Source organism: Candidatus Fonsibacter ubiquis (genome assembly GCF_002688585.1).
GTDB classification, from domain to species: Bacteria; Pseudomonadota; Alphaproteobacteria; order Pelagibacterales; family Pelagibacteraceae; genus Fontibacterium; species Fontibacterium commune.
The window spans coordinates 1-57,671 of the sequence record NZ_CP024034.1 but is presented as its reverse complement, the minus strand read 5'-3'; the positions used below and the strand labels follow the sequence as shown (position 1 = coordinate 57,671).

The 57,671-nt window shown below is 29.3% G+C and carries 59 protein-coding genes (1 of these 59 running past the window's edge); 25 read left to right on the top strand and 34 right to left on the bottom strand.

What is annotated here, in order from left to right:
- Nucleotides 1–749: the 3' portion of a lipid A deacylase LpxR family protein gene (locus CR143_RS00285; protein WP_099339862.1), read on the top strand. It extends 364 nt beyond the left edge of the window; 749 of the gene's 1,113 nt are visible here — the last part of the coding sequence; its start codon lies off the left edge, out of view; its stop codon occupies nucleotides 747–749.
- Here CR143_RS00285 and clpB read toward each other — a convergent pair.
- Nucleotides 746–3,334: an ATP-dependent chaperone ClpB gene (clpB, locus tag CR143_RS00280; protein ID WP_099339861.1), complete on the bottom strand. Its 2,589-nt coding sequence runs from the start codon at nucleotides 3,332–3,334 to the stop codon at nucleotides 746–748. The genes CR143_RS00285 and clpB overlap by 4 nt on opposite strands.
- A 122-nt stretch (nucleotides 3,335–3,456) precedes the next feature.
- On the opposite strand from clpB, the gene CR143_RS00275 reads away from it, so the two are divergent.
- Both CR143_RS00275 and CR143_RS00270 read left to right on the top strand, forming a co-directional pair.
- A complete protein-coding gene (locus CR143_RS00275; RefSeq protein WP_099339860.1) occupies nucleotides 3,457–3,672 on the top strand; it encodes a DUF6356 family protein in 216 nt (71 codons plus the stop codon).
- A complete protein-coding gene (locus CR143_RS00270; RefSeq protein ID WP_099339859.1) occupies nucleotides 3,673–4,890 on the top strand; it encodes a hypothetical protein in 1,218 nt (405 codons plus the stop codon).
- 22 nt (nucleotides 4,891–4,912) lie between these two features.
- Here the strand turns inward: CR143_RS00270 and CR143_RS00265 are convergent, their stop codons facing one another.
- The gene (locus CR143_RS00265; RefSeq protein WP_099339858.1) at nucleotides 4,913–5,308 is read right to left on the bottom strand and encodes an MAPEG family protein; all 396 of its coding nucleotides are present in this window, start codon (nucleotides 5,306–5,308) and stop codon (nucleotides 4,913–4,915) included.
- Nucleotides 5,309–5,400: 92 nt separating this feature from the next.
- Between CR143_RS00265 and CR143_RS00260 the strand changes: the two genes are divergently transcribed.
- Nucleotides 5,401–5,640, top strand: coding sequence for a DUF2061 domain-containing protein (locus tag CR143_RS00260; protein ID WP_099339857.1), 240 nt, complete (start codon nucleotides 5,401–5,403; stop codon nucleotides 5,638–5,640).
- 2 nt (nucleotides 5,641–5,642) lie between these two features.
- Here the strand turns inward: CR143_RS00260 and CR143_RS00255 are convergent, their stop codons facing one another.
- The 8 genes from CR143_RS00255 to CR143_RS00220 form a co-directional block, all read right to left on the bottom strand.
- Nucleotides 5,643–6,494: a D-amino acid aminotransferase gene (locus tag CR143_RS00255; RefSeq protein ID WP_099339856.1), complete on the bottom strand. Its 852-nt coding sequence runs from the start codon at nucleotides 6,492–6,494 to the stop codon at nucleotides 5,643–5,645.
- Nucleotides 6,495–6,537: 43 nt separating this feature from the next.
- A complete protein-coding gene (locus tag CR143_RS00250; RefSeq protein WP_099339855.1) occupies nucleotides 6,538–6,732 on the bottom strand; it encodes a hypothetical protein in 195 nt (64 codons plus the stop codon).
- Between the two features lie 71 nt (nucleotides 6,733–6,803).
- Nucleotides 6,804–7,340, bottom strand: coding sequence for a cytochrome b (locus CR143_RS00245; protein WP_099339854.1), 537 nt, complete (start codon nucleotides 7,338–7,340; stop codon nucleotides 6,804–6,806).
- Between the two features lie 2 nt (nucleotides 7,341–7,342).
- Nucleotides 7,343–8,074 carry an LrgB family protein gene (locus CR143_RS00240; protein WP_099339853.1) on the bottom strand — a complete coding sequence of 244 codons (732 nt, stop codon included), beginning with the start codon at nucleotides 8,072–8,074 and terminating at the stop codon, nucleotides 7,343–7,345.
- Nucleotides 8,071–8,442, bottom strand: coding sequence for a CidA/LrgA family protein (locus tag CR143_RS00235; RefSeq protein ID WP_099339852.1), 372 nt, complete (start codon nucleotides 8,440–8,442; stop codon nucleotides 8,071–8,073). Before CR143_RS00235 ends, CR143_RS00240 begins: the two co-directional genes overlap by 4 nt.
- A 49-nt stretch (nucleotides 8,443–8,491) precedes the next feature.
- Nucleotides 8,492–9,658, bottom strand: coding sequence for an MFS transporter (locus CR143_RS00230; RefSeq protein ID WP_099339851.1), 1,167 nt, complete (start codon nucleotides 9,656–9,658; stop codon nucleotides 8,492–8,494).
- 3 nt (nucleotides 9,659–9,661) lie between these two features.
- Nucleotides 9,662–9,973, bottom strand: coding sequence for an AzlD domain-containing protein (locus CR143_RS00225; protein WP_099339850.1), 312 nt, complete (start codon nucleotides 9,971–9,973; stop codon nucleotides 9,662–9,664).
- A 1-nt stretch (nucleotide 9,974) separates the two neighbouring features.
- A complete protein-coding gene (locus CR143_RS00220) occupies nucleotides 9,975–10,670 on the bottom strand; it encodes an AzlC family ABC transporter permease (protein WP_099339849.1) in 696 nt (231 codons plus the stop codon).
- Nucleotides 10,671–10,857: 187 nt separating this feature from the next.
- On the opposite strand from CR143_RS00220, the gene CR143_RS00215 reads away from it, so the two are divergent.
- Nucleotides 10,858–12,723, top strand: a complete 1,866-nt coding sequence (locus tag CR143_RS00215; protein ID WP_099339848.1) for a potassium transporter Kup — start codon at nucleotides 10,858–10,860, stop codon at nucleotides 12,721–12,723.
- 65 nt (nucleotides 12,724–12,788) lie between these two features.
- On the opposite strand, the gene CR143_RS00210 is transcribed toward CR143_RS00215, so the two are convergent.
- The 4 genes from CR143_RS00210 to CR143_RS00195 all read right to left on the bottom strand — a co-directional run bounded on the left by CR143_RS00210 (nucleotide 12,789) and on the right by CR143_RS00195 (nucleotide 15,368).
- The gene (locus CR143_RS00210; RefSeq protein WP_099339847.1) at nucleotides 12,789–14,051 is read right to left on the bottom strand and encodes an ammonium transporter; all 1,263 of its coding nucleotides are present in this window, start codon (nucleotides 14,049–14,051) and stop codon (nucleotides 12,789–12,791) included.
- A complete protein-coding gene (locus CR143_RS00205; RefSeq protein WP_099339846.1) occupies nucleotides 14,048–14,386 on the bottom strand; it encodes a P-II family nitrogen regulator in 339 nt (112 codons plus the stop codon). The genes CR143_RS00210 and CR143_RS00205 overlap by 4 nt, the downstream gene beginning before the upstream one ends.
- Nucleotides 14,387–14,498: 112 nt before the next feature.
- A complete protein-coding gene (locus CR143_RS00200; protein WP_099339845.1) occupies nucleotides 14,499–14,756 on the bottom strand; it encodes a LysR family transcriptional regulator in 258 nt (85 codons plus the stop codon).
- A 60-nt stretch (nucleotides 14,757–14,816) separates the two neighbouring features.
- Nucleotides 14,817–15,368 (bottom strand): histidine phosphatase family protein, encoded by a 552-nt coding sequence (locus CR143_RS00195; protein WP_099339844.1) that lies wholly within the window; start codon nucleotides 15,366–15,368, stop codon nucleotides 14,817–14,819.
- A 56-nt stretch (nucleotides 15,369–15,424) separates the two neighbouring features.
- On the opposite strand from CR143_RS00195, the gene CR143_RS06420 reads away from it, so the two are divergent.
- The 5 genes from CR143_RS06420 to mbfA all read left to right on the top strand — a co-directional run bounded on the left by CR143_RS06420 (nucleotide 15,425) and on the right by mbfA (nucleotide 18,492).
- Nucleotides 15,425–15,559, top strand: a complete 135-nt coding sequence (locus tag CR143_RS06420; RefSeq protein ID WP_275655707.1) for a hypothetical protein — start codon at nucleotides 15,425–15,427, stop codon at nucleotides 15,557–15,559.
- A gap of 24 nt (nucleotides 15,560–15,583) precedes the next feature.
- Nucleotides 15,584–16,012: a DUF2721 domain-containing protein gene (locus CR143_RS00190; protein ID WP_099339843.1), complete on the top strand. Its 429-nt coding sequence runs from the start codon at nucleotides 15,584–15,586 to the stop codon at nucleotides 16,010–16,012.
- Nucleotides 16,012–16,674 carry a hypothetical protein gene (locus CR143_RS00185; RefSeq protein WP_157780293.1) on the top strand — a complete coding sequence of 221 codons (663 nt, stop codon included), beginning with the start codon at nucleotides 16,012–16,014 and terminating at the stop codon, nucleotides 16,672–16,674. Before CR143_RS00190 ends, CR143_RS00185 begins: the two co-directional genes overlap by 1 nt.
- Nucleotides 16,675–16,823: 149 nt before the next feature.
- On the top strand, nucleotides 16,824–17,471 hold the full coding sequence (locus tag CR143_RS00180) for an FTR1 family iron permease (RefSeq protein ID WP_099339841.1): 648 nt from the start codon (nucleotides 16,824–16,826) through the stop codon (nucleotides 17,469–17,471).
- Nucleotides 17,472–17,514: 43 nt separating this feature from the next.
- Nucleotides 17,515–18,492, top strand: a complete 978-nt coding sequence (gene mbfA / locus CR143_RS00175) for an iron exporter MbfA (RefSeq protein ID WP_099339840.1) — start codon at nucleotides 17,515–17,517, stop codon at nucleotides 18,490–18,492.
- Nucleotide 18,493: 1 nt separating this feature from the next.
- On the opposite strand, the gene argJ is transcribed toward mbfA, so the two are convergent.
- Entirely contained in the window at nucleotides 18,494–19,756 is a 1,263-nt protein-coding gene (argJ, locus tag CR143_RS00170; RefSeq protein ID WP_099339839.1) for a bifunctional glutamate N-acetyltransferase/amino-acid acetyltransferase ArgJ, read from the bottom strand.
- 82 nt (nucleotides 19,757–19,838) lie between these two features.
- Here argJ and secA point away from each other — a divergent pair, with 82 nt between their 5' ends.
- Nucleotides 19,839–22,424, top strand: coding sequence for a preprotein translocase subunit SecA (secA, locus tag CR143_RS00165; RefSeq protein WP_099339838.1), 2,586 nt, complete (start codon nucleotides 19,839–19,841; stop codon nucleotides 22,422–22,424).
- Here the strand turns inward: secA and CR143_RS00160 are convergent.
- Nucleotides 22,410–23,516 (bottom strand): acetyl-CoA carboxylase carboxyltransferase subunit alpha, encoded by a 1,107-nt coding sequence (locus tag CR143_RS00160; protein ID WP_099339837.1) that lies wholly within the window; start codon nucleotides 23,514–23,516, stop codon nucleotides 22,410–22,412. The genes secA and CR143_RS00160 overlap by 15 nt on opposite strands.
- Before the next feature lie 63 nt (nucleotides 23,517–23,579).
- Here CR143_RS00160 and aceB point away from each other — a divergent pair, with 63 nt between their 5' ends.
- Complete coding sequence (aceB, locus tag CR143_RS00155) at nucleotides 23,580–25,187, top strand: malate synthase A (protein ID WP_099339836.1); 1,608 nt, start codon at nucleotides 23,580–23,582, stop codon at nucleotides 25,185–25,187.
- A gap of 5 nt (nucleotides 25,188–25,192) precedes the next feature.
- On the opposite strand, the gene CR143_RS06350 is transcribed toward aceB, so the two are convergent.
- The gene (locus CR143_RS06350) at nucleotides 25,193–25,351 is read right to left on the bottom strand and encodes a hypothetical protein (protein WP_169696832.1); all 159 of its coding nucleotides are present in this window, start codon (nucleotides 25,349–25,351) and stop codon (nucleotides 25,193–25,195) included.
- A 59-nt stretch (nucleotides 25,352–25,410) separates the two neighbouring features.
- On the opposite strand from CR143_RS06350, the gene CR143_RS00150 reads away from it, so the two are divergent.
- Nucleotides 25,411–25,935 carry a shikimate kinase gene (locus CR143_RS00150; RefSeq protein WP_099339835.1) on the top strand — a complete coding sequence of 175 codons (525 nt, stop codon included), beginning with the start codon at nucleotides 25,411–25,413 and terminating at the stop codon, nucleotides 25,933–25,935.
- Entirely contained in the window at nucleotides 25,916–27,022 is a 1,107-nt protein-coding gene (gene aroB / locus CR143_RS00145; protein ID WP_099339834.1) for a 3-dehydroquinate synthase, read from the top strand. Before CR143_RS00150 ends, aroB begins: the two co-directional genes overlap by 20 nt.
- Here the strand turns inward: aroB and CR143_RS00140 are convergent.
- Nucleotides 27,015–27,272, bottom strand: a complete 258-nt coding sequence (locus tag CR143_RS00140) for a BolA family protein (protein WP_099339833.1) — start codon at nucleotides 27,270–27,272, stop codon at nucleotides 27,015–27,017. The two genes, aroB and CR143_RS00140, sit on opposite strands and share 8 nt — an antisense overlap.
- Nucleotides 27,273–27,306: 34 nt before the next feature.
- Between CR143_RS00140 and CR143_RS00135 the strand changes: the two genes are divergently transcribed.
- From CR143_RS00135 to CR143_RS00125, 3 genes are read left to right on the top strand one after another with little or no spacing between them, the layout of a single operon-like run.
- Nucleotides 27,307–27,954, top strand: coding sequence for a J domain-containing protein (locus tag CR143_RS00135; RefSeq protein WP_099339832.1), 648 nt, complete (start codon nucleotides 27,307–27,309; stop codon nucleotides 27,952–27,954).
- On the top strand, nucleotides 27,944–28,939 hold the full coding sequence (locus tag CR143_RS00130; protein ID WP_099339831.1) for an AAA family ATPase: 996 nt from the start codon (nucleotides 27,944–27,946) through the stop codon (nucleotides 28,937–28,939). The genes CR143_RS00135 and CR143_RS00130 overlap by 11 nt, the downstream gene beginning before the upstream one ends.
- The gene (locus tag CR143_RS00125; RefSeq protein ID WP_099339830.1) at nucleotides 28,929–30,716 is read left to right on the top strand and encodes a cobaltochelatase CobT-related protein; all 1,788 of its coding nucleotides are present in this window, start codon (nucleotides 28,929–28,931) and stop codon (nucleotides 30,714–30,716) included. The genes CR143_RS00130 and CR143_RS00125 overlap by 11 nt, the downstream gene beginning before the upstream one ends.
- On the opposite strand, the gene CR143_RS00120 is transcribed toward CR143_RS00125, so the two are convergent.
- Together CR143_RS00120 and rpmB are read right to left on the bottom strand one after the other, a co-directional pair.
- Entirely contained in the window at nucleotides 30,709–31,239 is a 531-nt protein-coding gene (locus tag CR143_RS00120; protein ID WP_420886327.1) for a queuosine precursor transporter, read from the bottom strand. The genes CR143_RS00125 and CR143_RS00120 overlap by 8 nt on opposite strands.
- 23 nt (nucleotides 31,240–31,262) lie before the next feature.
- The gene (gene rpmB / locus CR143_RS00115) at nucleotides 31,263–31,604 is read right to left on the bottom strand and encodes a 50S ribosomal protein L28 (protein ID WP_099339828.1); all 342 of its coding nucleotides are present in this window, start codon (nucleotides 31,602–31,604) and stop codon (nucleotides 31,263–31,265) included.
- A gap of 137 nt (nucleotides 31,605–31,741) precedes the next feature.
- On the opposite strand from rpmB, the gene CR143_RS00110 reads away from it, so the two are divergent.
- Nucleotides 31,742–32,800: a sulfite exporter TauE/SafE family protein gene (locus CR143_RS00110; protein WP_099339827.1), complete on the top strand. Its 1,059-nt coding sequence runs from the start codon at nucleotides 31,742–31,744 to the stop codon at nucleotides 32,798–32,800.
- Between the two features lies 1 nt (nucleotide 32,801).
- The gene (locus tag CR143_RS00105) at nucleotides 32,802–33,245 is read left to right on the top strand and encodes a DUF3429 domain-containing protein (RefSeq protein ID WP_204524602.1); all 444 of its coding nucleotides are present in this window, start codon (nucleotides 32,802–32,804) and stop codon (nucleotides 33,243–33,245) included.
- Here CR143_RS00105 and CR143_RS00100 read toward each other — a convergent pair.
- From CR143_RS00100 to polA, 8 genes are read right to left on the bottom strand one after another with little or no spacing between them, the layout of a single operon-like run.
- Entirely contained in the window at nucleotides 33,213–34,259 is a 1,047-nt protein-coding gene (locus CR143_RS00100) for a quinone-dependent dihydroorotate dehydrogenase (protein ID WP_099339826.1), read from the bottom strand. The two genes, CR143_RS00105 and CR143_RS00100, sit on opposite strands and share 33 nt — an antisense overlap.
- An 8-nt stretch (nucleotides 34,260–34,267) precedes the next feature.
- Nucleotides 34,268–35,836 carry a lysine--tRNA ligase gene (locus tag CR143_RS00095; RefSeq protein ID WP_099339825.1) on the bottom strand — a complete coding sequence of 523 codons (1,569 nt, stop codon included), beginning with the start codon at nucleotides 35,834–35,836 and terminating at the stop codon, nucleotides 34,268–34,270.
- Nucleotides 35,826–36,827 carry an aminoglycoside phosphotransferase family protein gene (locus tag CR143_RS00090; protein WP_099339824.1) on the bottom strand — a complete coding sequence of 334 codons (1,002 nt, stop codon included), beginning with the start codon at nucleotides 36,825–36,827 and terminating at the stop codon, nucleotides 35,826–35,828. The genes CR143_RS00095 and CR143_RS00090 overlap by 11 nt, the downstream gene beginning before the upstream one ends.
- A complete protein-coding gene (gene tsaE, locus CR143_RS00085) occupies nucleotides 36,817–37,275 on the bottom strand; it encodes a tRNA (adenosine(37)-N6)-threonylcarbamoyltransferase complex ATPase subunit type 1 TsaE (RefSeq protein ID WP_099339823.1) in 459 nt (152 codons plus the stop codon). Before tsaE ends, CR143_RS00090 begins: the two co-directional genes overlap by 11 nt.
- Nucleotides 37,276–37,285: 10 nt before the next feature.
- Nucleotides 37,286–38,575 carry an adenosylhomocysteinase gene (ahcY, locus tag CR143_RS00080; RefSeq protein WP_099339822.1) on the bottom strand — a complete coding sequence of 430 codons (1,290 nt, stop codon included), beginning with the start codon at nucleotides 38,573–38,575 and terminating at the stop codon, nucleotides 37,286–37,288.
- A gap of 51 nt (nucleotides 38,576–38,626) precedes the next feature.
- On the bottom strand, nucleotides 38,627–40,156 hold the full coding sequence (locus CR143_RS00075; RefSeq protein WP_099339821.1) for a sensor histidine kinase: 1,530 nt from the start codon (nucleotides 40,154–40,156) through the stop codon (nucleotides 38,627–38,629).
- A 5-nt stretch (nucleotides 40,157–40,161) separates the two neighbouring features.
- Entirely contained in the window at nucleotides 40,162–40,863 is a 702-nt protein-coding gene (locus CR143_RS00070; protein ID WP_099339820.1) for a response regulator transcription factor, read from the bottom strand.
- Between the two features lie 39 nt (nucleotides 40,864–40,902).
- A complete protein-coding gene (gene polA, locus CR143_RS00065) occupies nucleotides 40,903–43,698 on the bottom strand; it encodes a DNA polymerase I (RefSeq protein ID WP_099339819.1) in 2,796 nt (931 codons plus the stop codon).
- 48 nt (nucleotides 43,699–43,746) lie between these two features.
- On the opposite strand from polA, the gene CR143_RS00060 reads away from it, so the two are divergent.
- On the top strand, nucleotides 43,747–44,673 hold the full coding sequence (locus CR143_RS00060; protein ID WP_099339818.1) for an ABC transporter ATP-binding protein: 927 nt from the start codon (nucleotides 43,747–43,749) through the stop codon (nucleotides 44,671–44,673).
- The gene (locus CR143_RS00055; RefSeq protein ID WP_099339817.1) at nucleotides 44,670–45,248 is read left to right on the top strand and encodes a biotin transporter BioY; all 579 of its coding nucleotides are present in this window, start codon (nucleotides 44,670–44,672) and stop codon (nucleotides 45,246–45,248) included. Before CR143_RS00060 ends, CR143_RS00055 begins: the two co-directional genes overlap by 4 nt.
- Here CR143_RS00055 and CR143_RS00050 read toward each other — a convergent pair.
- Entirely contained in the window at nucleotides 45,241–45,807 is a 567-nt protein-coding gene (locus CR143_RS00050; protein WP_099339816.1) for an ActR/PrrA/RegA family redox response regulator transcription factor, read from the bottom strand. The genes CR143_RS00055 and CR143_RS00050 overlap by 8 nt on opposite strands.
- Before the next feature lie 171 nt (nucleotides 45,808–45,978).
- Between CR143_RS00050 and CR143_RS00045 the strand changes: the two genes are divergently transcribed.
- The 4 genes from CR143_RS00045 to CR143_RS00030 are packed head-to-tail and all read left to right on the top strand — an operon-like array spanning nucleotide 45,979 to nucleotide 50,163.
- Nucleotides 45,979–47,169 (top strand): type III PLP-dependent enzyme, encoded by a 1,191-nt coding sequence (locus tag CR143_RS00045; RefSeq protein ID WP_099339815.1) that lies wholly within the window; start codon nucleotides 45,979–45,981, stop codon nucleotides 47,167–47,169.
- On the top strand, nucleotides 47,169–48,215 hold the full coding sequence (locus tag CR143_RS00040) for a 1,9-bis(guanidino)-5-aza-nonane synthase (RefSeq protein WP_099339814.1): 1,047 nt from the start codon (nucleotides 47,169–47,171) through the stop codon (nucleotides 48,213–48,215). The genes CR143_RS00045 and CR143_RS00040 overlap by 1 nt, the downstream gene beginning before the upstream one ends.
- Nucleotides 48,216–48,218: 3 nt before the next feature.
- The gene (locus CR143_RS00035; RefSeq protein ID WP_099339813.1) at nucleotides 48,219–49,100 is read left to right on the top strand and encodes a carbon-nitrogen hydrolase; all 882 of its coding nucleotides are present in this window, start codon (nucleotides 48,219–48,221) and stop codon (nucleotides 49,098–49,100) included.
- Nucleotides 49,093–50,163 (top strand): agmatine deiminase family protein, encoded by a 1,071-nt coding sequence (locus CR143_RS00030; RefSeq protein ID WP_099339812.1) that lies wholly within the window; start codon nucleotides 49,093–49,095, stop codon nucleotides 50,161–50,163. Before CR143_RS00035 ends, CR143_RS00030 begins: the two co-directional genes overlap by 8 nt.
- Here the strand turns inward: CR143_RS00030 and CR143_RS00025 are convergent.
- The 5 genes from CR143_RS00025 to dnaA form a co-directional block, all read right to left on the bottom strand.
- The gene (locus CR143_RS00025) at nucleotides 50,156–51,448 is read right to left on the bottom strand and encodes an ActS/PrrB/RegB family redox-sensitive histidine kinase (protein WP_099339811.1); all 1,293 of its coding nucleotides are present in this window, start codon (nucleotides 51,446–51,448) and stop codon (nucleotides 50,156–50,158) included. The genes CR143_RS00030 and CR143_RS00025 overlap by 8 nt on opposite strands.
- Before the next feature lie 4 nt (nucleotides 51,449–51,452).
- Complete coding sequence (locus CR143_RS00020; RefSeq protein ID WP_099339810.1) at nucleotides 51,453–54,005, bottom strand: DNA gyrase subunit B; 2,553 nt, start codon at nucleotides 54,003–54,005, stop codon at nucleotides 51,453–51,455.
- 63 nt (nucleotides 54,006–54,068) lie between these two features.
- Nucleotides 54,069–55,148: a DNA replication/repair protein RecF gene (recF, locus tag CR143_RS00015; RefSeq protein ID WP_099339809.1), complete on the bottom strand. Its 1,080-nt coding sequence runs from the start codon at nucleotides 55,146–55,148 to the stop codon at nucleotides 54,069–54,071.
- A 4-nt stretch (nucleotides 55,149–55,152) separates the two neighbouring features.
- A complete protein-coding gene (dnaN, locus tag CR143_RS00010; RefSeq protein WP_099339808.1) occupies nucleotides 55,153–56,268 on the bottom strand; it encodes a DNA polymerase III subunit beta in 1,116 nt (371 codons plus the stop codon).
- Nucleotides 56,268–57,662, bottom strand: coding sequence for a chromosomal replication initiator protein DnaA (gene dnaA / locus CR143_RS00005; RefSeq protein WP_099340983.1), 1,395 nt, complete (start codon nucleotides 57,660–57,662; stop codon nucleotides 56,268–56,270). The genes dnaN and dnaA overlap by 1 nt, the downstream gene beginning before the upstream one ends.
- Nucleotides 57,663–57,671 lie beyond the last annotated feature (9 nt).

Below are 57,671 nucleotides of genomic sequence, written 5' to 3'. Positions count from 1 at the left end.
ACAGACCCTATGCCGGGCTGTTATCTCTAGCGATAGGAATAAATGAGAGACATAAAAATAAATTTGATAATACACAAGTATTAAATACAAAAGAATTAACTCTTGGAATTATAGGTCCTGCATCTTTTGCAAAACAAACACAAAACTTTGTTCATGACCGATTTAATGTCTACAGAGCTCAAGGTTGGAATAATCAGTTAGATAATGAGCCTGCTTTAATGTTAATGTTTGAGAAAAAAGTTAAGTCTGATCTGCAACATAATTCTTACACTCAAGGATTATCAAAAGACTTGATAAGATTTTATGGCTTAAAAGTTGGTAATATCGAAACCTCATTAAATATTGGCATGGAAGGGAGATATGGTCTCAATATTCCAAATGATTTTGGAAGCACCCCTTCTCACCCTGGCTGTGACAACACAGCTCCTTCATCTATAAACTCCGAAACATGTACTGACAAAGGAGAACTAATGTTGCCCATTCCTTTAGGCGTTCATTTATTTGCGCTTGCAGAATTAAAAGGTGTTGCCTATGATTTTTCTTTGGATGGCAACATCTTTGCAAACAATCATCATGTAAATAAAGAACCTATTGTTGGACTTATTGCTGTTGGCGTAAATTCTTTAATACCAATATCTGGAAATAAAAACTTAAAACTAACTCTTACTCAATACGTTCAATCAAAAGAATTTAAAGAACAAAAAAATGCAGATAAATTTGTATCTTTTACAGTAGGCTTAGATTTTTAATTAATAGCAAAAATTTTATTATTTAAAATTAATTGATCCTCATCCACATCAATTTTAATCGCATCTAATTTTTTATCTTTCATATCTAAAATTAAATTTGCAATTGGATTTTGGATATATCTTTGGATCGCTCTTTTCAAAGGTCTTGCGCCGTATTCTTGATCAAAACCTTTATCTACTAACCACTCTAGAGCTTTGTCAGTGATTGAAAAAGTTAAATTTTTATCTTTTAAAATATTTTTTAAATTATTTACTTGAATCTTAACAATCTCTTTAATTTCTTCTTTTTGAAGTCTATCAAAAACAATAATATCATCTAATCTGTTTACAAATTCTGGTCTGAAAGATTTCTTAACAACTTCCAACACTTTTTCCTTCGTTCTTTCATCTAATTTCTCACTTTTATTAGCTTGTATAAATTCTGAGCCAAGATTGGATGTTAAAATGATAATTGTATTTTTAAAATCAACAACTCTACCTTGTCCATCTGTTAGTCTTCCATCATCTAAAATTTGAAGAAAAATATTAAATACATCAGGATGGGCTTTTTCAACTTCATCAAATAAAATTACTTGATAAGGTCTTCGTCTAACAGCTTCTGTTAAAGCGCCACCTTGATCGTAACCTACATATCCTGGAGGGGCACCAATTAATCTGCTTACAGAGTGTTTCTCCATATACTCTGACATATCAATTCTAATCATTGCGTTTTGATCATCAAATAAAAAGGAAGCAAGAGCTTTGCTTAATTCGGTTTTACCAACTCCCGTCGGTCCTAAAAATAAAAATGAACCAAGCGGTCTATTTGGGTCTTGAATTCCAGCTTTTGATCTTCTAACAGCATTACTGACAGAATTAATTGCCTCTTTTTGACCAATCACTTTTGTTGAAATTACTTTTTCCATGGACAATATTTTCTGTCTTTCGCCTTCTAGTAATTTATCAATTTGAATTCCTGTCCATTTAGAAACAACGGCTGCAATTTCATTCTCACCCACTTCTTTATTTAATGTTTTATATTGACCTAAAGCAGCTTTATCTTGCTCTTTTAATTTTTTCTCTAATTCTGGGATCTTGCCATACATAATTTCGCTAGCTTTTGTTAAATCACCCTTCTTTTGATAGTTATTTAATAAAACTTTATTTCTCTCAATTTCCTCTTTAATTTTTTGAACAGATTGAATTTGATTTTTTTCCTTAGCCCAAACTTCTGTTAAGGCCTGTGATTTTTTATCAAGCTCTGCAATTTTCTCGTCTAATTCCTTTAATCTAATCTTTGAAAGTGAATCGTCTTCTTTTTTTAAAGCCTCTCTTTCAATTTTTAACTGAATAGCTTTTCTATCAATCTCATCAATATTTTCTGGCTTTGAATCTATCTCCATTCGAAGCTTACTGGATGCTTCATCCATTAAATCAATTGCTTTATCTGGTAAAAATCTGTCGGTAATGTAACGATTTGAAAGCACAGCCGCTGAAACAAGTGCATTGTCTGAGATGTGCACCCCATGATGCATTTCATATTTTTCTTTAAGACCCCTTAAGATTGAAATTGTGTCTTCAACAGATGGCTGCGTTACAAATACTGGCTGAAATCTTCTAGTTAACGCCGCATCTTTTTCAACATACTTTCTATATTCAGCAAGTGTGGTTGCACCAATACAATGCAGTTCTCCTCTTGCAAGAGCTGGTTTTAACATGTTCGAAGCGTCCATAGATCCATCACCTGCGCCTGCACCAACTAAAGTGTGCATTTCATCTATAAAAACAATAACTTCGCCTTGTTGTGCAGTAATTTCTTTTAGAACAGCTTTTAATCTCTCTTCAAACTCTCCTCTAAATTTTGCACCAGCAATTAATAACCCTAAATCTAATGCTAATAATTTTTTACCTCTTAAACTTTCAGGAACATCATCGTTAATAATTCTTAGAGCAAGTCCTTCAACAATTGCAGTTTTACCAACTCCGGGTTCACCAATTAGGACTGGATTATTCTTTGTTCGTCTTGAAAGAACTTGAATGGCACGTCTTATTTCTTCATCTCTACCAATAACTGGATCTAGTTTTCCACTTCGAGCTTTATCTGTAATGTCAATTGTATATTTTTTTAAAGATTCATAGTTTGCATCATCATTTGCATTGGTCACTTTTTGACCTTTGCGCATTGTCCCAAGAACTGATTTAAATACATTTAAATTAAATCCATTATTTTGTAATAATTTTAATAAATTTTTATCCGTTAAAAGTATTGCCTCTAATATATTTTCAACGGGAACATATTCATCACCTTTTTGTTTTGAAATTTTTTTAGCTTCTTCAAGGGTAACAACAAATTCTTTTGATGCACTTATTCCACTTGAGTTTCCAGTAACTGAGGGTATTCTTTTTAATTCTTTTTCAATTGCTAATTTTGTACCTTTTAAATCCAATCCAGCAGGTGCAAATAATAATGATCCTGTATCATCATCTTCTATGATGCCGCTTAATAAATGCACAGGCTGTAATAGCTGATGATTTTGCATCATAGCTAAAACTTGCGCCGAATTTAATATTTCTTTTGATCGCTCTGTAAATTTATTTAAATCCATACAAAATATATGGTTACAATTTTCTATATTTCAATGCGGGTTAATAAAATAAAAATTTTTATTGAATACTTGAAATTATGTAATTTGATACGCTAAGTGTATAATATGACTATTATCTAAATATGATTAACAAAATTAAAAGACATTTAGAACTTGCTAATAAAGGCTATTTTGAACACATGTTTTTTGCAATGAAAATTGGGCTTAAATGTTTATGGTCTTTTGTTACTGCGTTTGTTCACGCAATTAATCCGGCTTGGTTTGAATACACAACAAGTAAAAGAATAAAACGAATTAATAATATTTTTCAAAAATCAGAACAAGATAATAAAAAATAAATGGCACAAATTTCTAAAAAAAAAGAAAGTAACATATTTTTTTTATATTTATCATTTTTGTTTATTTGTGCTTCAATTTTTTTATTTAACAAACATACTGTTGGTAATGACTCCACAATGTCTGAGTGGTTAATTAATTATCAAGGCGGCTTCACAAGAAGAGGTTTATTAGGTGAGATTGCATTTAAATTGGCCCTTTTATTTGAAAGTAAAATAAGATTTGTTGTATTTTTATTCCAAATTTTTTTTTACTTAATTTTTTTAATTTTAACATTCAATTTTATAAAAAAAATTCAACTTAATTTTCTACTTAGACTAGCTTTGTACTCTCCAATATTTTTATTATTTCCTCTTGCTGAAATTGAGAGTTTAGTTAGAAAGGAAACACTTATATTTATAATTTTTATTGTTTTTTTATATTTGTCTTCAAATAAATATAGTGAAAAATATTGCAATAGTTATATTTTTTTTATTTTTCCAGTATCATTTCTTATTTGGGAACCTGTAATATTTTTTTTTCCGTTTATAATTTTTATTTTATATATCAAAAATTTTAAAAAAAATATTATTAGAGTTGTTTGCAAGACTTTAATTATATGCATTCCTTCATTTGTAACTTTTTTATTAGTAATTTTAAATCCATTATCTGATTCTGGGCATGATAAAATGTGTTTAGAGCTAATGTCTGTATTTCAGGAACGATGCTATATGTCGCTAGCTTTGCTTAAAAGTAAATCAACAATCCTACAACAATTCACAGCCAATAATTATAAAATAGAGTATTTCATTCGATATATAATAATTATTATTGTTGGTTTTTTACCGCTTTTTATTCTTTGCGCAAACTCTAAATTTAATAAAAAAAAAATTATTTTTCCATTTAGATTTAAGTTTTTTTTTATAATTTTAATATTATTACTTAGTCCTGTTCCTATATTATTTGCCGCCATGTATGACTGGGGAAGAGTCGTAAATATAGCATACACGTTTTCAATTTTTACTTATTTTTTTCTTATTAAGAATAAATATTTTAAATTTTATGAAGGTTTTCTTTATTCAAAATTAAAAAAATTTTTTATCACTAAAAAATATTATTATATTTTATTTTTTTTGTATTTTTCATGCTGGAATATTAAAACTGTGATAAGCGATCGAGTTGGGTCATTTCCTATTTATAGAATAATCACTAAGTCTTTTAAGCTAATAATTAATAACTAAGCGTTCTTTATAAATTAAGTATTTAATCTAACTGTTTAAAATACTGCCAATATAAATATAATAAATAAATACAATTAAATACGTAGCAAGTTAAAGTTGCCATCATTCCAATTTGTCTGAATAATAACTTTTCTTTAAACATACTATAAGCATGGGAAATTCTTCCTAAAAAAAATATAATATTTACTAAAAAAATATAAATAAGGGCCCCATCTAAAAGCTCTAATAAAAAAGAAGAAATTATAAAAAAAACTGTAAATTCAAAAAAGTTACCATGAGCTCTAATTGCTTTGGTTAAATCTTTATTAAAACCATCTCCATATTCAACTCGAGCAGCTCGTCTCGCTTTAATAGTGATTATTGTAAGAATTAAGTAAAAAATTATAAAAATTATTGTAAATAAAATTGAAATATTCATTTTTTAAAATTTAATAACAGATTCACATAATAATTCTATAATTAACAAACTTACACATTGAATTTTAACACCTAAGGTCTATATTATTTCTTATGGCTGAATTTGATAGCGGGTTCTTCAATGCAATAAAAAAACAATTAATCGGATCAAGCATTGCAAGAGCAATTATTTATACAATTGGGCACATTATTATTGCTGCAACTTGTAATGTTTTTATTACCGGCTCAAGTTTAGAACTTGCAGCAGTAGATGCTTTGGTTGAGCCAATAATTAATGGGGTGTGGTATTACTTTTTAGATAAATTTTGGGCGAGTAAAATCAATAACACTTAAAATTAAATTGCAGTCTCTAAGGCCTGCTTTATATACTCTGCTCTTAAAGCTTTAACAAAATTACCAGGTTTTCCATCGCCGATTTGGCTTGTATTAATTTTTACAACTGGAGTTACTAAGGCAGTTGCTGATGTTACAAAGGCTTCATTTGCAGACTGAGCATCTTGTAATGTAAAATTTTTAGTTACAACCTCATAACCTAAATCTTTTGCACATTTTAAAACAGCCTCTCTCGTTATTCCGCTTAAAATTAAATTATTAGAATGTCTTGTCATAATAATTTTACCTTTTACTATCCAAGCATTGTTAGAACTGCCTTCGGTTACATTACCCTGCCTTAACATCCATGCATCATCAAAACCTTTAGCTGTGGCTTCAGACTTTGCCATGCTTGCATATAATAATTGTGTAGTCTTAATATCGTTTCTTTTCCATCTCATATCTTCAAGTGTCATCACTTTAATTCCATTTTTTGCAGCATCAGATTCTAAAATTTTTTTCTCTTGAGTAAAAGCAAGCACTGTAGGTTTGATGGCTTCTTTTGGCATATCAAAACTTCTATCTACAACCCCTCGGGTTACCTGGGTGTAGACCATTCCTTCTTTTAAATTATTTAATTCAATAAGTTTTCTATGAAATTCCAAGATTTCATTATGTTTAATGAAACTTTTAAATTTTAATTCAGTCATAGAGCGATCTAATCTTTTCATATGATGATTAAAATCAATTAATTTTCCATTAATTACTGAGGTTACTTCATATATAGAATCTGAAAATAATAGACCTCTATCAAAGATTGAAACTTTGGCTTCATCCTCTCTTTTATAATCTCCATTAACGTAAACTTGTCTCATCTTTTCTACTACGCTATATAAATTTTAGATTGTTAAATATTTACTAGGCAACCTGACAGCTCATATCCTGGCCACAGCACAAAGGACTTTTAATTTTTCCATGACCGTTAGGACACTCGCAGATTTGAACTTTTTGTCCATTATCTAACTTTAATGAAGAATCTTTTAAAGGCGCTCCACATTTTCCACAAGTTATGTTTGCGGACATTTTACATTTTGGACATTCGTATGTTGCCATATAAATTAAACTTAATACTATATTTAAAAAAAGCAATTAAATTAAGAAACCACAGATAATCATTATATATTTCAATACCACATTCTCTTTAAGGTTTTATCCTTTAAAAAAAAATGATGATAAATGCTTGCAAAAATATGAATGATCACAAAAGAAATGAAAATATAAACTGAATAAATATGTATATCTTTTGCTATTTGACCGATAACGTCATTTTTTTCTACAATTGCAGGCATATAAAATAATCCAAAAACATCAACAGGACCTGCTCTTGCAGTTGAATAAATCCATCCACTAAATGTGACTATTAATAAAATTAAATAAAATGAATAATGAACAAATTTTGAAATTCTTTTAATAAGTTGATTATTAGATAAATGTATGGGTGTAGTATTAATTACCCTCCACAATAATCTTAAAATAATTAGTCCAAGCAATAGTATTCCCATTGATTTATGAAAATGAAATAAGGATGATCGTAAAGGGCCTCTTTCTAAATCTCCCATAATAAATCCCAAAAAAAAATTTAATAAAAGTAGAACTGCTAAAATCCAGTGAAGATTCTTACTTATAAGACCATAATTATCTGGAGAGTTTTTTAAACCCATGATTAAAAAATATTTAATAACTTAAATAATAGCGGAACTAATATTGCGGTTGCAATACCATTTAAACCAAGCGCTAAAGCTGCAAAAACTCCTGCTGTTTCATTTCTGCTCATAGCTCTTGCAGTTCCAATTCCATGCGAAGCCAGACCTAATCCGAAACCTCTTGCTGACATATCTTTTAGTTTTAAAAAATCTAAAGCAAAAGTTCCAAAAGAAGCACCCATAATTCCTGTTAAGATTGTTATAATGGCCGTAAGCGATGGAATTCCCCCAATTAAATCCGCAATACCCATAGCAATAGGAGCTGTCGCACTTCGTGGAAGCATACTAAATAAAACCTGATCATCTATTTTAAAAATTTCACATAAAATAAAAGTTGAAATAATTGCAAACAAACTTCCAGCTATAAGTGAGGCCGAAATACTTAAAGCTTCTTTTTGAATGACTTTGAATTGCTTATAAATTGGAATTGCAAGAGCTACCGTTGCTGGCCCTAACATAAAATGAATAAATTTGGCGCCATCAAAATATCGCTCGTAGGAAATATCAAGATTAATTAAGACCAGTGATACAATAAATATTGAAATTGCAACTGGATTTACGAGCGGAAATAATTTTGATTTTTTATAAAAATAATCTCCTATTAAATAAGAACCAATGGTTAAGGTTAACCAAAATAATGGTTCTGCCTGCAAATAAACCCAAATACTATAAAGCTTATCCTTCTCAATCATTTCTTATTAATTCGTTTATTTATTTTTTCCATTAAAAATGCGGTCAGACCAATGGTTAAAATAGTAGATATAAAAACAATAATTAGAACTTTAAAAAGATTATTTTCCAAATAAGAAAGGTGCATCACAACACCAACGCCAATTGGAACAAATAAAAGTGAAAGATAATTTAAGATATAATTTGAGGTATTAATTACATCTTCTTTTAAATTTGTAATGGCTACAGTTTTAAACCTTTTTAAAAATATTAATACAATAAGTAGAAGAATAAGTCCTAATACAGGACCTGGAATTCGCATTTCAAAAAATTTTTTGATTGCTTCTCCTAAAAGTTGGAAAAAGAAAATAATAAATATAGCACGTAGCATTTTTTTAATTTTTTAAGCTATCTGAAAATACTAATCAATATTACTCAAATTAAACAGACTTATTTCTGCAGCCTGCAAGAATAATAAGTGCAATGATTGATGAAATAGCTGAGAATAAAAATGCAATTTGAACACCATAACTTTCATACAAGAACCCAAAAATAAATGAAGCGGGAAATAACATTAGGCCTGTTACCAGATTAAACCAACCAAATGCAGTACCACGTTGGTTAATTTTGGTAAGATCTGCAACAAATGCTCGCTCTACTCCTTCTGTGGCTGCTTTAAATAATCCATAAAACCCAAATAAAATCCAAATAGTAAAATTTAAAGAATTTGCCTGGGCCATAAATAAATAAAATAAAATATAAGCAATCCAGCCTAATGCTAAAAACTTAAGCCTTCCATATTTATCTGAAAGAGCAGAAAATGGTGTACAAAAAACTGTGGTTACTAAAGAGACCCCTGCCCATATTATAGGAATTTGATAATTTTCTACACCCAACTCTTTCAATCTAAATAATAAAAATAAATCTGATGAACATGCTAATGTAAAAAAGGCAACAGCCCATAAATACTTTTTAAAAATTTTTGGCATTCCTTGAAATGACCATTTAATTTTTTGATTTTTAATAGGTTTAAATTTTTTTTCTTTAATCATTAAAGATAATGAAACTGCTAAAATTGCAGGAGCTAGTGCTAATAGAAAAATATTCTGTAATGATATACCGATGCCAACTAATAGTGCAGCGATCAATGGTCCAATAATTGCGCCTGCATTATCCATGGCGCGATGAAAACCAAAGACTAAGCCATAGTTTTTTTTATCGGTACTATTTGCAAGCAATGCATCTCTTGGGGATGATCTAACTCCTTTACCCACTCGATCTGCAAACCTAATAAGAAGTAATGCTGGCCATGAACTAATAAATGCAATTAAAGGTCTGCTAATTCCTGCAATTCCATAACCAAATACTAACCACGGCTTTGCCTTCCTTGTCCTATCAAAAATAACTCCTGTAACTAATCTAAGCAAACTAGAAGTTGCTTCTGCAATACCTTCAATTATTCCGAGTACTTTCGGACCTGCTAATAATACACTTGATAAATAAAGTGGAAGAAGCGGATAAACCATTTCACTCGCACTGTCATTAATAAGGCTGATGCATCCAATTAACCAAACAGTTTTTGGAAGTGATAAAACTTTTTTAAACATCGATTAAATAAAAAAGATTAATAACCACAAAACTGCAAGACCAGATAGAATAGTAGCAATTACACTTTCTGTTAAATAGCCAACTAATACTGCAATTAAAGCAGCTAAAACTTTTGGATTATCAAAAAATACTAACTGACCTGTAGAATTTAAAAAAACAGCTGGAAAAATAATTGCTGGAAAGACTGCGCTTGGGACATAACTTAAAACTAATTTTACACGTGGCGAAAAATAATCTTTTTTTAATAATGCAATCATTGAAAAACGAGTAAAAAAAGTAACAAGACCTGCTAATATTAATGTTGTCCAAAGCATTTTATTTTCTATAAAGTTTTGTATGAGTTAATCCGTAAGCAACTAAAATTCCAGCAGCCGCAGCAACAATTATATAAGTTCTAAGAGGTAAATTAAAAAAAATTACTGCAAAAATACCTGACGTGATTGCAACAATTAAATGATCTAACTTTTTCATATCTACAATAATTAGCGAAATGAAAGTTAAAGGAACTGCAAAAGCTAGATTTAATTCTTTTGGAATAACTTCACCTACAACAATCCCGGTAATTGTTGAAAGTTGCCAAATAAACCAAAGTGTAAATCCAGAGCCTAATAAATGATAATGTCTAAGATTATTTTTTGGCTGTTGTTTAAAATATTTTTGAGAAACAATAAAAGCTTGATCCGTTAGAAAATAAGATAAAATTATTTTCCAAAACAATTTCAATTTGGTTAAATATTGAGCAATCACTGCACTGTATAAAAAATGTCTTGAATTTACAATTGCAACAGAACTAACAATAACAGGAGCGGTTGCACCACTGGTAAAAAGTTGAGTAAAAGCCAGTTGTGATGATCCTGCAAAGATAATAATCGACATTAAAAAAGTAATCGTCGCCCCCAATCCAGACTCAATTCCAACAACACCAAAAATAATTCCAAAGGGAACTACCGGGATCAATAAAGGAATGACATCTTTGCATCCCAATATAAAAATTTTAAATTTTGTTCTCATTATTATTTTATAAAATATTAAATTGATAAGTTGTTCGTGCTTAAGTTGAAGTAGTTTTGTTGTTTGTTCGAGTAATTGAGTAAAGCGTATTTTATAGTCACATTTTTATATATGATATTTGCTGAATTTATAGTTAGAAAAACAAATCATTAGAGATTTGCCAAATTTATATATAAATAAAGCCCTCATGAATCATAAAAATGGTAGAAGTCTACCTCTTTTGATTATTGCAGCACTTGGTGTTGTGTTTGGAGATATAGGAACGTCCCCACTTTACGCTCTTAAACTATCAGTAGAAGCCGCTAAAGAAAGTGGCACTGGAACTGTTAACTCAGTTTTTGGAGTTTTATCTTTAATCACTTGGTCTTTAATTATTGTGGTTAGCATTAAATATATCTTTATTATAATGCGTGCAGACAACCATGGCGAAGGAGGTGTGTTCGCATTAACAGCTTTATTAATAAGAAAAATAGGTAAAAAACCTAAAACTAAATGGATAGTTACTATACTTGGTACAATTGGTGCTGCTTTATTTTTTGGTGATAGCGTTATCACTCCTGCTATTTCTGTTTTGAGCGCAGTGGAGGGATTAAAAGTTTTATCACCTGATTTAGAACCTTATATTATTTATATTTCTTTAGGACTTGTCTCTATTCTTTTTGCAGTTGAAAGGTTTGGAACTGGAAAAGTTGGTGCAGTTTTTGGACCTATAATGTTAGTTTGGTTTGTCACTATTGCAGCTTTAGGATTGTTTGAAATATTAAACAAACCTCAAATTTTAAAAGCTCTAGATCCAATTTACGGATTAAATTTTTTGTTCAAACATCAAGGAATTGCAATAACAATTTTAGGAGTCGTGGTACTTGCAATAACTGGTGCTGAAGCTCTTTATACAGATATAGGTCACTTTGGTAGAAAACCAATTCAAACTTCTTGGTTAATAATAGTTTTTCCTGCTCTTCTACTAAATTATTATGGGCAAGGCGCATTGTTAATTTCTGATCCTAAAACCATCGATAATCCTTTTTTTAGATTAGGACCGGATTGGGCATTAATTCCACTGATCATTTTAGCATCCACAGCAACTATTATCGCTTCTCAAGCTGTAATATCTGGAGTTTTTTCAATAACAAGTCAGGCGGTTCAATTAGGTTATATTCCTAGACTTAGAATTAAACATACTTCTACTAATGAGTATGGTGAAGTTTATTTGTCTAAAATTAACATACTTTTATTTGTTGGAGTTGCATTGCTTATATTAGGTTTTAAGAGCTCTGAAAACTTAGCAGCCGCTTATGGAATTTCTGTAACTGGGGCTATGTTGATTGATACTATTCTTGCAACATTCCTACTTATTTTTGTAAGAGGTTGGAATAAATTAATTTTTATTCCTATTTTTCTATTTTTATTAATTATGGACATTGCATTCTTCTCATCTAATTTATTTAAATTTTTCGAAGGAGGTTGGGTTCCAATTCTTATAGCGTTTGCAATAGTATTAATGATGATTAGTTGGATTAGCGGTAGAGAAAGAATGCTTAAAGCACGTTGGGATGGATCAGTAAAAATCAAAAAGTTTTTATCTCAAATTAAAAAAAATCCGCCAAAAAGAGTTGCTGGTACTGCAATATTTTTCGTACCCAACACTGAAGTTGTTCCTATGGCATTACTACATAATTTAAAACATAACAGAATCTTACATAAGCGCATTGTTTTTATGCATTTAAGTTTTACTAATTTTCCTAAACTAGGTGATGATGAAAGAGTAATAATAAAACGTTATCCAAATAATTTTTATAATATTATTGTCAGGTATGGTTTTCAAGAAGAGCCAAATATCCCAAGAGTCCTAGCCCTTATCAGAGCAACTGAATTTAAATTTAGTATGCTAGATACTTCTTTCTTTATTGGAAAAGTAAAAGTTGTTAGCAAAAATACAAATATATTTTCAAGATTATTTATTTTAATGCATCGAACAATGCTTGGTGCAACAGAATATTATAAAATTCCTAAAGATCGAACTGTTGAAATAGGTGGAGTTATCGAGATTTAAATAAAAAGGGCCTAGATTAAAATCTAGGCCCAATTATTTAAGTAAGTTTATAAAGGGGTTATAACTTAACTTATTTGTTCACCGTGCTGAGAAAGATCCAAACCTTCTCTTTCCTCAGTATCCGAAGCTCTTAAAGGCGTAATCAAATTTACAACTTTTAAAATAATGTAAGTTACAACAGTTGTATAAAGCACTGTCACACCAACACCTAATAATTGTAATTTAACTTGATCAAATCCACCCTCTACTCCGCCAACTGCCTTTGCAGCAAACACACCGGTCAACACTGCACCTACAGCACCACCAAAAGCATGTATACCAAAAACGTCTAAGGCATCATCGTAGCCAAGTGCACTCTTTAATTTTGTGCAAGCAAGGAAACATAGAACCCCAGAAATTAAGCCGATGAAAAATGCTCCTACTGGACTAACAAAGCCAGCGGCTGGAGTAATTGCAACTAAACCTGCAACGGCACCTGAGCACAGTCCAAGAAGACTTGGTTTTTTCTCACCTGTAAACCATTCTGCAAACATCCAAGCGATACCTGCGCTTGCTGCTGCAATTTGAGTTACTAACATTGCCATTCCAGCACTACCGTTTGCAGCAACCGCTGAACCAGCATTAAAACCAAACCAACCAACCCAGAGCATAGATGCTCCGATCATTGTTAATGCAACATTGTGAGGTCTGACTTTAGATTTTCTTTTTCCAATAACAATTGCAGCAACTAATCCTGCAATTCCTGAGTTAATGTGAACTACAGTTCCGCCAGCAAAATCTAAAACTCCCATTTTAGAAAGATAACCGCCACCCCAAACCATGTGACCAATCGGAGCGTAAACTAAAGTGATCCACAATATTACAAACACAAATAAAGCACCAAAATTTATTCTCTCAACTACTGATCCACAAATAAGTGCTACTGTAATTATTGCAAAAGTTAATTGATAAACAACGAATACTGACTCTGGAATCGTCATTGTCAAACCAGCAACTTCTACTCCCTTAAGGAAAGTTTTTGAAAAGTCACCAATGAATAAATTTCCTTCACCAAATGTAAGTGAGTATCCACATATAAACCACATAAGTGTTACAACACATGTGATCATAAATGACTGACTTATTGTTGAGACAACATTTTTTTTACCAACTAATCCTCCATAAAATAAAGCAAGACCTGGAATAGTCATTAATAGTACAAGCGCGGTGCTTGTTAACATCCACGAAGCATCACCAGAATTTAAAACCGGTTTAGTTTGTGCAAAAGCTAGACTTGATTGTAATAAAATTACTAAAAACAATGAAATCTTTGATATTAGTTTAATCATATTGCTTTATCTCCTTTTTCACCTGTTCGAACGCGAATAACTTGGCTCAAATTAGTTACGAAAATTTTTCCATCACCAATTTTTCCGGTCTTTGCAGTCTTAAGTATAGTCTGTAAAGCTTTTGTATATTTTTTACTCGATACAGCTATTTCTAGTTTTGTTTTTGGAAGAAAAGCAACCTCGTATTCAGAACCTCGATAAAATTCTGTGTGACCTTTCTGCCTCCCATATCCTTTGACATCTGTCATCGTCAACCCGTCAACGCCGATTTTGTTAAGAGCCTTCTTAACATTATCTGCCTGCTCAGGTTTTATGATTGCAGTAATTAGTTTCATAATACTCCCTGTTTTGTTTATTTAAATTAATTATGGAGTAACAAAGATTTTTTTTAAAATGAAATGACCATTCAATGATTCAGATATGATCAGAATGCATAACCAAAAAAAATTAATTTTTTCTAATATTATTTCTAAATTGATTTAGTTTACTGGAGAAATCATTAACTAAATCTAAAAGTGTATTGCCATGCAAAGTTGGTATAACTCCTTTGCTTGTTCTATTAAAAAGTTTTTGATTTATTTCTTTCTCTAAATCCATTACAGCGCGTGAAAAAGTTGATTGAGATTTATTATCCTGCCTCGATGCTGTTAAAAAACTTCCTGCTTTAGCTACTTTTTTAAAAACTTTTAGCTTTTCCCAATTCATGAAAAAAATTTATATCCAAAATGCATAACTAACTAATGCAATGTTGGAAAATGAGGTATGCTAATTAACTTTAAAGCTGCCTAAAAATTTATAAGATCTATCCACTATTATCATCTCACCTGAACTTGCAAATTTATCCACTAGTCCTTGAATTGTTGTGTGATGGGCAACAAATATATAATTTTTATTTTTATCTAGTTTTTCAATAAACTCTTTTGTTCTTTTTATATAAGCAGGGGTTTTGCTTGGATCTGCAAAGGTAGAATTTAAACCAGAAAAAGTTTCAAAATTTTTAAATGCATACTTTGCTGTATCTTTACATCTGCAATATTCAGAAGAATAAACTTTTTCAAAAGGAATATTATTTTTTATAAAAAATTCACCCATACGTTTTGCTTGTTCAATACCATTTGATGATAAATTTCGTTGGGTTTTACAATCATTTATATTAAAATTTGCAGGGTCTCCCGTTCCAGGGGCATCTGAATGGCGAATAAGAATTAATTTACCACCCTCTTTTAATTCTTTGATAATTCTTGTCTCATCTGCCAAAGCTGGAAAAAAGCTTACTAGAGTTAGTAGGCATACTAAAATTATCGATCTTACTTGCATTATATTAGTCTAGCGGTTGACTTCGAATAGTCATAATTAATAATTAATCTATAAAAATGACAAAATATTTAATTACTTTAATTGTTTTTTTAATTGCAGCAATGTTTTTTCTTTATTTTAGAGGAAAAAAACAGAACAAAGTTAGAGAATTAAAAAGAGATCCTAGAACAGGAACTTTTACAGATATTTAAAAAATTAATATTTTTTAAAATTTAATGGAAAACTTCATTATTTATCCAGCGTTATTATTTCCTGCTATTCCATTAATGATGACTAATTTTACTCATCGTTATAATAGCTGCGCCGCATTAGTTAGAAAGATTCATGCTGAAATTATTGAAAAAAAAATAGATACAAAAGATGTAATGGGTAGACGTTATATAGCCCAGATCAAAACTCTTACTTACAGAATTAAACTTATAAAACTTATTCAAACATTATCTGGACTAGCTCTCTTCACAAATTTACTAACTATTTTTTTTGGATACATTGAAGAGTCAAATATCTCGTTAAATTGTTTTGGTTTAGCCGTTGGACTATTTGGAATTGCAATAATTCTTTTTATAATAGAAGTTCAAATGTCTGCTAGAGCGCTAGAATATCATTTAACTGATTTAAAAGATAAAGAAGATAATATCTTTTAATGTTGCTTAAAAGGTTAAGTCTTGGATTATTTATTATTCCAAGTGTTACGATCATTCTTTGTCTTATCACAACAATCTATCTAAATATTTTAGACCTCTGTAATCCTTTCATAAATGGATGTTATTCAATAAGTCGGGTTGGCAGATCATATCCTGTAGTTTTGTTATTTAAACCTATGATGATCATTACTATGATTTTAATGATCGCATATTTTTTTGAACATTATAGAATTTTTAAAAAGTTCTTATTAAATAAAATATATTTAAATCTAATATTATTATCAGGCTTAGTCTCAAGCTTTTCATTATTGGTTTATATAATTTTTTTAGGCGTTGAAGGATCGGAGATATGGAGATTTATGCGAAGAGGTGGAATTTTTATTTATATTATTTCTTTAATCATTTCACAATTTTTAATAATTTTGACTTACCTTAAAATAAAAAATGACTATCAAGTTATAATTTCTAGCAAAATTATAAATATAAATTTTTATTATAACGTATTACTAATTACATGTGGAATTATAATAATTTTATTAATAGATATTTTTTCTTTTACTACGTCCTGGTATGTTAAAAATATAATCCAGTGGAATTACTTTTTGTTAATGAACTTATTTTTTCTAAACACTTATTTTATTTGGAAAAAATTAGATAAATAATTTTTAAATGCGACAAATTGAGTTTGGAGTTATTTTTTTTCTTTAAAATCAATCACTATTCCTACTAATTTACTCAGAATTAATTGATAATATTTTTTTTCACAATTGACTTTTAATTTGCTATTAAATAACCATAGCAAACTTTAACTATGTACGAATCTTTAGCGCCTTATCTTAGTTCTTTTTTCATTCTTTTTCGTGAGGGATTTGAAGCTTTATTAATTGCAATATTAGTTTTCACATATCTAGATAAAGTAAATGCCAGACATCAGCGTCCAGCGGTTATGTGGGGCTTGGTTGCAGGTGTTGTTGCATCATTAATTCTTGCCTTAGCAGTAAAACAAATTGCTGCGATCACCCACGCCCATGAAGAAATATTTGAAGGTTCAGTAATGTTAATTGCTTCTGGAATGCTTGCTTATGTTGCTTACTTCAGTCACAACGCAAAAAAGCATGTTGAAGGAGAAGTCGACAAAGCTGTTGCTACAGGAAATCCAATCTTTTTATCTTTGACCGTTTTTTTTGCAATTATCAGAGAGGGTTTTGAAATAGTTTTATTTTACGCAGCATTATTTACCTCGGCTATTTATAGTACGGTTCCAGTAATTGCTGGGGCGGCAACTGGTACTTTTGCATTAATTTTTGTTTATTTAGGACTCAAAAAAATCACAAAAGTTCTTCCAATTGGAGTTTTTTTTAGAGTTTCCAGTATTTTATTATTAATGCTTTCAATTTATTTTGGTTATGAAGGCACTAAAGAATTATATGCAGGCCTTCGTGAGCTTAAGATAATCTAATTATTAATCAAAAAATTAATAATTTAGAGTAAAAATTATATCAATGATACCTGGTTTTGGTTTTAGAAAAAAATTTTCAGATCTTAGTGAGAAAGAAATACTAGCTTTAGCAATATCGTCTGAGGAAGATGATGCTGCTATTTATAGAAACTATGCTGAGCATTTAAAAAACGATTATCCAGATACATCCAAAATATTCCATGACATGGCAAGAGTTGAGGACTCTCACAGAAAATTGTTGCTTGATACCTTTAAAAAAAGATTTGGAGATAATATTCCATTAATAAGAAGAGACCATGTTTCTGGTTTTTATAATCGAAAACCTGTTTGGTTAATGAAAAATCTAAGCATTGATAGAATTAGACTCGAGTCTGAAATGATGGAACGTGATGCATATAATTTTTACATGAAAGCTGCTCAAATGAGCACTGACGCATCAACAAGAAAATTACTTGGTGACTTGGCAGCTGCTGAGGCTGGCCACACAGTTGCTGCTGACAATCTTATTGAAAAGCATGCGGCCGGAGATACAAAAGAAATAGAAGCTAGAACTGCAAAAAGACAATTTATTTTAACTTGGGTTCAGCCTGGTTTAGCTGGATTAATGGATGGCTCCGTTTCTACACTTGCTCCAATTTTTGCAACAGCCTTTGCAACACAAGATACATGGACAACTTTTGTTGTTGGTCTAGCAGCATCCGTTGGGGCTGGAATATCCATGGGGCTTACAGAGGCAGTATCTGATGATGGAGTAATTTCAGGAAGAGGTTCGCCTGTAAAACGCGGGCTTGCATGCGGAATAATGACTGCTGTTGGTGGATTAGGTCACGCACTTCCCTATTTGATTCCACATTTTTGGACCGCAACTATCCTTGCAATGATTATAGTATTTTTTGAATTATGGGCGATTGTTTGGATTCAAAATAAATACATGGAAGCGCCTTTTCTTAGAGCAACTTTACAAGTCGTTGTGGGCGGTGGGTTAGTTTTAGCTGCCGGAATCTTAATTGGTACAGGTTAATTTAAGATCTATAGTCTGCGTTAATTGAAATATATTCTGCATTAAAATCGCAGGTATATGCAGTAAATTTTCCTTTACCTAAATTTAAATTCACATCAAAAATAATATCTTCACCAAGCATATAATTTTTAACTTTAAGCTCATCATAACTAGGTACCTGCATTCCATATTTTGTGATCAAAAAATCACCAATTTTAATTTCTATTTTATCTTGTTTAACTCTCTCATTGGTCTTTCCAATAGCCATAAGTATTCTTCCCCAATTAGGATCACTTCCGGCAAGAGCAGTTTTTACAAGGGGAGAATTAGCAATGGACATTGCAACTTCTTTTGCAAATTTATCATTAGAAGCTCCTGAAACTTTTATTGTAAGAAATTTTTTAGCTCCTTCACCATCTAAAACAACTTGCTTTGAAAGATCGAGCATTACTTCATAAAGAGCTTTTTCGAAATCTTTTGCTACTTTAGAGTTAATATCATTAATAATTCTATTCTTAGCTTTTCTAGTTGAAAAAACTAACACCATATCATTGGTTGAAGTATCGCCATCAACAGTGATTGCATTAAAAGTGTTTTCAGTATTTCTTTTCAACATTTTATTAAGGACCTCTTGAGAAATATTTGCATCAGTGAAAATAAAACCGAACATAGTTGCCATATTAGGCGCTATCATTCCTGAGCCCTTTGCAATACCTGCTATATTTATAAAATCTTTGTTAGTTTGAACAACTGCACAGCTCATTTTTCCAAATGTGTCGGTAGTCATAATAGACAAGGCCTGCTTAATCCAAGTTATTTTTATAGGTCTTTTTAATTTTTCAATTAAATTAGGTAGAGCTCCTTTAACTTTTGCAAGAGGAAATGGTTGACCAATGACTCCTGTGGAAGCAAATAAAATTTGTTTATTTGAAATTTTTTTTTTATCTGAAAAAAATTTAGCTAACTCAATAATACTATTTAAGCCTTGTTTGCCTGTGTATGCGTTTGCATTTCTGGTGTTTACTAATAAGGCTCTAATGTCTTTTTTATTTGCTTTAATATTCCAATCAATACAAACAGATCTTGTTGAGGATTTTGTATAAACTGCTGAAAATATCGCACCATCCGGAAAATAAAATAAACTTACATCGTCTCTATTGGTATTATACAAACCTGCACTTGCCGTTGACATCTCTAGGCCATCAATGCTTGGCATCTCAGGAAAATCTTTGGTAACTCTATTCAATTGTTTTTTCTTAAAAAAGTTTTGAAATAACGTAGTCATGTGTATTTTATTTAGTGTTTTTTCAGTTATAAGGTAGTTGCTAAATTTATACTATTTAATTTATCTGTAATAATATCTCAAAATGATACCTGGTTTAAACATTTTAAAAAAAATATTTAAAACATCCAATGAGCGTAAGCTTGCTGAAATACAGCCGTTAGTTCAAAAAATTAATTTGTTAGAACCAGAAATTCAAAAACTTTCAGATCAAGAATTAAAAAATAAAACACAAGAATTTAAAAATCGAATAAAAAATGGTGAAAATTTGACTAAAATTTTACCAGAAGCATTCGCTTGTGTACGTGAAGCAAGTATTAGAACCACAGGACAAAGACATTTTGATGTACAATTAATGGGGGGAATTATTCTTCATCAAGGTGGTATTTCAGAAATGAAAACCGGTGAAGGAAAAACACTTGTTGCAACTTTACCAGCCTATTTAAATAGCCTAACCGAAAAAGGCGTGCATGTCGTAACAGTGAACGATTATCTTGCAAAACGTGATTCCGAATGGATGTCTAAAATTTACAATTTTTTAGGTGTAAGTGTTGGATGTATTGTAAGTGGTATCGATGATGTTAGCCGAAAAGCTCAATATGAATGTGACATCACCTATGGAACAAATAATGAATTTGGATTTGATTATTTAAGAGATAATATGAAGTATTCCATCGCCGAGATGGTACAGCGAAAACATTACTTCTGTATTGTCGATGAAGTAGACAGCATCTTAATTGATGAAGCCAGAACTCCTTTGATAATTTCTGGGCCAACAGAAGATAATTCTTCTCAATATTTTTTATGCAACAAATTAGTTAATCAGCTTAGCAAAGAACATTATGATACTGATGAAAAAGATCGTAGCGCCTTACTAACTGAAAAGGGAATTGATTTTATTGAAGATAAGTTAAGAAAAATAAATTTATTAAAAGGCTCAAATTTTTATGATCCACAAAACTTATCCATCGTTCATCATATAAATCAATCTTTAAGAGCAAATATGCTATTTAGTAAAGATAAAGACTATATCGTTAAAGATAATCAAATTTATATTATCGATGAATTTACCGGTCGTATTATGGAAGGCAGAAGATATTCTGACGGCTTACATCAAGCGATTGAAGCAAAAGAAGGAGTTCAAATTCAAAATGAAAATCAAACTTTAGCTTCGATTACTTTTCAAAATTATTTTAGATTATACGAAAAACTTTCTGGTATGACTGGAACAGCTATGACTGAGGCTGAAGAATTTTATGAGATTTATAAATTAGATGTAGTTGAAGTACCTACCAATAGACCGATGGTTAGAAAAGATTTTAATGATAAAATTTTTAGAACTGAAAAAGAAAAATTTAATGCCATTATAAAAGAAATTATTTCTGCAAATGAAAAAAAGCAACCAGTTTTGATTGGAACCACTAGTATTGAAAAGTCTGAAAGAATTTCTAAAATTTTAAAACAAGAGTCAATAAAACATAATGTTTTAAATGCAAAATTTCATGAACAAGAGGCTAACATAATTGCACAAGCGGGCCGAATTGGTGCGGTCACTATTGCGACTAATATGGCCGGTCGTGGAACAGATATTCAACTTGGTGGAAATTTAGGTCTTAAGATTAAAGAAGGTGGAACAAATGACAAAATTTTAATTGATAGAACTAAAAAAGATCATGAAGATGAAAAAGCCAAAGTGTTAGCTAGTGGTGGATTATTTGTTATTGGAACAGAACGACATGAAAGCAGAAGAATAGATAATCAATTAAGGGGACGAACTGGAAGACAAGGTGATGTGGGTAGCTCGATTTTTTATTTAAGTTTGCAAGATGATCTGATGAGAATTTTTGGATCTGAAAAGATTGATTTTATGCTACAAAAATTAGGACTTAAAGAAGGAGAATCCATAGATCATCCATGGATTAATAAAGCTCTGGAAAAAGCTCAACAAAAAGTTGAGGGAAGAAATTTCGATATTAGAAAAACCTTATTACAATTTGACGATGTAATGAATGATCAAAGAAAAGTAATTTTTGAACAAAGGTTAGGTGTAATAAAAAATCAAAAAATTTATGATGTAGTAAATGATATTTTTGATGAAATTGTAGATAATTTAATTGATGAAATAAATAATTATCGAGATAGCGGAGATGCTAATACAAAAAAATTAGTGAAAACCAAAACAGAGCGTTTATGTGGAACTAAAATTAATGACGGTGAATTTGATTTATGGCTTTCAAAAAGCACTCCAGAAAAAAAAGAATTTTTCAAAAAGCATTTTGACCAAAGAAGAAATGCAAGAATTTCAACTGCAGGAGATGAAATTAATAAAGATGTTGAAAAAAGAATTTTTTTGCAAAATCTTGATTACGAATGGAGAAGTCACTTGCAATATCTTGAACAGTTAAGACAGGTTATAGGTCTTAGAGGTTATGGTCAGAAAAACCCACTGGATGAATATAAAAGAGAAAGCTTTAATTTATTTAAAGAACTACTTGCTAAGATTAAAGAAAATTTAATTATTTTTTTAATTAATATTCAAGTAACAAAAGAAGAAAGACCTCCACAGCCACAACAGCCTGTTATAGAGGAAAAAATTTCAAGGAACGCACCTTGTATTTGTGGATCGGGTAAAAAATATAAAAATTGTTGTGGTACGTTAAGCAAAAATTAATACCAAAATAAATAAAATTATAATTACAACAACTGTTGCAACTAACTTACGATTATTTTGAAGTAATAATTTCCAATTGAATGGATTGAAAGTTACTGTGTTAATATGTGTATCTTTATAAAATTCTTCTTTAGTAATCATCACGTCTCGTCCAATACTTAAAAATCTATTTTTTCTCTGATAAATGAGCTCGTCTGGAGAAATTTTTATTAGTTCATTTAAATTTTTTTTAATACTTAAAGTGACATTTGAAACTATTTCATCATGATTTCGATGGGCTCCACCTTTGGGCTCTTTAATAATTTCATCAATAATTTTATTTTCAAATAAATCTTGTGAAGAAATTTTCATTGCCTCCGCTGCTTCTTTAGCTTTTTTTGGATCGCGCCAAAGAATTGATGCGCACCCTTCTGGCGATATTACTGAATAAACTGAATATTCTAACATTAAAACTTTATTAGCGGTTGCAAGGGCTATAGCTCCGCCTGAACCTCCTTCTCCTATAACAACTGAAATCAATGGAACTTTCACATTAAGACAACACTCAATGCATTTTGCAATCGCCTCTGCCTGACCTCGTTCTTCTGCGCCTTTGCCAGGATAAGCGCCAGGAGTGTCTATAAAAGTTATTATTGGAATATTTAATCTATCTGCAAGGTTCATTAGACGCATACTTTTGCGATATCCCTCTGGCCTCATCATCCCAAAATTTCTTTGAATTCTAGATTGAGTGTCATTACCTTTCTCCTGCCCAATAACTAAAACTGATACCCCATCCAGAGTTGAAAAACCTGCCAACACGGATTGATCTTCTCCATACAAGCGATCACCTGATAAATTAATAAAATCTGGAAAAATCTTTTCAATATAATGAATAGAACGAGGTCTAAATTCATGTCTTGCTACTTTTGTTTTTTGCCATCGGTTTAGATTTGCATACGTTCGGTCTAATGCCTCATTCAACCTTCTTTCAGCATCAACAATTGTCGGATTTTCAATTGTAGTAATTCCTTTTGCAAGATAAGGAGCTTTTAATTCCTGAACTCTTTGGTCTAATGCTTTAATATCGTCTTCAAAATCTAAATAATTCATTTAACAATTTAATTTTTATACATATTGAGTTCGGATAAAGTTTATATATAAATTGTGGCCTATATGAAATCTTTTCCAAAAAATACCATTATTACAGGAAAAATTTCTAAAGAATTTGAAGAAATCTTAACTTTGGATTGTTTAGAGTTTGTAGCTGATTTACATCGAAAATTTAATTCACGAAGACTTGAGTTGTTAAAACGTAGGCAAGAAGTTCAAAAAAAAATTGATGGTGGCTGGCGTCCAAATTTTTTAGATGAAACTAAATCTATAAGAGAAAAAGATTGGAAAATTTTAGGTGTTCCAAATGATCTACAAGATCGCAGGGTTGAAATTACCGGACCTACTAATCAAAAAATGATTATCAATGCTCTAAATTCTGGAGCAAGTTGTTTTATGGCGGATCTTGAAGATTCAGCAACTCCAGCTTGGAATAATGTTATTGAAGGTCAAATTAATTTAAAAAATGCAATTAATAAAAAAATTAATTTTACAGATAAAACTACTGGTAAAGAATACAAATTAAATGAAAAACATGCTGTTCTTATTGTAAGACCGAGGGGATGGCATTTGGATGAAGCTCATTTCCTAGTTGATAATGAAAAATGTTCAGGAGGAATATTCGATTTTGCTATTTATTTTTACCATAATGCTAAGCAATTAATTAAGAATGGTACGGGTCCTTATTTTTATCTACCAAAAATGGAAAGTCATCTTGAGGCTAGACTTTGGAACGATGTATTTACTGAAGCACAAAAAAAATTAGGTATTAAAAACGGAACCATCAAAGCAACAGTTCTAATTGAGACAATTTTAGCTTCTTTTGAAATGGATGAAATTCTATTTGAATTAAAAGATCATATAGTAGGTTTAAATTGTGGAAGATGGGATTATATTTTTAGCTACATAAAAAAATTCAAAAATTTTAAAGATTTCTTACTACCAGATCGATCAATTGTTAAAATGACTTCACATTTTTTAAGATCGTATAGTTTATTATTAATTAAAACCTGTCATCGCAGAGGTGCTCACGCAATGGGTGGAATGGCCGCTCAGATACCAATTAAAGATAATGAAGCTTTAAATCAAAAAGCAATGGATGCAGTAAAGCAGGATAAATTAAGAGAAGCTAATGATGGTCATGATGGTACTTGGGTTGCTCATCCTGGTTTAGTAAAAATTGCAAAAGATGTGTTTGATGAAAAAATGCCACAACCAAACCAAGTTAACAAAATTCCAAGTAATATAAAAATTGAAGCTAATGATTTATTATTGGCTGAAAAAGGAGATATCACTGAAGACGGTCTTAGAAAAAATATTTCTGTAGGAATTCAATATTTAGCTGCATGGCTTGGTGGAAATGGTTGTGTACCTCTTTATAATTTAATGGAAGATGCTGCTACCGCTGAAATATCAAGAGCTCAGGTTTGGCAATGGAACAAGCATCAATGTAAAACTATTGATGGTAAAACTATTGACCCTGTCTATGTAAAAAAAATTGTAAAAGAAGAAATGGTACAGATTAAAAAAGAGGTTGGAGAGCAAAAATTTGAAAAAGGCAATTACGAGCGAGCGGCGAAAATGTTCGAAGAAATGTCAATTGCTAATCAATTTGAGGATTTCCTAACTGTTCCAGCATATAACGAAATTATAAGATCAGAAGCTAGATAATTTTTTTATTTAACAACAATGATTTTTTCTACTGGAATTTTTTCAATAATCTTCGTTTTTTCCAAAACAATATCTTTTGAACCAAAGTAATAAAGAATACAAAGAATAGCTACCAAGATAGCTAGAGCTGCTAAGATAATTTGTATTGAAGTTCTAAAAGGCATAAGAAATTAATTATATAATATTTAAATTAAAATTATGTTAATAAATTATTCATTGATTAATGGCAACGCATAAAAGTTTAGTATTAGTAGGAATGATGGGAACTGGCAAAAGTACTATTGGAAAAGAAGTTGCAAAAAAATTAAAAATTGAATTCATAGATACGGACGCATTAATAGAAAACGAAACTAATCAAACGATTGCTGAAATCTTTAAAAAAAATGGAGAAAAATATTTTAGAGATTTGGAAGAAAAAACTTTTTTAAAAATTAAAAATGATAAAGAAAAAATAATTTCTGTAGGTGGAGGTGCATTTATTAATGAGTCTATTAGAAAGAAAATTTTAAAAGAATATTTATCTGTTTGGTTAAATATGGATGAGGATTTGATTATTAATCGTATTAAAAGAAATCCTAAAAAGAGACCCATGGTAGATCAAAATAATATTGAAAAAAGCGTAAAAAATTTAAAAAAAACTAGAGACCCGATATATAAATTGGCGAACTATGAAATAAATTGTAACTTAAATAGTAAGAATAAAATCGTTGAAAGAATTATAGATTTTTATGAAAAAAATAACAATTAAAGTAAATTTAAATCATAATAGTTATCCAATTATAATTTCAGAAAATTTATTAAATAATGCAGGTTTAGAAATTAAAAAAGTTATTCCAAAGGCAGTAAAATTTTTATTAATTACAGACAAAAATATTCCTAAATCTTATATCCACTCAATTTTGTCTTCATTAAAGTCTAAGAAAAAATATCTCTTTACTTTGAATGCAGGAGAAAAATCAAAAAATATGAATTTTACTAATAAAATTATTGAAAAATTATTTAAATATAATTTTAATCGTGATGACTGTTTAATTGCTTTAGGTGGCGGTGTTATTGGAGATTTATCAGGATTTGCAAGTAGCATATTTAAAAGAGGTATTAATTTAGTTCAAATACCAACAACTTTATTGGCGCAAGTAGATTCCTCTATTGGCGGAAAAACTGGAATTAATTCTAGTGAAGGCAAAAATATGATTGGAACATTCTACCAACCAAAGCTTGTTTTAATTGATCCGCTAACATTAAAAAGTTTACCACGTAGACATTTAATTGCAGGCTATGCTGAAATTTTAAAATATGCCTTAATAATGAATAGAAAGTTTTTTTCTTGGCTAGAAAAAAATTCTCATGACATTATTAATTTAACTCACATAAATCAGGTGATGTATGCAATTAAAGAAAGTTGCAAAAGCAAAGCAACCATAGTGCAAAGAGACGAGAAAGAAAAAAACCTAAGAGCAATACTTAATTTTGGTCATACTTTTGCGCATGCTTTTGAGGCAGTAAAAAAATATTCAAATGACCTTATTCACGGCGAAGCAGTTCTATATGGAATGATGATCGCATCCTCACTGTCTGTAAAAATGAAAATGCTAAATATAAATGAACATCAGCGTATTAAAGATTTATATAGAAAATTAAATATTAATTATAAAATTAAGAATATTTTTAATAAAAAAGATATAAGCAAAATTTTTAATTATATGAAACATGATAAAAAAATATCAGGATCTAAAATTAACTTAATTTTATTAAAAAAAATTGGAAATGCTAAAATTTTACCATCCGATTTGAATAAAAATATTAAACCTATTTTAGTAGAGCAATTTAATTAATCTTTATTTCAAGAGAATGAATAATATTTTTCATCTCTTCATCTAAAATTTCATAAATTTTTTTATGGGCATCTACTGGCTTCAATTTCTTTAATTCAGCTGAAGAAATAATTAATTCAAAATGACTATTATTGTTTTTTGGAGACTGAGCGTGATGTTGATGCAGATGTGATTTATTATTCACTTGTACTTTTTCACATACGATATTTTGTTTAATTTTATCTAAGATAATATATTTTAGATCAGACATAAAATAATTTTAGTCAATTTAAAAAATTACGCAAATGAGAAAGATCTGTGAATGGAGTAAATGTAAAGAGTTGGCTTCTGGTCAGGGTCTTATAAAAAAAGATATTAATAAACAATATAAGTGGTTTTGTGGTGATCATCTAAAAATACATAATAAGACTAACGACAATTCATGCGATTGGAAGAGATGTAAGCAACCTGGCGAGTTTAAAGCTCCATCTAAAACAGCAGGAGAGTACAAATGGTTTTGTTCAGAACATATAAAAATTTACAATCACGATTGGGATTTTTTCTCTGAAATGTCACAAGATAAAATTGAAGAGTTTATGCATTCAGATATTACTTGGCATAAACCAACTTCTAAACTTGGATCAAAGGATAATTTCTTTAATAAAGTTTGGAGGAATATTTTAGAGGAACAAGATATTTTTCCAGCTGATTATTTTAAACAATTTGAAAAAAAAACAATTTATAGTTCAAAAGAAATAGAAGCTTTAAAAAAATTAGATTTAAAAAGTAATGTAAAATGGAGCGAAATTAGAGAGCAATTTAAAAAACTTGTAAAAAAATACCACCCAGATACAAATTCTGGTGATAAAAAATTTGAAAATAAATTAAAAGAAATAACTATCGCTTATACTCTTTTAAGGAATAATCAAAAAAACGTTAATCATGGACAATAATATTTTTGAAAATACTCCTGATATAAAAATTTCCGTTAAACAGACCTTTAATATTGAAACAGATATGACTGTTGAAGGTTTTTCAAAAAAAAATCAATTTGTTCCTGAGTTGGATAATGCTTATAAATTTGATCGCGATACTACTCTTGCGATTCTTGCCGGTTTTGTTTTTAATAAAAGAGTTTTAATTCAAGGTTTTCACGGAACGGGAAAATCAACACATATTGAGCAAGTTGCAGCAAGATTAAATTGGCCCTGCATAAGAGTAAATTTGGACAGTCACATTAGTAGAATTGATCTTTTGGGAAAAGATGCAATCGTAATAAAAGATAATAAACAAGTTACCGAATTTAGAGAGGGTATCTTACCTTGGGCACTACAAAATCCTGTGGCGCTAGTATTTGATGAATATGATGCTGGCAGACCTGATGTTATGTTTGTAATTCAAAGATTGCTTGAAAGTGAAGGAAAATTAACTTTGCTAGATAAAAATAAAGTAATTAAACAAAATAAATATTTTAGATTATTTGCAACTGCAAATACGATTGGTCTTGGGGACACTTCAGGACTTTATCATGGGACACAGCAAATTAATCAGGGACAAATGGATAGATGGAATATTGTAACTACTCTTAATTATCTAAAACAAGAAAATGAACTTGAAATCATATTATCTAAATGCCCTCATCTAAATAATGCAGATGGAAAAAAAATCGCTCAAAAGATGATACAGGTTGCTGATTTAACAAGATCTGGCCTTGCTAATGGGGATATTTCAACGGTAATGAGTCCAAGAACAGTAATGACATGGGCAGATAATTATAAAATTTTTAACGATATTGGTTATTCTTTTAGAATATCATTTTTAAATCGCTGTGATGAATTGGAAAGAACGATTATTGGAGAATATTTTCAAAGATGCTTCGCTAAAGAACTCACAGAAACATCAGTAAGTGTAAAAATAAATCTTAAAAATGGAAAATGATAAACAGGCTGAAAATTTCAAAATAGCCATCTCATCAACCATTAAAGCATTAACAAAAAAACAAGATCTTAATATTTTATTTTCAGATAACCCCTCTAAGGAAGGCAATATTATTAACCTTCCAAAAATTAATCCTGAGACCACGGATGAATATCAAACCATTAGGGCCCTTGCAGATACCGAAGCTTTAAAAATAAAATATAGCAATTTAGAAATTTCGAAAAAATTTGAACCACGAGGTATGATTGCAAAAAATATTTATAAAAGTGCTGAAAAAACTCGTTATGAAAAATTAGGCGCAGAAAACTTTGCAGGAATAAATTTAAATTTTAAAAATTATTATCAAAATAAATTCAAAGAACAAAGTGATGATGTGTATAATAGTATTGAAAAAGCTTTTGATATTATTCTAGCAAATCACTTACTAAATTTAGAATTAAATCTTGAAGAAAAGAAAAGTCTAAAAAATTGGAGCAAAATAATTGATGAACAGATAAAAGATAAATTAGACTTATTAAAAAAAAATATTTCTCATCAAGAAAAGTTTTCTGGCATTTTAAATACTATTATTGAAAATTTAAAATTAGATGAAAAATTAAGTCCCAATGAAAACGAAAGTGATAATGAAGAAAAAAATGAAAATAAACTTAAAGATCGAAATGATAATGAAATTAATCAAGATAAAAATTCAAACAAACAAGATTTTAATATTGAAAGTATAATTCCTGATGTTGAGATTGATGCAAATCAAAATGAACAGGAGTCCTTAATAGAAGATGACAATAATTCAAATGATGAGATTAAATCATCTAACTTTAAAAAAAATAATAGCGAAATTAAATATAAAATTTTCACAAATAAATTTGATAAAATTATTAATGCTGTAGAAATGGTTGATCCAAATGAAATGGTTAAGTTTAGAGAAAATTTAGATAATCAGTTAAAATCTTTTCATAACTTCATTTCAAGACTAGCAAATAAATTGCAAAGAAAATTACTTGCATTTCAAAATAGGTCCTGGGAGTTTGATCTTGAAGAAGGAATGCTTGATACGGCCAAACTTACCCGAGTTATTATTGATCCACACAACTCTCTTTCTTATAAAAAAGAAAAAAATACAATTTTTAAAGATACGGTAGTTACGTTATTAATTGATAATTCTGGATCGATGCGCGGTCGTCCCATCTCCATCGCTGCTATCTGCGCTGATATTTTGTCCCGAACATTAGAAAGATGTTCGGTAAAAGTTGAGGTATTGGGATTTACAACTTTAAATTGGAAAGGCGGTAAAAGTCGAGAGCTTTGGTTAAAAAATAAAATGAATAATCCTGGAAGATTAAATGATCTATCTCATATTATTTATAAATCCGCCGACACACCATGGAGGAGAGGAAAGAATAACTTAGGACTAATGTTAAAAGAGGGAATTTTAAAAGAGAATATTGATGGAGAAGCAATCTTATGGGCTTATCAAAGATTAAAAAAAAGAAGTGAAGAGAGAAAAATCTTAATGGTGATCTCCGATGGAGCTCCTGTGGACGACTCAACACTTTCTGTAAATCCAGGAAACTACTTAGAAAAACATTTAAAAAATATAGTAAAATGGATTGAAAATAAAAATGATGTTGAAATTAATGCTATTGGAATTGGCCACGATGTTACCAACTATTACAGTAAAGCTTTAAAAATTGCAGATGTACAAGAATTAGGGGATGCTTTAATTGACCAGCTAGCAGATCTATTTATTGAAAAAAAAAATAAAAAGACAATTAATTAAATTTAGCAATTAAGATTTTAAAAGGTAGTAGCATAATAAAAGCGAAAATTAATTTTATAGTCAAATCTCCAATCGCTAACATTATCCATGAAGAATCTGTTCCATAAAAAGCTATACCAAAAAATATCACAGTGTCTAAAAAAGAGCTTAAAATTGAAGAAATAAGAGGCGGTATAAACCATGATCTGTTTCTTAATATATTGAACAAAAAAATATCTAAAAATTGTCCTGCTAAAAAAGCAGTTGCTGATGCAAAAACAATTCTTAAAATAATTAAATTGAAGTCTTCAAAAGTTAGAATAAAAGAAAAAGTAATTCCAGATAGAAATCCATAAATAACTGTTTTTTTGGCAAAATCCTTTCCATAAAATCTATTTGCAAGGTCAGTAATTAAAAAAGTAATTGGATATGAAAAAGCACCCCAGGTTAAAACTTCATTAAGTCCTAAATAGTTAAATTGAAATTGAACTAAATAATTTGATAAACAAATGATCACAGCCATAAAGGCTGAATATAAAAATATATTTTTTGAATGAACCAAGAAAACTAATTAACTTTAACTTTTGTTTCTTTTTTTGGTTTAATTTCTTTCTTTATTTTTTTAACGTGGGGGACAATAGTTAATAATAATTTTCTTATTTTTTTAACTCGAGGAGATAAATTCTTATTTTTTGCTCTTAATAAAAATTCATCGATACCTCCTCTAAAATCAACAGCTTTAATTGCTCTTGTACAAATTTTAATACGAATATCGCGATTTAATTTTTCGCTTTTAAAAGAAACTTTTTTTAAGTTTGGAAAAAATCTTCTTTTAGTTTTATTATTAGCATGGCTGACGTTATGACCAGTTTGTGGTCGCTTGCCTGTTAGTTCACAAAGTTTAGACATATTTTCTCCTGCAAGGGATATAGTTAGATGATGAATTTACGTCAAGATATATCTTATAAATCCTAAGTTATTTGCTGCAATTGATTTCTTGTTTTTACAAGATTAGTCCAATAATTATTAATTAAACTAAAATTTTCATGCTTCAAGTTTACCTGCCTATTGTAGAGGTTCATGTTAATATTTTATACCTGCTGTTGATCAGTGGTTTTATAGGTTTTTTGAGTGGATTACTTGGTATTGGTGGGGGTTTTTTAATGACTCCTGTGCTAATTTTTTTTGGCATTCCACCAATGCACGCAATAGCAAACGGATCTAATAATATTTTAGCATCTTCTGTTTCTGGAACATTTGCACACTGGTATAAAAAACAAGTCGATATAAAAATGGGACTTTATATCTTAATTGGTGGTTTCTTTGGTGCAACAATAGGAATTTATTTTGTAAAAATATTAATTCAAATAGGAAAAATAAATACCATAACATCAGTTTTGTATTTTGTTTTATTAACTGGTTTTGGACTTTTGATGTTTATCGAAAGCTTATCTGAATTAAGAAGAATAAAGAGTAAAAAATTTATAAAACGTAAATTCCATAAACATACATGGATTCATGGACTTCCTTTCAAAGTAAGATTGAATTCTTCAAGACTTTATATCAGTATTATCCCACCAATATTTTTTGGTTTTTTGATTGGAATTATTTCATCTATGATGGGTGTTGGTGGAGCCTTTATTTTAATTCCAGTAATGATTTATATTCTTGGCATGCCATCTAAACTTGTTCCAGGAACATCTTTATTTGTGATGATTTTTGTAATGGCATTTGTGACTTTTTTTCATGCAATAACTAACCACAATATAGATTTAATTTTAGTAACCATTCTGATGATTGGATCTGTGATTGGGGTACAATTTGGAACAAGACTTGGCATGAATTTAAAAAATGAAGAACTTAGAATTTTAATGTCAGTTATCATTATTATTTTTGGATTAAAATTTGCTTATTCATTATTTGTAGAGGAGCTAAAATTTAAAATCTTTAGAAAAATTGAAAGTCAGGATCAGCTTAATTTTTTCCAAGATTTTATTTACCAATTTGTAAATACTAGCCCAATCCTTTATGCATTGACTGCTGTGGGTCTAGCTTTGCTCATTGGGTATTTCAGTTCTTTTATTTTTAAAAAGCTACAATATTAATATGGATAAAAAAAAATTAGCTACAATATTAGGATATCTTGGTCTCATTCCTTTTTTTTCACTTACTTTAATTTTTTTTATCTCAAATTTTAATAACTACGTTATCGATGTATATTTATTTTATGGAAATATTATTTTAGCTTTCATATGCGGAAGTCAATGGAGCAAAATTTTAAATAGCAACATTCTTGATAATAAAAATTTATTATTAACCTTAAGTGTTTGTATTCCGGTTTTTTCTTTTATTTTAGATTTTTTTTCAAACCAAGATATAAAAATTGCAATTCACATTATCTTATTTTTTGTAATTAATTTAATTGATAAAAAAATATTTTTTGAACCTAATAATCTTTGGTATTTGAGTCTTAGAAAAAGATTAACTTTTTTGGTTATATTAACTTTGGTGATTAACTTATTCGCTATCAACTCCTACCGCTTCTTGTAAAGATGAAAATCCATCTTTTTTTAAAAGCTTAGCTAATTCATTTTTGATAGTTTTTACAATAAAGGGACCTTTGTAAACTAAACCTGTATAAAGCTGCAATAAAGAGGCCCCTGCTCGTATTTTTTCATAAGCCGTAGCTCCTGAGCTTACTCCACCTACTCCAATTATTGGAATTTTATTTTTAATAATCTTAAAAAATTTTTTAATAATTAAATTTGAAGTTTCGTTGATGGGCGTTCCGGATAAACCGCCTACTTCATTCTTTTTATCACTTACTAAATTTTCTCTTAACTTTATCGATGTATTTGTTAATACTAATCCGTCCAAATTGAATTCTAAAATATTTTTGCAAATTATATTTATATCACCATCGTTAATATCAGGGGATATTTTTAAAACGACTGGCGTTTTACTATCTAAAATTTTTTTTATTTGCAAAATTTCACTTAGTAATTTTTTTAAATTTTCTTGATCATGAAAATTTCTTAAATTTTCAGTATTAGGTGATGAAATATTTATACATATATAGCTACATAAATTATGAAAATTTTTAAAACATTCCACATAATCGTCAATACGCGAGACACTATCTTTATTTGGCCCTATATTAATTCCTAAAATTCCTTCAACTTTTTTTGACTCAACTCTACTTTTTATTTTGTGCAAACCCTCATTCGGAAATCCTAAGCGATTAATAATTGCCTCATCTTCATTTAACCTAAAAACTCTTGGCTTTAAATTTCCTTCTTGCGCTTTAGGGGTAATGGTTCCAACTTCTGCAAAACCAAATCCAAGCGCGAGCATTTTATCATATACTTCAGCATTTTTATCAAATCCTGCTGCTAAACCTACAGGATTTGAAAATTTTTTTCCTAATACGTTAATTTTTAAAATTTCATCGTCCTTTGAAGAAAAAATTGGAATATATATGTTTTTTAAAAATTGAATGGCTAGTGAGTGAGCAAGTTCAGGGTCAAATTTATTAATTAAAGAATTAATAATCTGATAATTCATTTTTGTGATTAATCATTTATAGACTTATTAATTAAATTTACTGTTTCTTTAATACCATAAAAACTTATAAATGATCCCATTCTAGGACCTTGTTCATCTCCAAAAAGTACTTCATAAATCATTTTAAACCACTCCCTTAATCTCTCTTTCGAATAATGCGTTTTTCCAACTGAATAAACTATAGTTTGCATCTCTTCTGGTTGAAGATTTGGGCTCATTTTTGAAATTTGTTCAGCAAGATCTTGTAAAGCTTTTTTTTCTACTAAGTCGGGTTTTCTAAATTTTTTATTTACTTTTACAACATCATTGAAATAATTAATTGCATTTATGATTAATTTTCTAAGGATTGGATGTTTTTCTACAACTAAATTTGAATTAAAGTTCTTAATAAATTTCCAAATAACTTCCTCCTTATCTGTATTACTAACGCTGACTAAGTTTAATAAAATATTAAATGAAATAATTATTTCTTCTTTTGGTGGATTACCGTTGTGAACATGCCAAACTGGATTCCCAAGTTTTTCTTTTTCTTCTTGTTTTTCAAATTTTTCTAGGAAGGAAAGGTACTCATCAACTGCTTTTGGAATAACTTGAAAATATAATTTTTTAGCTCTAGTTGGATTCTGGTACATATATAAAGATAAACTTTCAGGTGATGCATACTTAAGCCATTGTTCAATTGTGATTCCATTTCCTTTTGATTTAGAAATTTTTTCTCCATTTTCATCTAAAAATAATTCATAGGCAAAACCAGCAGGTGGTGTCCCTCCTAAAATTCTACAAATTTTACTAGACAGTTCCGCACTTGGAATAAGATCTTTTCCATACATTTCAAAATCAACTCCAAGAGCAAACCAACGCATGGCCCAGTCGACTTTCCACTGTAATTTACATGCTCCCCCTGTAATTTTTGTTTCAATTTTTTTATTTCCGTTTTGATAAATAATAGTTTTGCTATCTAAATTTTTTTCTATTATTGCAACTTCTAATACTTTTCCTGTCTCAGGGCAGATAGGTAAAAATGGACTATAAGTTTTTCTTCTTTCTGGACCCAGTGTTGGCAAAACAATCTCCATTATTTTTTCATAATTTTTTAAAACTGAAGTTAAGGCTTCATCAAATTTACCGCTGGTATATAGTTCAGTTGAGCTTTTAAATTCATATTTAAAATTAAATTCGTCTAAAAATTTTTTTAACATATTATTATTATGCTCTCCAAAACTTTTGAATTTTTTGAAAGGATCAGGAATTGCTGTTAATGGCTTATTTAAATTTTCCTCTAAAATTAATTTATTTGGAATGTTGTCAGGAACTTTTCTAAGTCCATCCATATCGTCTGAAAATGTAAATAATTTCACTGGTATATTGGATAATTTTTGGAAAGCATTCATAACCATAGAAGTTCTGCAAACCTCTCCAAAAGTTCCAATATGAGGAAGGCCACTTGGGCCGTAACCTGTCTGAAATAAAACGTACCCTTTTTTATCTATTATTTTCAGTCTTTTTTTTAATATCTCTCTAGACTCAGTAAAAGGCCACGCTTCGGATTTTTCAAAAAATTTTTTATCAATTAACATTGTTAGATCTTAAATTAATTTGCTGATTAATAATAACCCTTACATCTTTAAATATTGGATCTTCTAACCTTTTATTAAGTATTGTCCAAGTGTAAGGAATTAATTTTAAATATTTATTTTTATTATCTCTCTTAAAAAGCCTTGAAAATATTCCAATAATTTTCATAGCTCTTTGCACTGAAAGAATAGAAAATTCTTTGCTAAACTGTTTAATATTAAAATCTTTTTCTTTCTTTGCTAATGACAAATAGTAATCTAATAATTTTTTCTTTAAGTCAGCGGTAGTTTTAATTCTAACATCATCAATTAATGAAAGTATATCGTAAGCTCTTGAGCCAATTAAAGCATCTTGACTGTCAATAATTCCAATTTTATTTTTAGATACTGATCTACACTCCATGATATTTGAAATATGAAAATCTCTGTGAACAAAATAATTATTATAAATATTATTTTTTAAAATCGAAAGTAATAATTTTCTTAATTTTTTTATTTTAGAATTACTCTTAATTTTTGCTACGTAAGGTAAGTACCAAATAAAAAATAAATCTATTTCTCTTTTTAAAATTTTATAAGTATATTTTTTAAATCTAAATATATTTGTCTTAAAATTTATTCTTTGTAACTTAATTAAGAACCTAATTAATGATTTATAGATATATAATTTATTTTTAGATTTTTTTATTAGCTGAAAATAAGTTTTATTACCAAAATCTTCTAATAAGGCTAAACCTTTCTTATAATCAAAATCTATTACTAATGGTGCTTTAATACCCCGTTTATTTAAAAACTTATTAATAAGAACATAATTTAATATATTAGATTTTTTCTCCCTTACTGCGGTGGCAAGAATATAAGATTTGTTTTTGTGATAAATTCTAAAATAACTTCTAAAAGATGCATCTCCTTTTATTGCTTTTATTTTATAATTTTCTAGATAATTTTTTTTAAGAAAATTTTTTATTATATTTAATCTAGTATTATTTATCATTAACACTAAAACCTAACCACTTACCTTTTCCATTAAATTCTAAAGATCTAAAATTTTGATTAGGATCGTAAATAAATTTAATTTGTAAAAAATTATTTAATGAATTCATGGCAATTTCTGGCCACTCAATTATATTTATAAAATCTTTGGCTGTATCTAGTAATCCTATATTAAAAATTTCTTTTTGTTGCTTTAGTCTATAAAAATCATAATGGGCAATTTTCAAATCTTTTCCTAGATCATAATATTGAACGATATTAAAAGTTGGGCTGACTATTTCCTCTAATGGAAGTTGATTTTTTTCCTGTAAGTAATTTATTAAAAATCTAGTGAATGTCGTTTTGCCTGTTCCTAAATTTCCACTAAGTAATATAAAATCATTTATTTTTAATTTAATGGCGACCGCTTGAGCAATTTTTTTTGTGGAATCTAATGATTTTAATTCCATTTTATTGAAATTAATAACGATATGTATCTGGTTTAAAAGGTCCTTTTTGAGAAACAGTAATATAATCGGCTTGTTCTTTTGTTAATTTAGTAAGTTTTGCTCCAACTTTTGCAAGATGCAACATCGCAACTTTTTCATCTAAATGTTTAGGTAAAACATAAACTTTGTTTTGATATTTTCCATTGCTATTCCACAATTCTATTTGTGCAATAACCTGGTTTGTAAAAGATGCACTCATAACAAAACTTGGATGTCCTGTTGCGCAGCCAAGATTTACTAATCTTCCCTCTGCTAATAAAATAATTCTTTTTTTATCTGGAAACTCAATTTCATGAACCTGAGGCTTTACTTCATTCCACCGATAATTTTTTAATGCACTAACTTGAATTTCATTGTCAAAATGTCCAATATTACAAAGTATTGATCTATCTTTCATTTTTCTCATATGCTCAATAGTGACGATATCTTTGTTACCTGTGGCCGTAACAACAATGTCAGCTGAAGAGATGGCTTCGTCCATTAGTACAACTTCATAACCTTCCATTGCAGCTTGTAAGGCGCAAATTGGATCTGCTTCTGTAACTAAAACTCTTGCTCCACTTTGTCTAAGGGATGCCGCACTTCCTTTTCCAACATCTCCAAATCCTGCAACGATAGCAACTTTTCCTGACATCATTACATCTGTTGCTCTTCTAATCGAGTCTACTAAACTTTCTCTACAGCCATACAAATTATCAAATTTAGATTTTGTCACTGAGTCATTTACGTTAATTGCTGGAATTAATAATTTATTTTCTTTCTCTAATATTTTTAAAGCCTTCACTCCAGTGGTTGTCTCTTCCGAAACCCCTTTAATATTCTTCAATAAATCTTTATACTTATCGTGCATCAACATAGTTAAATCACCTCCATCATCTAACAGGAGATTAGGTTTCCAATCTTTTTTTCCATTAATAGTTTGTTCAATACACCACCAATACTCCTCCTCCGTTTCACCCTTCCATGCGTAAACTGGTATTCCTTTTGCAGCGATAGCTGCTGCTGCATGATCTTGCGTTGAAAATATATTACAAGATGACCATCTAACTTCAGCTCCAAGCGCCACTAGTGTTTCTATTAAAACTGCAGTTTGAATTGTCATATGCAAACAGCCAATTATCTTAGCTCCTCTTAAAGGCTTACTTGACTGATACTCGCTTCTAATTGCCATTAATCCTGGCATTTCAGTTTCTGCCAAGGAAATTTCTTTATTGCCAAATTCTGCTAGTTTTAAATCTTTTACTTTAAAATCTTGTGTCATTATGAAAGTTAATTAACAATAAAACTTAGCCATATCAAATTTATTTATGAATTAATCTGCTATTGGTAAATCAATCTCAATGGCCGCTCCTCTGCTTCCATCTAAATTATAGGCTTTAATATGCCCTTTGTGAGATTCGACTATATTTTTTACAATATTTAATCCTAATCCCGAGTGCTGACCAAACATTTCCTTAGGTCTATTACTATAAAATCTTTCAAAAACTTTGCCGATATTACTTTCGTTAAAACCTGGTCCTTCATCAGTTATAATTATTTTTGCATCATTTTTAACTCTTTCAATTTTTATTTTTAAAATACTTTTTTCCGGACTAAAAGATATAGAGTTTTCTAATATATTAGAAATAACTTGCTGAATCCTACTTTCAAAACCAATAATAAAAGTTTTTTTTTTAATTAAATTATTAATCTCTATTGAAATATTTTTTTTAGTATTATTAATAACTTGCTGATATTCCTCTGCAACTTTATTTATAAGTTTAATTAGATCAAATTTAGTTAGTTGCAATTTAGCTTCTAGTGCTTCACCTTTAAGCATATTAGAATAATCTGTTATCAGTCTTTCAATTCTCACAACATCGTCATTCAATATACCAAGTAATCTATTTTTTTTTTCAGAATCTTTTGCATTTGGTAATAATTCTGATGCAGCTTTTAATGATGCTAGAGGATTTCTAATTTCATGAGTAAGATCAGATGCAAATCTTTCTGCAAATTCAATTCTTTTATATAAATTATTTGTCATTCCAGAGAGTGATCTTGATAAGTTACCAATTTCATCAGGTCTTAAATTAATTCTATTAATAATTTTATTATCAGGATGATCTGAACTTGCTGAGGAGGTATAGCGGCCTAGAATTCTAATTGGTTTAATTATATTTGCATTTAAAAAAATTGAAAAAATCAATATGATTGCAGCAACACTTAATGCAGTCCTAATAACAAAATTTTTTCTCTCAATAACAGCATTTTGAATGTCATTTGAGTCCTCTGTTATAACAATAAACCCTTTATTTTCATTATTTAAAACTAACGAAGATAAGCTAACAACAATAAAATTTTCTTTAATTTTTTTTGATAAAGTTAAGACCTTGTCGGACCCTAATATATTTAAATTATCGCTAATAATTTTGTTAAGTAATTTTTCTTCTTGTAGAGTAGTTAGGTCAGAAGTGTCTGGTATATTATCTGTTGTTAATTTTTTTTCTTGAACTTCAGGTACTTTATAAAAGGGTTTTGCATTTATATCTAAAGAGTGGACATCCGCTATGATCTGTTTTTTTGAGTCATAAATTCTAATTTGATTAATATTGGGCAATAAATATTTATAATTTGCCAAAAAACTTTTTAAATTATCTCGTTTATAAGGAGTGCGCTGTAACTCCATATTTAAAGCAATATTTTTAATAAGTTTAGAGTGCTCTTTCTTTTTATTATTAACAAGTTCTGGTTCTATAGATTGTAGATATGAATAAGTTGCTAGAGTTAATATTGAAAAGAAAAATAAATTTATAAATAAAAATTTTGCTAAAAGTGATTTTAAGCTAATAAATCTTTTCATTATATTTAGCTAATATTCCAGCGATATCCACTTCCATATCTTGTCTCAATTGCAGAAAATTTTGGATCAATTTTTTTAAATTTTTTACGTATTCGTTTAACATGGCTATCAATAGTCCTGTCCTCAATGTCATTATCTTGCTTATAAGCAATATTCATTAAGTACGCCCTTTCCTTAACAACACCTGGTCTTTTTGCTAATTCATAAATAATTTTAAATTCGGTTGTGGTTAACTTATCAGGCAAAGCTTTTCCTCCCCACTCACATTCTAGTTGTTCCGAGTCCAAAGTTAACCGACCAACTGTTAGAATATTTTTTGGTTGGGAGACAGTTTTTGGCTCCAACTTTCTTAATTGAACTCTAATTCTCTCTATCAACACTTTAATGGAAAAACCTCCAGACTTTTTAACATAATCATCAGCGCCAAGTTTCAATCCTAATAATTCATCTACCTCATCATCTTTGGAAGTTAATAAAATTACAGGAATAGAAGATTTTTTTCTAAGTTTTTCTAGCAACTCCTCACCATTCATCTTAGGCATTTTTAAATCTATAACTGCTAAATCAGGAGGAAGTCTGGTCATTCCTATGTATGCACTTTCACCATCCAAATACGTCTGAACTTTAAATCCTTCATTTTCAAGTGCCATTGAAACACTTGTTAAAATATTTCTGTCATCATCGACTAAGGCGATTGTTTTGTTCATATAAATTATTTTATAATAATATTTGTATAATCAAAAGTTTTAATGAGCAGTGGTCCAATTTAATCCTTCTTTAATATCTACGCTTAAAGGAATAGAAAATTTATAGTTTGGTTCAGAGGCTTTTGACATTATTTCGACAATATCAATTTTAGATTTTTTAATATTATCCGCAGAGGATTCGAATACTAGTTCATCATGAATTTGCAAAAGCATTTTACATTGTAAATCTTGATCTTGAATTTTTTGATCTATTTTAATCATAGCCAGCCTTAAAAGATCTGCTGCAGTTCCTTGGATTGGAGCATTAATAGATGCTCTTTCTTGAAAAGTTCTTAAAGTATGATTTTTATCATTGATATTTGGAAAATTACATTTTCTACCAAATAATGTTTTTACATAACCATATTTTCTACAATTTTTTAATGTTTCATTCATATAATCTTTTATCTCAGGAAATTTTTTAAAATAGGATTTTAAAAAAGTCTCTGCTTCAACATTAGAAACTGAAATTTGTTTAGCAAGACCATAAGATGAAATTCCATAAATAATTCCAAAATTTATTGCCTTTGCTTTTCTCCTCATTTCTTCGTTAATATCTTTGTGTTTTACTTCGAAGATTTGAGCTGCTGTAATATTATGAATATCTTCAGAGTTTAAAAAACCTTTCTTTAGTTCCTTAACATCGGCCATATGCGCAAGTATCCTCATTTCAATCTGACTGTAATCTGCTGAAATTAAAAAATTACCTTTTTCAGCAATAAACGCTGAGCGTATTTCTTTGCCTTCTGCAGATTTGATTGGAATATTTTGAATATTTGGATCACTAGATGCAAGTCTTCCCGTATTAGTCGCAGCAAGTAAAAAGGATGTGTGAATTCTTTTAGTTTTAGAGTCAATAAATTCTTGTAAACTATCGGTGTAAGTATTCTTTAATTTAGATTTTTGCCTCCAGTCTAAAATAAGTTTGGGTAATTCGTGCCCTTGAAAGGCAAGGTCCTCCAAAATATTTACATTTGTTGCGTAGTTACCTTTTTTCGTTTTTTTAGTAGCGATAATTTTTAGTTTTTTATAAAGAATATCTCCAAGTTGTTTAGTAGAGGCAATATTAAACTCTTCCCCTGCAAGTTCATAAATTTTTTTTTCTAAAACTTTTAAATCTTTTTCAAATTTTAATGATAAATTTTTTAAAATTTTTTCATCAATTTTAACTCCATTCTCCTCCATTTGAGACAAAACTTGAATCATTGGTTTTTCAAGTTCCTCATAAATACTTAATACCTCCTCTTTAAAAATTCTGGTATTAAAAAAATTATATAACCTTAAAGTTACATCCGCATCTTCAGCTGCATACTCTGTTGCTTGATTAATATTAACTTTATCAAAAGTAACTTGCGATTTTCCAATACCAGCAACATCTTTGAATGAAATAGTTTTATGATTTAAATGAATCTCAGAAAGTAAATCCATGCCATGACGATTTATTCCCGCATCAAGAACATAGGACATTAACATTGTATCCTCTATTGGATTTAAATGAATCCCATATTTTTTTAATATTCGAAAATCATATTTAATATTATGTCCAATTTTTTTAATACTTTTATCCTCAAGAAAAGGTTTAATTTTTTTAATAACTAACTCGGTATTTAATTGGGATTTAATTTGTTTATCTTCCTTATTAGAATGATTTAAAGGCACATAATAAGCATTCCCCTCTTTAACGCATAAAGAAATACCAACTAAATTAGCCTGCCTAATATTTAAAGAATCTGTCTCAACATCAACAACGGTCAGGCCTTTTTTTTCAGCTTCCTCTAAAATTTTTTCTAATTCAGATAATTTAAATACTGTTTTATAGTTTTTTCTAGAAACGTCAGTTTTTGTAAAAACGCTATCTTTTGACTCTTCTAAAACAATATCTTTTTTATCTGTCGATAATCCATAGGTCTTTTCAATCCTTTCCAAAAGTCTTGTAAACTCCATTTTTTTTAAGAATGAAATAATTTTTTCTTTATCTAAATTCTTAACTTGAAAATCTTCAATTTTTTCTACTGTTGGAACATCATCTTTAAGCGTTACTAATTTTTTACTAATAAGGGCGTTTTCTTTATTGTCAGAAATTGTTTGTCTTCGCTTTGGCTGTTTAATTTTATCAACATTTTTTAGTAAATTTTCTAATGAACCAAATTCATTAATTAATTCTGCGGCAGTCTTAACTCCTATGCTTGGAACGCCTGGTATATTATCTGAACTATCTCCTGCTAATGCTTGTACCTCTATAACTTTATCTGGAGTTACACCAAATTTTTCCTTAACTTCTTCTATGCCAATATCTTTATTTTTCATTGAGTCAAAAAGTGTTGTTTGATCATCAATTAACTGCATTAAATCTTTATCGGATGAAATAATCTTAACTCTTATATTTTTTTTTAGCGCCTCTTTTTTATAGGTAGCTATCAAGTCGTCTGCCTCATAATTTTCCATCTCAATACTTGGTAAATTAAATGCTTTTACAGCTTCACGTATAAAACTAAATTGAGGTATTAAATCTTCTGGAGTTTCATTCCTATTTGCTTTGTATTCTGGATAAATATTATTTCTAAAATTTTTTCTAGCACTGTCAAATATAACTGCTATGTGGGTCGGTTTTTCATAACCATCTTTTAATTTTGCATCCTCTAAAAATTTATAAAGCATATTACAAAATCCACTTACTGCACCTACTGGCATTCCATCACTTTTTCTTGTAAGTGGTGGTAAAGCATAAAAAGCTCTAAAAATATAACCAGAACCATCAATTAGATAAAGAAGGTCTGTTTTTTTAGAATTGGTCATTAAATAAATATTATCTTATAAATAGAAAAATTATATTACATAATATTAATGGAAAATTTTTTAGCACTTGAAATTACTAATCTTTCAAAACAATTTAAAACAAAAAAAAATACAATCCATGCTTTAAAAAATATTAATTTAAATGTTAATAAGGGAGAAATATTTGGTTTATTAGGACCAAACGGTGCTGGTAAATCTACATTTATAAATATTCTTGCAGGAACAGTTATAAAATCCTCTGGTTCAGTAAAGGTGTGGAACTTTGATCTTGATAAAAATTCTAGGGAGGTAAGAAGCTCTATTGGAATAGTTCCTCAAGAAACAAATCTAGATCCCTTTTTTTCTCCAAGAAAATTATTAGAAATTCAAGCAGGCATGTATGGAATTAAAGAAAGCGAAAGAATCACAGATAAAATTTTAGAAATAACCATGCTTAAAGATAAGGCTGATTCTTATGCTCGAAGTTTATCCGGAGGTATGAAGAGAAGGTTGTTAGTTGCAAAAGCGTTAGTTCATCAACCACCTATTTTAATTTTGGATGAGCCTACAGCTGGTGTTGATGTAGATCTTAGACAACAACTTTTAGAAAACATCCAACAACTTAATAAGCAAGGCGTAACTATTATTTTAACAACTCACTACCTTCAAGAAGCTCAACAATTATGTGACCGGATTGCAATAATTAATCATGGTGAATTAATAGCATTAGATAAAACTGAAAATTTATTAAATAATATTCTTACTAAAAAAATAATTTTTAAATTAAAGGTTCCCAAAAACATAGGAGAAAAGCTCAAGTCTGGTCTTGTAATTAATTATCCAAAACCTGACCTTATTAGCATCACCTACAACAAAAATGAGAATAAAATTGAAGAAATTATATCTGAAGTTAAGGAAAAAAATCTTGAAATTTTAGATATTTTAACAGAAGATGCTGATTTAGAGGATGTTTTTTTAAAACTTACAAAAAAATGATTGATAATAAAAGTATTAATAAAAATTATATTTTTACAAAAAAAATTATTTTGTTATTACCAATTATATTTTTTTCGACTTTTTTAATTACATTATCGGCAAAACTTAAAGTTCCTTTTTATCCGGTTCCAATGACAATGCAGCCATTTATAATTGTGCTTATTGGAATAGTATTTGGATGGAGATTGGGTGGTACTATTGTTTTATTATATTTATTACAGGGTGTTCTGGGTTTACCTGTTTTTGCTGGAACACCTGAAAAAGGAATTGGTTTAAGTTATATTCTAGGTCCAACTTTTGGATATATTCTAGGTTTTTTAGTTTCTGTGGTAGTTGCAGGATATCTTAATTTTAAAGTAAATTTTTTTAAAAGAATAGTATTAGCAAGTTTATGTATAGCTCCGATTTATATCTTGGGAATGGCATGGCTTGGCTCAATCATTGGTTGGGACAAACCAATATTTAATCTAGGCGCAAAGCCATTTTTACTTGCTGAGTTATTTAAAGTTTTATTAATTGCAACTATTCTACCTTTGGTTTTAAAACTTCGAAATAAGCTTAAAAAATTTATTTAGGTGATCTTTTAGAAAGAATTCTTTGTAGAGTTCTTCTGTGCATTTTAAGTCTTCTCGCCGTCTCAGAAACGTTACGATCACATAATTCAAATACTCTCTGGATATGTTCCCATTTTACCCTATCAGCAGACATTGGGTTCTCAGGAGGCATTGCTTTCTTATCCTTGTCTGCCAATAAAGCAGACTCTAAATCCTCTGCATCAGCTGGCTTCGCAAGATAATCTATGGCTCCAGATTTAACTGCTGCAACAGCCGTTGGAATGTTTCCGTAACCGGTTAAAACTATAATTCTGCTATCTGCTTTGACTTTATGTATCTCCTTAACGATGTCCAAACCACTCCCATCATTCAGTCTAAGGTCTATAATGGCAAAAGTTGGAGCGGAAACTTTAACTTTTTGTACCCCTTCAGCAACACTGGAAGCTGAGGTGACTAAAAAACCCTTATTTTCCATAGCTTTTGAAAGTCTATTTCTAAATGGATCATCATCATCAACTATGAGCAAAGATTTATTCTCAAACTGTCCGAGATTTGCTTTTGTGGGTAAGTTTTTATTCATTTTAGAGCTCAGTATAGTCCCTCCTAAAGCTGATCACAAGCGAATGACACAGTGTGAAAAAAATTTTTCTTACCTAAAATAAATACTTTACAGAAATTAAAAATAGCTTTAATTGCCGACTCAATTGATTAATTTAATTATTAATTTTTTAACAAAAGGACATAACAAGAATTGAAAAAGTTTAATTCTGTTTCTGACTTAGTCAGAGAGCTTCAACCTGTAAATCCAGTATATTGTATTCGACCAGAAAGTATAAAACTGGCTTGCAATTTTTTTGTAAATAATTTTCCGGGGAAACCCCTATACGCTGTAAAAACAAATCCTCATAAAAATGTTATCAAACATATCTACCAAAATGGAATCACAAATTTTGATGTAGCCTCTCTCGAAGAAATAAAGTTAGTCAAGTCGATCGCAAAAGATGCAAAACTTTATTTCATGCATACAGTAAAAAACAGAAAGAGTATTGAAGAAGCGTATTTTAATTTTGGAATTAGAGATTTTTCTTTTGATACAAAAGATGAATTAATAAAAATTTTTGAAGCAACTAAAGATGCTAAAGATTTAACTTTATATTTAAGAATATTTGTTTCGAATGAACATTCTGAAATTGACCTGTCAAAAAAATTTGGAGCTTCTCCTACTGAGGCAATCAATTTAATAAAGTTAGCAAGACCACTTGTAAAAAAACTTGGTGTAAGTTTTCATGTCGGATCTCAATGTATGCATCCGGTATCTTACTCAAAAGGAATAAAAGAAATTGGAAATATAATTTTAAAATCAGGTATCACGCCTGATATTATAAATGTTGGCGGTGGATTTCCTTCTAAGTATCCAGATTTATATCCTCAACCATTAGAAAACTACATGGAAGAAATCAAAAAAGCAGTAAACAAATTAAGTTTACCGAAACAGCCAGAATTAATTTGTGAACCCGGAAGAGCTATTGTTGCAGAAAGCGGTTCAACAATTGTTAAGATTGAACTAAGAAAAAAACAAAGTCTTTATATTAATGACGGAACGTATGGCTCTTTATTTGATGCTGGTTTTCCAAATTTTATTTTTCCAACAAAAGTTGTTGATACTGGAAAAGATTTAAGCAGACGCCTAACACCTTTTAATTTTTATGGACCAACTTGTGATAGTATGGATTTTATGAAAGGTCCTTACATGTTACCAAATAATCTAAAAGAGGGTGATTATATAGAAATTGGTCAATTAGGAAGTTATGGCTTAACTTTTAGAACTAAATTTAATGGCTTTTACTCAGATGACATTTTTGAGATTGAGGATAAACCAATAATGTCTGTTTATCAAAATGAACAAGATGAGGAATATAAAAGCAATTATCTTGTTGCTTAATGAACAAATCCTCAAGTCCAACTGTAGGTCACAACAAATCTAGTTTTTTAAACAAAGCAATCGAGCATATCGATATTACATCTTTTGATGCAAGACCCATTATAGATGCCATGTCCAAGATGTCTTTTACATCTAGGGAAACGGCCAATGCAGCACAGATCTATAATGAGATGTTAAATGATAAAAACTGCACTATTTTTCTAACTTTAGCAGGGTCAACTTCTGCTGCTGGATGCATGAAAGTTTATGCTGATTTAGTTAAAAATAATATGGTCGATGCCATCGTTTCGACAGGCGCATCAATTGTGGATATGGATTTCTTTGAAGCTCTAGGCTTTAAACATTACCAAGGATCCCAGTTTCAAAATGATAATGTTTTAAGAGAACATTACATCGACAGAATATACGATACTTACATTGATGAAGACCAATTACAAGCTTGTGATAAAACGGTTGGCGAAATAGCAGATCAATTAGAAGCTAGACCTTATACTTCTCGCGAATTCATAAGAGAAATGGGAAAATATTTAGCAAGACATTCAAAGAAGAAAGAATCTTTAATTCAACTTGCTTACGAAAACGATGTGCCAATATTCTGTCCTGCTTTTACAGATTCTAGTGCTGGATTTGGTTTAGTAATGCATCAAGAAAGAAATCCTAAAAAACATTTAACAATTGACTCTATAAGAGATTTTAGAGAACTTACTGAAATTAAAATTAAATCAAAAACTTCAGGTTTATTAATGATCGGTGGTGGTGTTCCTAAAAATTATATTCAAGACACGGTGATATGTGCTGAGCTTTTAGGAAAAGAAGTTGATATGCATAAATATGCTATACAAATTACTGTTGCTGACGTTAGAGATGGAGCGTGTAGTTCTTCTACATTAAAAGAAGCAAGCTCATGGGGAAAAGTAGATACAGCAAGAGAGCAAATGGTTTTTGCTGAAGCAACTAGCGTTATACCTCTCATAGCAAGCGATGCATTTCATAGAGGCTACTGGAAAAATAGACCTAAAAGGAGTTTTTCTAAATTATTCAAATAAACAATGTCTTCACTAACTAAAGTAGCTTTGGTGCAGATGAAGATGGACGCTGATCCAAAAAAAAATCTCTCTAAAGCCATTGAAAAAATAAAATTAGCGAAAAAGAAAGGTGCACAAATTATTTGTTTGCCTGAACTATTTTTAACGCATTATTTTTGCCAAGAAGAAAATCACGATAATTTTGCAATAGCAGAGAAGATACCTGGAAAAACTACTAATACATTATGTGAGTTAGCAAAAAAAATAAGCGTAATAATAATCGTTCCACTTTTTGAAAAGAAAGTTTCGGGTCTTTATCATAACTCATGTGTTGTGATTGATGAAAAAGGAAAAATATTTGGTCATTATAGAAAAATGCATATTCCAGATGATCCTCAATATTATGAAAAATTTTATTTCACCCCTGGTGATTTAGGGTTTAAAAGTTTCAACACTAAGCACGGTACGATTGGAACTTTAATATGCTGGGATCAATGGTTTCCAGAAGCAGCACGTTTAACGGCTCTAAAGGGTGCGGAAATCATATTTTATCCAACAGCAATAGGCTGGCATTTACGTGAAAAAAAAGAATTTGGTAAATCACAATTAAATGCATGGCTTACAATCCAAAGATCACACGCTATAGCAAATGGAGTATTCGTTGTTTCTGTTAACAGAGTAGGCACTGAAGGTGAAAAAAATAAATCTATCGAATTTTGGGGCAATTCAATCGTATTTGACCCTAATGGAAATATTATTGCAGAAGGTAGCAACGACAAGGAGGAAATTATTATCTGTAATATTGATCTAAGCAAAGTTGAAAAAGTAAGACAACATTGGCCATTCTTAAGAGATAGAAGAATTGATCAATACCACGGTCTATTAAAAAATCCTTCCAATGAATGAAAATCTGGCATCTTTGGGTTATAGAATGCCAGCAGAATGGGAAAAGCAAAATTCCACATGGTTAGCATGGCCACATAATAAAAATGACTGGCCAGATAAATTTGAAAACATTCCATCGACTTTCGCTAAAATAACTTCAGCTTTATCTAAAGTTCAAAAAGTTGATATTTTAATACAATCAAAATCAGTTAAAAAGAATATTAAGAAAATTTTGATTAAAGAGAAAACAAACCTTAATAAAGTTAATTTTCATATCATTAAGACAAATAGAGTATGGACTAGAGATACTGGACCTATTTTTTTAGTAAACGATCTTTTAAAAAAGAAAATTATGACTAATTTTCATTTCAATGCGTGGGCTAAATATAAAGATTATAATTTTGACAATAATATTAAGTCACAAATAGCAAAAATAAAGAACATAGAACTTATAGATGTAAAAACGAAAATAAAAAATAAGGTCAAAAACATTATATTAGAAGGCGGTGCAATTGATGTGAATGGAAAAGGGACATTAATTGCAACAAAAGAATGCTTATTAAGCAAAGTACAAGAAAGAAATCCTGGATTAAATAGAGAAAAATTAGAAATAATTCTTAGCGAAAGTTTAAATATTAAAAATTTTATATGGTTAAATAAGGGTATTGTTGGTGACGATACACATGGTCATATCGATGACATAACAAGATTTTTTGATGATGATAAAATATTTACAGCAATAGAGTATAGAAAAAGCGATGAAAATTATTCAGCTTTAAATGAAAATCTAAAAATCTTAAAAAAATCTAGAAATCATTTAGGCAAACAAAATACCATTGTAGAAATACCCATGCCGTCACCATTAATTATTGAGGACACAAGAGTACCGGCAAGTTATCTAAATTTTTATATAGCAAATAAAATTGTTCTTTTGCCAATCTTTGAAGATAAAAATGATGACAAAGCTTTTCAAATTTTAGAAGATCATTTTAAGGGCAGAAAAATTGTGCCAATTAATTGTCGAGATCTTATTTGGGGATTTGGAGCAATTCATTGTATGACCCAACAAGAACCAGCTATATAAGTTTTAAATTAATTAAATCTTTTTTTTGCCAAGATATATCTACTACTGCACCTTTTCCCTCTAAATTATAAAAATTAATAATAGCTGACAATCTTTCTAAAAAAACTTTTGCTATAAAAATTCCAAGACCCAATCCTTCTTTGTTTTTGTCTAAATCTTTTTTATTAATATAAGGATCTCCTAAAAATCCTAATATTTGCTTTGAAAAACCTACTCCATCATCTTCAACTTTTATTCTTAATTGTTCTTCATTAGATAATAAAAAAATCTCAATTTTATCTGAAGAAAATTTTAAAGCATTATCAATGATATTCTTTAGGCTATAAATGATCTCGATTTTTTTTGTAATTAAATAATCTTTTTTATATTCGTCATCATTAATTATAATTTTTTTCTTACTTAAATCTTTAAATGAGTCGACAACTTCATGAACGATAATTTTAAAAGATGCTTTATCAAAAAAATTATCTTCTTTTTCCGTGTAAGGATTTTTCGATATCTGCTTTAATATATCGCTGCATCTTTTCGATTGAGAAATAAGTAAGTCTAAATCCTGATTAAACTTTTTATTTGATCCTATTTCTTTTTTTAACTCTTTAGCTACTAGGGATATGGTATTTAAAGGGGTTCCCAATTCATGAGCTGCTGCTGCTGCAAGTCCACCTAAGGATTTTAACTCTTGCTCCCTTAAAAATATTTGTTGCAAAACATTAAAGGCTTCGCTTCTTTGCGCACTTTCTATTGCTAATCTTTGAGAATAAATAGCTAAAAATATTATTGTAGTACATAATGCTAATGCTAATCCAAGAATATAAAATTTTGGAAAAAGATAATTATTTTCAATTCCAGGTAATTCAAAATAAAATAATGATAAAATAATAATCAATACAATCGATAAAAAACCAATCAAAATACTACTTCTAAGATTTAAAAATCCTGCAGCAATTGTAATAGGAGCAACAATTAATATTGAGAACGGATTGGTTAATCCTCCAGTTAAAAATAATAGCCCAAACAACTGAAATAAGTCGTACAGGATACTAAAAGTCGCTTGTTTATTAGACAATAGCTCGGTTTTTTTTGATCTAATTTGTAAAAAAATATTAAGAAAAGAGGAAAATAAAACTAATAGGTAACAATACTCAATATTAAAACTAAAATTAAAATAAAAATAAACAATTGATATTGTTATAAACTGACCAAGAATAGCAACCCAACGAATATTAATTAAAGTTAAGAGTTTTATTTGATTGTCATTTAGCTCTGGTAATTTTGCTAAATTCATTAAACTAGATGTCTAGATTATTAACATTAATAGCATTTTTATTGATAAAATCTTTTCTTGGAACAACATCTTCACCCATTAAAATTTTGAAAATCTCTCTATCTCGATCACCTGGATTAGTAGTTTCGTTATCAACATCATTTCCAGAATAATCTACTTTTAACAAAGTATTATTCTCTGGATTTAAAGTTGTCTCCCATAATTCCTCTGGGTTCATTTCTCCTAATCCTTTAAATCGTTGAATAGATATTGATTTTTTGCCTTCTTCTACGATTCTTTTTAAAAAATCGATTGGTGAATAAACGTTGATCTTTTCATTAGCAGAATTAATAATATAGCAATTCTTTCTAAAAATTTTTAACATTTCGCCAAGCTGACTCAATTCTTCCACATGCTTTGTATCTAAAAAATCTAAACTTAATTTTTTAATAATGGTTTCTTCATAATATTTTTTTTCTACAATAAATAAATTTTCTTTAAAAGATCCTTTCCATAAATTATTTTCACGGTTATTACTTGATCTATTTAAATAGTCTGCCGCCGCCTGTATTGCGCCTTTTTTTTTCTTGTCATCAGAATCATCTCTAATTAAAAAATCTTTTTTATCTTTGTAAAAACTTCCAACTATAGCTAAAGCTTCGACTAAGTCTCTATCAAAATCTTTTCCTAAATTTCTTATTCTAGAGTCAAATCTTCTGGAGAGTTTGATAATCTCATCAAAATTTTCTTGTTTTGATTTTTTATTCTCTTCTGAATAAAATTTAATTGTATCCTTGGCTGTATTAATCGTTATGTCAAAAAGCTCTTCGTCGTTTTTAATATAAGATATTTTTTTTCCTACTTTTATTTTGTATAAAGGTGGCTGCGCTATGTAAATTTTTCCATTTTTTATTAACTCGTTAAACGGTTCATTATTAAAAAAAGTTAATAATAAAGTTCTAATGTGAGATCCATCAACATCAGCATCGGTCATAATAATAATCTTTCCATATCTTAATTTTTCAAGACTAAAATCATCAAACCCAGTACCAATAGCGTTAATTAAAGTTATAATTTCGTTTGAAGAAAGCATCTTAGCATAAACCTTTTTGGCTTCTGCAGGATCTAACTTGCTTGAGCCGTTATTCTTTGAGTCAACGTAAGTATTTAAAATCTTTCCTCTTAATGGCAAAACAGCTTGAAATTCTCTATTTCTAGCTTGTTTCGCTGATCCTCCCGCTGAATCCCCCTCAACTATAAATAATTCAGCTTTATCCTTATCCTTTGTTTGACAATCGGCCAGTTTTCCTGGCAAACTGGAAATATCTAAAGCACTTTTTCTTCTTACGCTTTCTCTTGCTTTTCTTGCAAGCTCTCTTGCCAAAGCTGCTTGGGATATTTTATTTACAAGCGCCTTTGTAATCTTACTATTTTGATCAAACCAAACTTCTAACTTCTCATTCACTATTCCCTCCACCACTGGGCGAACTTCGGAGGATACTAACTTTTCCTTAGTTTGTGATGAAAATTTAGGGTCTTTAACTTTTACAGAAATTATAGCTGTTAATCCTTCCCTGACATCATCTCCAGTTACAGAAATTTTTTCTTTTTTAAGAATACTATTATCAACAACATATTTATTTATAGTTCTAGTTAATGCATTTCTAAAACCTACTAAATGAGTACCACCATCTTTTTGAGGTATATTATTTGTAAAAGTAATAATTTGTTCTTGATAACCCGCGTTCCAAAGTAGGGCAACTTCCAACTGAACATCATTCTTACTTCCAGAAATATATATCGGTTTTATAAAAAGATTCTCTGCTGAATCTGATTTGAGTTTTTCTTTATTCTTATCAAGATCAATAACAAATTCTGCAATACCTCCTTCGAACTTGTATTCAAATTTTTTTATTTTTTCTTCTCTCTTATCTTCAAGAATAATTTGAATACTTTTGTTTAAATATGCTAATTCTTTAATTCTTTTTTTTAAAATATTGATGTCAAATACAGTAGTTGTAAATATTTTTTTTGAGGGTAGAAAAGTTACTGAAGTTCCATTTGTTTTTTTTGAATCTCCTATTTGTTTTAAAGATTTTGTAGTAACTCCATCTTTGAATTCTGCAAAATATTCTTTATTTTTTCTAAAAATATTTAATTTTAATTTTTCGGACAATGCATTTACGACTGAAACCCCAACTCCATGTAATCCTCCTGAAATCTTATATGAATCATGATCAAATTTTCCACCAGAATGGAGTTGTGTCATGATTACCTCAGCAGCTGATATTCCTTCCTCTTTGTGCATATCAACAGGAATGCCTCTCCCATTGTCTTCAACTGTGACGCTTTGATCTTGATTTAATGAGACATAAATTTCATTACAGTGTCCAGCTAGGGCCTCATCAATTGAGTTATCAATTACTTCAAAAACCATATGATGTAGACCAGTGCCGTCATCGGTATCACCAATGTACATTCCCGGTCGTTTTCTGACCGCGTCTAAACCTTTTAAAACTTTAATTGAGTCTGCTTCGTATAAATTATTTTGAATATTTTTTTGTAAATTTTCAGCCATTTATGAAATTATTATCGAAGCTTTTTATAACATTTTTTGCCTACAATTAGGATAAGGTAATTGCTATAATTTTACAAAAAATGCTTTATTTTCAATAGCTTGGAACAATTGAAAATCATTTCCAGTGTACCAAGTTTGCATGCCAATTTTTGAAATTTCATCAAAAAAAAGTTCAAGATTTTCTCCGTCTATGTGAGATGCTATTTCGTCAAATAACAATATGGATTTCATGTTTTTGGACTTCATTAGCCATATAAATGATAAGATAATTGATATTAATATTTTTTTTTGTTCTCCAGTTGAACAAAGGTCCGAATTTATTTTAGTTTCTTCATTAAAAAATTCAAAAATATCAAATTGTGAACCAACGCTATTTCTTTTTGTTATTTGATCGATCTCACGTTTTTCGATGTATTTTTTTTCAAAAAATAAATAAAAATCGTCTTTGCTAATATTTTCATTCAAATCAAATATATTTTTAATATTTAATTTTATTTTTAAAAAATTATTCAATTTATTTGAAATAATATTATTAATATCTTTAATAAAAAATCTTCTATAAATAAAAATTTTCCATAACTCATCTATCATTTTCTTTTCTAAAATACTTATCCATTTTAAATCTTGATTTTCTTTTAATAATTGAATTCTTTCATCTGATAACTTTTTAAAATCATTCAGGTTTTTTTTATAATCAAAATTATAATTAGAAATAATTTTATCTAAAAATTTTCTTTTAATACTGTCTCCTTCATACATGATCTTATCCATTTGAGGTGTTAACCAAACAAAATTGATATCTTTAAAAATATCACTTAAGGAAGATTTGTTACCGTCAATATCTAAATATTTTTTTATTTTTTGCTCCTTGCTCTCAAAAACAACATTTAACTGATACTCTCTTTTTTCATAGATAACTGTTGTAGAAATAATTGTTTTATCTTTTGAATCTTTTTTTATACAATCTTCAATCAATGCTCCTCTGATTCCTTTTTTATCCGCAATCATAGATATGGCCTCTAAAATATTAGTTTTGCCACTCCCATTTGGTCCAATAATACAAACAACAAGATGATTGGTATTAAGTTGAGTAAAAGAATGAGATCTAAAATTTTGAAGCTTTATATCTTTTATTAAAAACATCTTATCATGCCACTCTCATTGGCATAATAACATGTAGACTATTTATATCTGCAGGATCGTGGATTAATACTGGCGATGATGGATCTTTTGCGTAAATCATCACATTTTTATCCTCAATAACACCTCCCACATCAATTAAATATTTAGAATTAAAACCTATTTCTAAATCTGGACCACTATAGCTTAGAATAATTTCCTCAACTCCATCTCCAGCACTTGGATCGTTGACTAATAATTTTAAAATATCTTTATTTACAACAAGCTTTAATGTTCCCTTACGATCAGATGAGAGTGAGTTAATCCTATCAATTGTTGAAATAAATGACGACAAATTAACTGTTATCTTGTTACTATTGTCAGTGGGGATTACTTTTGAATAATCTGGAAATCTTCCATCAATAACTTTTGAAATTAAAGTCACATCATTTATAGTAAATCTTATTTTAGTTTTACTAGCTGTAATTTTAAGTTCTGAATTTTCTTCCTGCAAAATAGTCACTAGTTCAAACAAAGTCTTTTTAGGCAGAATAACGGCTTCAAAAGCTATATCTTTAGCTAATACTATTCTACTTTTTGATAGTCGATGTCCATCAGTTGCAACCGCTGAAAGGTATAACTGATTATTCTCATTAGTTTTATGTAAATAAATCCCATTTAAATAATGCCTGGTTTCATCATTTGAAATTGCAAACTTAGTTTTATTGAGTAACTTTAAAAAAACAGATGAACTAATTGCAAGAGCTTCTCCTTCAACATCATCTTGGGTAATTGGAAAATCTTTTGGTGATAAACATTTTAAATTAAAATTAGATTTTGCTGAAATTAATGAAAGTTGACCTTCAGTTTTTTGGGAAATTAATATTTCTGAACCTGATGGTAATTTTCTTACTAAATCATAAATAACTTGCGCAGTTGTTGTGGTTGACCCCTCCTTAATAATTTCTCCTTTAATAACTTCAATTATGATTATATCTAAATCTGTTGCAGATATTGTGATTTTTCCATTAGAAGCGTCTATTAAAACATTAGACAAAATCGGAATGGTATTTTTTTTTTCAACTATTCCTTGAATATGTGAAAGACTTTTTAAAAAAAGATCTCTATTTAACTTAAGTTCCATTAAACAGTTTTTGTTAATTTTTGATTAAGATCTTTAACTTCATTCTCAAAATTTTTATCTTGGATCATCAATTCCTCTACTTTTTTGATTGCATGAATAACAGTTGTGTGATCTCTGCCAGAAAATCTTCTGCCAATATCAGGTAAAGATTTGGTAGTCATTTTCTTAGATAAATACATTGCTATTTGTCTAGGTCTTGCAACAGATCTTGATCTTCTTGATGACATAAAATCATGCATTGAAATATTATAATAAGAAACAACAGTTTTTTGTATATCTTCTATGGTGATATTGGTCTCAATTTTATTTAAAGAATCTCTTAAAATACCCTTAGCTTCTGCTACAGAGATTTTTCTATTATTTATATTTAGATAAGCAGCTATTCTATTAAATGCGCCTATCATTTCTCTAATACTAAGTTTTAATTCATTGGCTATAAAATTAATAACTTCATCATCAATAGCAATATTTCTTTCCGAGGCATGAAATTCTTTCAAACATCTTTGTTTTAAAATTTTAACTCTTTGTTCAAAATCTGGACTTTGAATATCAACAACTAGACCTCCTGATAGTCTCGATTTAATTCTATCTTGTATTCTATCAAGTTCATTGGGTGGTCGATCGCAAGAAATTACAATTTGTGATCCCGATTCTATTAACGCATTAAAGGTATGAAAGAATTCTTCTTGCGTTACATCTTTTCCACTAACAAATTGTATATCATCTATAATTAAAACTTTTGCACTTCTAAAAATATCCTTGAATTTGACAACATCATTATTTTTTATAGATCTCACAAATTGATACATGAATCTTTCAGCTGATACATAAATAACTTTATCTAATTTTTTTAATAATTTATTTCCAATAGCATTTAGGAGATGTGTTTTACCTAAACCAACTCCACCATAAATATAAAGTGGATTATATTTATTTAAATTATCAATAATTCGATTAGCTGCTGTAAAAGCAAGTTCATTACTCTTTCCTACTATAAAATTATCAAAAACTAATCTTTCATCAATTTTTGAAAGTCCATAACTTCCGCTATCTTGGATAAAATCTTTTTTTTCAAAATCAATAATGTTTGATTTATTATTATTCTTTAATTCAACTCTTTCTGAAATCTGAAATTCTATACGCGTAATATTTGTATCTAGTTTTTTATATAAATCTAAAATTTTATCAGCATAGTGAGCGACGATCCAATCACGAATAAATCTTGTTTTTACATTTAGAACTAATGTATTAAAATTTATTTTAGTAAAATTAATATTTTGTAACCAACTCGTATAAACGTCTTTACCATAAAGTCCTAACAATGACTGTTGGAATGACTCCCACCTAGCTTTATCGTTAATGAAATTGTCTTTTAGACTTATTTGGTTTGACATATGAACTTC

Excerpts from the sequence above, each read along its gene's own strand:
- clpB (WP_099339861.1), bottom strand. The coding sequence starts at position 3,334 with ATGGATTTAAATAAATTTACAGAGCGATCAAAAGAAATATTAAATTCG.
- CR143_RS00275 (WP_099339860.1), top strand. The coding sequence starts at position 3,457 with ATGATTAACAAAATTAAAAGACATTTAGAACTTGCTAATAAAGGCTAT.
- CR143_RS00270 (WP_099339859.1), top strand. The coding sequence starts at position 3,673 with ATGGCACAAATTTCTAAAAAAAAAGAAAGTAACATATTTTTTTTATAT.
- CR143_RS00265 (WP_099339858.1), bottom strand. The coding sequence starts at position 5,308 with ATGAATATTTCAATTTTATTTACAATAATTTTTATAATTTTTTACTTA.
- CR143_RS00260 (WP_099339857.1), top strand. The coding sequence starts at position 5,401 with ATGGCTGAATTTGATAGCGGGTTCTTCAATGCAATAAAAAAACAATTA.
- CR143_RS00255 (WP_099339856.1), bottom strand. The coding sequence starts at position 6,494 with ATGAGACAAGTTTACGTTAATGGAGATTATAAAAGAGAGGATGAAGCC.
- CR143_RS00250 (WP_099339855.1), bottom strand. The coding sequence starts at position 6,732 with ATGGCAACATACGAATGTCCAAAATGTAAAATGTCCGCAAACATAACT.
- CR143_RS00245 (WP_099339854.1), bottom strand. The coding sequence starts at position 7,340 with ATGGGTTTAAAAAACTCTCCAGATAATTATGGTCTTATAAGTAAGAAT.
- CR143_RS00240 (WP_099339853.1), bottom strand. The coding sequence starts at position 8,074 with ATGATTGAGAAGGATAAGCTTTATAGTATTTGGGTTTATTTGCAGGCA.
- CR143_RS00235 (WP_099339852.1), bottom strand. The coding sequence starts at position 8,442 with ATGCTACGTGCTATATTTATTATTTTCTTTTTCCAACTTTTAGGAGAA.
- CR143_RS00230 (WP_099339851.1), bottom strand. The coding sequence starts at position 9,658 with ATGTTTAAAAAAGTTTTATCACTTCCAAAAACTGTTTGGTTAATTGGA.
- CR143_RS00225 (WP_099339850.1), bottom strand. The coding sequence starts at position 9,973 with ATGCTTTGGACAACATTAATATTAGCAGGTCTTGTTACTTTTTTTACT.
- CR143_RS00220 (WP_099339849.1), bottom strand. The coding sequence starts at position 10,670 with ATGAGAACAAAATTTAAAATTTTTATATTGGGATGCAAAGATGTCATT.
- CR143_RS00215 (WP_099339848.1), top strand. The coding sequence starts at position 10,858 with ATGAATCATAAAAATGGTAGAAGTCTACCTCTTTTGATTATTGCAGCA.
- CR143_RS00210 (WP_099339847.1), bottom strand. The coding sequence starts at position 14,051 with ATGATTAAACTAATATCAAAGATTTCATTGTTTTTAGTAATTTTATTA.
- CR143_RS00205 (WP_099339846.1), bottom strand. The coding sequence starts at position 14,386 with ATGAAACTAATTACTGCAATCATAAAACCTGAGCAGGCAGATAATGTT.
- CR143_RS00200 (WP_099339845.1), bottom strand. The coding sequence starts at position 14,756 with ATGAATTGGGAAAAGCTAAAAGTTTTTAAAAAAGTAGCTAAAGCAGGA.
- CR143_RS00195 (WP_099339844.1), bottom strand. The coding sequence starts at position 15,368 with ATGCAAGTAAGATCGATAATTTTAGTATGCCTACTAACTCTAGTAAGC.
- CR143_RS06420 (WP_275655707.1), top strand. The coding sequence starts at position 15,425 with ATGACAAAATATTTAATTACTTTAATTGTTTTTTTAATTGCAGCAATG.
- CR143_RS00190 (WP_099339843.1), top strand. The coding sequence starts at position 15,584 with ATGGAAAACTTCATTATTTATCCAGCGTTATTATTTCCTGCTATTCCA.
- CR143_RS00185 (WP_157780293.1), top strand. The coding sequence starts at position 16,012 with ATGTTGCTTAAAAGGTTAAGTCTTGGATTATTTATTATTCCAAGTGTT.
- CR143_RS00180 (WP_099339841.1), top strand. The coding sequence starts at position 16,824 with ATGTACGAATCTTTAGCGCCTTATCTTAGTTCTTTTTTCATTCTTTTT.
- mbfA (WP_099339840.1), top strand. The coding sequence starts at position 17,515 with ATGATACCTGGTTTTGGTTTTAGAAAAAAATTTTCAGATCTTAGTGAG.
- argJ (WP_099339839.1), bottom strand. The coding sequence starts at position 19,756 with ATGACTACGTTATTTCAAAACTTTTTTAAGAAAAAACAATTGAATAGA.
- secA (WP_099339838.1), top strand. The coding sequence starts at position 19,839 with ATGATACCTGGTTTAAACATTTTAAAAAAAATATTTAAAACATCCAAT.
- CR143_RS00160 (WP_099339837.1), bottom strand. The coding sequence starts at position 23,516 with ATGAATTATTTAGATTTTGAAGACGATATTAAAGCATTAGACCAAAGA.
- aceB (WP_099339836.1), top strand. The coding sequence starts at position 23,580 with ATGAAATCTTTTCCAAAAAATACCATTATTACAGGAAAAATTTCTAAA.
- CR143_RS06350 (WP_169696832.1), bottom strand. The coding sequence starts at position 25,351 with ATGCCTTTTAGAACTTCAATACAAATTATCTTAGCAGCTCTAGCTATC.
- CR143_RS00150 (WP_099339835.1), top strand. The coding sequence starts at position 25,411 with ATGGCAACGCATAAAAGTTTAGTATTAGTAGGAATGATGGGAACTGGC.
- aroB (WP_099339834.1), top strand. The coding sequence starts at position 25,916 with ATGAAAAAAATAACAATTAAAGTAAATTTAAATCATAATAGTTATCCA.
- CR143_RS00140 (WP_099339833.1), bottom strand. The coding sequence starts at position 27,272 with ATGTCTGATCTAAAATATATTATCTTAGATAAAATTAAACAAAATATC.
- CR143_RS00135 (WP_099339832.1), top strand. The coding sequence starts at position 27,307 with ATGAGAAAGATCTGTGAATGGAGTAAATGTAAAGAGTTGGCTTCTGGT.
- CR143_RS00130 (WP_099339831.1), top strand. The coding sequence starts at position 27,944 with ATGGACAATAATATTTTTGAAAATACTCCTGATATAAAAATTTCCGTT.
- CR143_RS00125 (WP_099339830.1), top strand. The coding sequence starts at position 28,929 with ATGGAAAATGATAAACAGGCTGAAAATTTCAAAATAGCCATCTCATCA.
- rpmB (WP_099339828.1), bottom strand. The coding sequence starts at position 31,604 with ATGTCTAAACTTTGTGAACTAACAGGCAAGCGACCACAAACTGGTCAT.
- CR143_RS00110 (WP_099339827.1), top strand. The coding sequence starts at position 31,742 with ATGCTTCAAGTTTACCTGCCTATTGTAGAGGTTCATGTTAATATTTTA.
- CR143_RS00105 (WP_204524602.1), top strand. The coding sequence starts at position 32,802 with ATGGATAAAAAAAAATTAGCTACAATATTAGGATATCTTGGTCTCATT.
- CR143_RS00100 (WP_099339826.1), bottom strand. The coding sequence starts at position 34,259 with ATGAATTATCAGATTATTAATTCTTTAATTAATAAATTTGACCCTGAA.
- CR143_RS00095 (WP_099339825.1), bottom strand. The coding sequence starts at position 35,836 with ATGTTAATTGATAAAAAATTTTTTGAAAAATCCGAAGCGTGGCCTTTT.
- CR143_RS00090 (WP_099339824.1), bottom strand. The coding sequence starts at position 36,827 with ATGATAAATAATACTAGATTAAATATAATAAAAAATTTTCTTAAAAAA.
- tsaE (WP_099339823.1), bottom strand. The coding sequence starts at position 37,275 with ATGGAATTAAAATCATTAGATTCCACAAAAAAAATTGCTCAAGCGGTC.
- ahcY (WP_099339822.1), bottom strand. The coding sequence starts at position 38,575 with ATGACACAAGATTTTAAAGTAAAAGATTTAAAACTAGCAGAATTTGGC.
- CR143_RS00075 (WP_099339821.1), bottom strand. The coding sequence starts at position 40,156 with ATGAAAAGATTTATTAGCTTAAAATCACTTTTAGCAAAATTTTTATTT.
- CR143_RS00070 (WP_099339820.1), bottom strand. The coding sequence starts at position 40,863 with ATGAACAAAACAATCGCCTTAGTCGATGATGACAGAAATATTTTAACA.
- polA (WP_099339819.1), bottom strand. The coding sequence starts at position 43,698 with ATGACCAATTCTAAAAAAACAGACCTTCTTTATCTAATTGATGGTTCT.
- CR143_RS00060 (WP_099339818.1), top strand. The coding sequence starts at position 43,747 with ATGGAAAATTTTTTAGCACTTGAAATTACTAATCTTTCAAAACAATTT.
- CR143_RS00055 (WP_099339817.1), top strand. The coding sequence starts at position 44,670 with ATGATTGATAATAAAAGTATTAATAAAAATTATATTTTTACAAAAAAA.
- CR143_RS00050 (WP_099339816.1), bottom strand. The coding sequence starts at position 45,807 with ATGAATAAAAACTTACCCACAAAAGCAAATCTCGGACAGTTTGAGAAT.
- CR143_RS00040 (WP_099339814.1), top strand. The coding sequence starts at position 47,169 with ATGAACAAATCCTCAAGTCCAACTGTAGGTCACAACAAATCTAGTTTT.
- CR143_RS00035 (WP_099339813.1), top strand. The coding sequence starts at position 48,219 with ATGTCTTCACTAACTAAAGTAGCTTTGGTGCAGATGAAGATGGACGCT.
- CR143_RS00030 (WP_099339812.1), top strand. The coding sequence starts at position 49,093 with ATGAATGAAAATCTGGCATCTTTGGGTTATAGAATGCCAGCAGAATGG.
- CR143_RS00025 (WP_099339811.1), bottom strand. The coding sequence starts at position 51,448 with ATGAATTTAGCAAAATTACCAGAGCTAAATGACAATCAAATAAAACTC.
- CR143_RS00020 (WP_099339810.1), bottom strand. The coding sequence starts at position 54,005 with ATGGCTGAAAATTTACAAAAAAATATTCAAAATAATTTATACGAAGCA.
- recF (WP_099339809.1), bottom strand. The coding sequence starts at position 55,148 with ATGTTTTTAATAAAAGATATAAAGCTTCAAAATTTTAGATCTCATTCT.
- dnaN (WP_099339808.1), bottom strand. The coding sequence starts at position 56,268 with ATGGAACTTAAGTTAAATAGAGATCTTTTTTTAAAAAGTCTTTCACAT.
- dnaA (WP_099340983.1), bottom strand. The coding sequence starts at position 57,662 with ATGTCAAACCAAATAAGTCTAAAAGACAATTTCATTAACGATAAAGCT.